The sequence below is a fragment of the Trichocoleus sp. DQ-U1 genome (assembly GCF_039961925.1).
Taxonomy (GTDB): Bacteria; Cyanobacteriota; Cyanobacteriia; order Cyanobacteriales; family FACHB-T130; genus FACHB-T130.
This window is the reverse complement of record NZ_JAMPKB010000009.1, coordinates 1-57,671: the sequence shown is the minus strand read 5'-3', so window position 1 is coordinate 57,671 and position 57,671 is coordinate 1. Positions and strand designations below refer to the sequence as shown.

Sequence of the window (57,671 nt, the reverse complement as noted above, 5' to 3'; positions counted from 1 at the left end):
TTTTTGAAAGTCCCGACGAGGAACTTTAAGCGTTGGCTCAAAAAGTTGTTTAAACGTTACAAAGGCAGCAGAGATAAGCAAGCCTTCCAAGTATTTATTGCTGAACTAATTGATAGTTTGTGCTTCGATCCTCGCCCTTCAAATTCAGCTTTTGAGCCGATACCAGGCAAGATGACTTTGCCGGGCCTAGAATTCCGCAAGTTAAGATTTGCAATGCCAAATCTGAGAGGAGCTTCTGGAGAGGGACGGCCGATGTATTTGATCAATTCTATGCAGAATTCGATCGTTCTTGTTTGGCTCTACACCCATGAGGAGTTTGAAGATCGCTCAGATGAGAAGAGTTTAACTTCGGTTTTGCAAGATGCAGTTAACTCGTCACCAGAAGAAACCGATGTGTCTACAAATGCCGAAGAGCAAGCAGCCTCTCTAGAGAACAACGATTCCTCTAACCGAATCTAGCTAGTTCAGCATTGACTCCACCCTGATTCATGCCTTCGCAGAATGGGATAAAATCGACGAAGTTATCAAAAATCCATACTCTTTGGCATCTTTTATTCTTTCAGGCAGATTCTTCTCATGAGCTATGAAGATTTGGTCACAATGAAAGCCTTCTTAATGGCTCTAGAGAACCTGGAGCAACCGTTGCCACAGGATTTACAGACTGATTTGTATATGATTGCAGCAGGCTTACCTGAATCAGCCTATGAACTTCATGAGTTAGCAGAACGCTACGCCCCTCTGAATCAAGAGTATTTATCAATCTTACGGGATCTGCCTGGTGAAGGAGAGCGCCTCAAGTTCACCTCTGCTGAAGTTAGACCAGAGAATGGTGATCAATCAGACTATCAGACTAATGAAATAGAGATTCTGATTCAGCAATTGCAACATCAGATTACTCAAACTTCCGCCCAACTTCATGCCGACCGACCAATGAATGATGTCTCTGAAGGAACAGCTTCTGAACATCGTTATGTTAGTATTGGAACGCTTTCAGAGGCTCCTGAAGTTCAACCTACAAAAAACCCTAGCTCAGTTCGACATTTAATCCAGGAATTGGGCTGGACGAGGGAACAAGCCGCCGCGATTCGTTACCGCTTGGCAGCTTTTCGAGAAGATTGGGAAGCGCCAGGTATGGAGATTTACGATGACCTATAAGCGGGGCGATGTTATCCTGGTTTACTACCCAAATTCTGATCTCATAACCTATAAGAAACGCCCTGTCCTCATTGTTCAGGCAGATGATGTAAAGACTAAGTTAACGCAGAAGTTGGTTGCAATGATTACCTCAAACCTTTCCAGGGTAGGAGAAACACGAGTCACTGTACTCAAAGATAGCGACTTAGGCAAAGCAATGGGCATCCGAATCGATTCAGTTGTAGTTGCCGATAATTTAGCGACTGTCGAAGACGAAATTATTGATAAGAAGATCGGTCACTGCTCAGATATAGAAGCTGTCAATACCGCTCTCAAAAAGGCTTTAGGGCTTTGAAAAGGGGAAATGCGATCAAGGCTTGATGATCGCAGATCCCTCTGCCTAAATCCTAAGCAAATTAAAAGATATCCCCCCAAATTACTAGCCTACGTCCCTAACAATAAAAATAGGAATACTTTTTACAGTATTTGCCCTTAGCCTCTCTTCGGTTACGTCTGCTTTGGCTCAGGTGCTAGTCCAAAGCCTACTAGAGTGAATAAAATTTAGTACTAATCGGCACTAAAATCCCCTTGTTTAGAAGATAGCGAAGGGCTTTTTTATTGGATTTTTGGCTTGGTTTAAATAGTACAAATAACCCAAGATGTACAAGCTACGAGGGTACCTTCGATATTGGGCTTCAGATGACTTGAACGAGCGGATTTCACTGGTGAGCGATTGCATTCTCTATGATTGGCTTAGTTTTAGTAACGGACAAAAAATGGTTGTTAAGGCTGAGAAGCTTGCTAGCCAAAGCTTCTATCGAACAGACAGTTTAGATACTTGTTGCCTCAGACTGTCCCATTAATGGCTCAAAATGGGACAGTCTAAATTGCAAAGAACAATTTTGCGCCATTTCAGGCTTCTACTGTTCAATTAGGCAATTACCAAAAATGGGACAGTTACCTTTGGTGCTTCACTAACGACCAGAATTTTTCTGCTACTAGTATCAAGCCAGGAAGTGCAGCAACAGCGATCGCTCTCTAGAATTCGGCGCTCCGAATTCTAGCTTCACCGTCAGGAGAGCCGGAAGTCGAGAGGATGATTGCACTCTGGGATCTTCGGCATAATCTCGCAGTTAGTTTACTCAGTTTCTGCCAGAACTGAGGGCGATAGCTAGGGGCTAAGAATTTCTATTTCCCAATCAGAACAAGTCTAAACAGTATCGCAGTAATGCAGTAATGCAGTAATGCAGTAATAAAGTTATTAATTTTCTACATCTTGCAGTGCTTCATCTAAAAGCATTCTGACGATTTCGGCTTTTTTCTTCCCAGTTCGCGCTGCCAGAATTGATAACTTTCTGTGCATGGATTCAGCTAGGTCTACCGTGAGCCTGATTGTAGCTTCCTTGGGTGGAGGTTCAACTTCTTGAGGTTTATTTTGTTTGGGTGGGGGAGTGATTGGTTCTCCGTAAACAAATTGCTTAGCGAGGTTATCGTCATCGTTTAGAGGCTTGCGTTTTTTGGTCATGGCATCAGCCTCAGAATTTCTTTGAATAGTTGCTCAAATTCTCCAGTTGCTGCGATCGCTCCGGGGCCAGGTAAGTCCCACACGGTTGCTGATTGACCAAAGGCATCGGCGGTTGATTGCCGTTGATGGATGATTGTTTTCAGGGATATTAAGTCAGGGATCTTTTCAAGCAGGGAAATAGCCTCAGTTTTCAATCGGGTGTTTTTCTGAGCGCGGCTGAGAAATACTGCTGCCTTGGGTAATCCGCCACGAACTGACTGAGCTTGTTTAATCAATCTCACAGTGTCAGCAGCGGCATCCAGGTCTAACTTACTGGGTTGGCAGGGGATTACAGCCAAATCAGTGCGAAAGAGAATCGCTCTGGTCGATTCAGCTAAACTGCCTGCTCCATCAACTACCAGGAAATCAACGGATTCAGCCAAAACTGGAATTTGTTCAAGTAGATCGTCAGGACTTATTAGGGCAGTCACAGGGATTGGACTTTCCATAGAGGCGAACCATCTGGAGAGGGAGCGCTGTGGATCGCCGTCAACCACCTGTATTTTTTTCTTTTTTTTGGTAGCTAGCCAGTAGGCGAAATGCAGAGCAGACGTGGATTTCGTGCTGCCCCCTTTCTCATTAACGAAAGAGATGACGGTCATGTTACTGCATTACTCAATTACTGCATTAAGTATGCCAGGATGAGGGGTTTAGACTCCACCGAAAAGGACTCTTTTCGGTGGAGTTACTCTCAGCGGCTAACGGATTCATGAGCGTTTCACTGTTGCTGGATTCGCCCAACCAAATACTGTTTTAGGTGGAGTTGCTATGAGAAACCAAACCGCTGATTAAGTAAGCCCGACCGGACAATGAACGAGATTATTTAGCCCCGAGAAGCACTGCAACAATAGTAATCGCGTTTCGGAGGCTTACAAGGGCGGCAAATATCAGCACTACGCGAACCGGATAGATTGTTATTCACAGTTTTTGGACTTCAAGCTTTCCTCTGATACTGGCCAGAGTTTTTTAAAGTAAAAGCTTTTCGGGGTAATGTTTTGCAGAGTTCGTCATGGTTCTGTTTGTCAGTTAACTTCCATGAGTCTACCTTCACCCGTATCGGATACGCGACGCTTCCTTTGCTCTTCCGCACTCAATAGGAGTCAGCCCAGATGCAGCGATTTTTAGCTGATGAGAGTTGTAATCGTGAGATTTTTCTGGGTGAAAGCTTTACTCATCAAAGGTTTTAACGATTTAAATGTCTTGAATTCTACAGAAAAGAGAGATTGAAACATTCGCTCAGCAAAGGTTCTAGCCTTAAAGTTGTTTTTGCCGCGTTTGCTAAACAACCGGATTCAATGCGGTCATCGAGAGCGTTTTGCCGTTTTGCCTTCTGAGTCATTTCCTCCTTAAGTAGGATGAAGTACAGGAGCCAGGAGCAAATCCTTAAACTACAGATGTATAAGTTCAGTTCCCACAGAATCGATCGCTCAATGCTCACCCCTAAACCATTCATCCGTTACTCCCAAACTTTAGAAGTCAAGCAACCCGACGAGGAGCGGCTGATTCGCGAAATCGTTGATTCCGTTGCCCGGCAGGGGCAGAAGGTGTTTGATAAACATCGCCATGCCATGCGGGGCGCTCATGCCAAGAGTCATGGCGGACTGAAGGGGGAACTGAGGATCTACGACAACTTGCCTGCCCATCTCGCGCAGGGATTGTTTTGCCAACCCCGCACTTATCCGGTGATGATTCGCTTCTCAACCGTTCCCGGTGACATCATGCCGGATGGTCTATCTTGCTTCCGCGGCATGGGCATCAAGGTTATTGGCGTGGCAGGACCGAAGCTCCTAGAGACGGAACCTGATGCTGTGACTCAGGACTTTTTGATGATTAACAGTCCGGTCTTTCCATCGGGCACTATTGCTCGCTTTCTCCCAGAGCAGTTGCTCCAGGAAAAGGTTGTGGTCAGTGCCCCAGAGGAAGCACAACAGCTATTCGGAACGGTTGCTCGAATGACCAATGCGATGACTCAGAAAGTAGGGATCAACCTCTATCCGAGCGCGTTAGGCCTCACCCAGCCCGAAACTCACATTCTGGGGGAAACCTACCATACCTCTGCTGCCCTGCGCTATGGAGATTACATTGCTAAATTGAGTATCACTCCCGTCTCCGCCAGCCTTCAGCCGCTCATTGGCAAACGCATTGATACACAGAACGCTTCTGTACTGCGAGATATAATCGTTGAGTTCTTCCGGCAACAGTCTGCCGAGTATGAACTCCGTGTCCAGCTTTGCACGAATCTAGAGACGATGCCGATCGAGGATGCGTCGATTGAGTGGTCAGAAGGGGAAAGTCCTTACCAGGCGATCGCCAAACTCACAATTGGGATGCAGGAGGCATACAGTCCTGCCCGGCAGGTGTACGTGGATGACGTCTTGTCGTTCAACGCCTGGCATTGTATTGCAGAGCATCAGCCGCTGGGATCGATTCAGCGTTTACGCAAGGAAGTCTATGAGGCGTCCAGTCGTTACCGTCATCAGATGAACCAGCAGCCCAACAGGGAACCACGAAGCATCGAGGAAATGCCGGACTAGGAAGCTGCTAGCGGTGTTAAATGCCTAAAACTCAGCACCAGCGATATATGAGAATCCGCTGCATTGGGCTTGTTAGGCAGGGATTATGCGATGGGTTTATAGGTAATCGCATTAGCTTGCATCAACAATCTTAAATTCAACTCAGGATCAAGTTCAGGTAGAAACCAGTACTCTAACGCTGGCAACCATGCTTCTTGCATTTGAAATAGTTTATCTAAAAACTTTTAATGTTTGGTCGTTGGATGAAACTCTGCAATACCCAATTTTCATTAAAACGTCTTATAACTCATTTATTAATTGTCTCACGAGACATAAATAAAAAGATGGGTTATAAGACACGGTATCAATGGTTTTCAGGCGCGTTGTACTAACTTTAAAAATGTATCTCATAAACGGTGGTTTATGGCACAGATTAACCAACTACAGAAGGTGTACTATTGTCTGCTGAAAAAGAATCAGCGCGTGGATGAACTGGTTTGAAAGGCCGAGGATTTAACACTAAGGTAAACTCATCAAAATTCGATGCTTTCGCAAAGGCAAGAAAGTGAAACCGTTCTGGCCCTTGTCTCTACTAATTCTTCCAGAGTTTGTTGGAAATAATAAATTAGCTCAATCTATAAGTCATACTATACAAAACAAGTTGAGTATTTATTGCGAAATTGAGGTGTTTCACCGAGAAATCAAGCAGTTAACTGGAACTTATCTGCTTCTTTCTAAAACTAGTTGAGAGGTTTATTAGTCCCGTAATTGATCTATAAATCTGATCTTGCAGAGATAGTTTTACCCCTAATACTATTTTTGATGCCTTAAGTCTAAATCGCTTTTACTACACTCATCCTTCATCCACGCAGTAGAGCTGTTTTTTAAATTTTGACTTTTCATATCATGTTTGTTTCTAAAATTAGTAGTTCAATTTTATCATTCTTTTTTTTGTTTTTGTTTTCGCTTCAAATCAAAATGCTCCAGCTAGTTCATGAAACTGATTTGAGGCGATAAAAGAAAGATTTTCGTAGTTTCAGATACAAATTTAGGCTGAGATTTACGCCTAAATAGAGTTAAAGACTCCATTTGACATGCCTGACGCGCTCACAGAGCTACTCGATCCGATGCGAATCTTGTTGGATTTACAACAAGGAAACGAGATTGCTCAATGTTTTTCTGGATGCCTCGAACCAGAGGAAATTTCACGTCGGGTAACACATGGTTTAGTTGAGAAATTCAATTGTGCGTTTGCTCGGCTGTGGCTTTTGCAAGCTGACCAAACGACCTTGAAATTGGTTGCTTCGTCGGGAATGTATACCCATACTAATGGCTCGTTTGCGCGAATACCAATGGGAGCTTACAAAGTTGGAAAAATTGCTCAGAATCGCGTTTCTTTCTTAAGCAACAATTTAGCCGCAGAGTCGTGGGTGGGGAATCGAGAGTGGGCGATCGCTAATAACATTCGTGGGTTTGCAGGTTATCCTTTAATTGTTAAAGACAGAGTGGTAGGAGTTTTGGCAGCTTTTAGCCACTATGCAATGGAGCCAGAATTTTTAGAAGTTTTGCAGACCCTGTGTACGATAGTAACGTTCGCGTTAGATACAGCTTTACAGTACCAGAGAGAAAAGCAAATTTGGCAGTCTTCAACTCGCAGCCCTATATTTAGCAACCTTTCCCTATCCGATCAGTTAGTTAGCATTCTGAGTTCTGCGCGATTAACTCTTGTTGGAACTGAGCAACCCCTAAACCTAGCTGTAACTTATACATTTCTACAGGCAGCCGAAATCCTAAATAAAATTGGATGCAGTTACTGTCGGCTCATCTACACGGGAAAATCGGTTGCACTCGAAGCTATCGTTCCTACAACTAATCTGACGAGTCATAATCCAGAGGGTTGGATACAAACTTTCTTGGGTCAACTATTTTTCATGACTTCCTATTTAGGAGGAATACTGCAAACTCAAGCGAGTGTGAACCAGCGAGCGATTCAGGTTGTCCTTAAAGTTCCATACTCTCGCGATAAGTTGGGAGAAAAATTGCGAATTGGATGCCGTTTACCGCTTCTGCAATTGGCATTTACTCACTTAGCGTTTTTAGCAGGCCTTATGGTCTGCAATGAAACAGATGAAGATGTACCGCTGCTCACGGATGATGTCACGCAGATTCAATCGGCAAAGCGCGTGTTATGGATTCAGCAGGGAATTCAAGCGCTACCAAAGGGGATAAAAGCTAAGGTTGATTTGTCAATCAGTCCAGATCAATTGCGGCAGGCGGTAGAAGCAGTCATTCAGGGCGAATTGTGGGATGTCGATCCAGATACTCAAACGCAGCAGATTCTTTCAAATCGGGAATTAGAAATGATGGCTTTGCTGGCACAAGGATTGCGCGATCGCGATATTGCAGAGCGTCTCATCATTAGTGAGAGTACTGTCAAGTTCCATATGAATAATGTTCTCAAAAAGCTCAAAGCCCAAACTCGTTATCAGGCACTCCATCAAGCAATCATAAACGGCTGGATTCAGTCGGCTAACCAGACTACTTAAAGAGTAGAACAATCCAAGCCGCAGTTATGCTCATCAGCACAATAATCTCTAAAGTTTTGATAGGAAAAGACAGTTTTAACCACTCTTTAGCCAAGGTAGGTTGCAAACCAGGCCACCATTGAAGAATATTTTCTCGCCACAAAGCGGGACTATCTTTAGGGCGAAACTGGTAACTCAACATTAATAAAAGAAGAGGAATTCCTTCTACCTTGGCACTCATTAACAGATGCAAGGCGATGCAGACAACCATCACCACCCATAAAATGAGGTGAGCATAATACCAACCATGATTAAGCTCTCCCTTAGGTAGCCACTTTTCATCCATCATCTTGCCGGAGAAAACGGCAAAAGTCAGTGCCAAGATAGCAAGCGTGTTAATGACTCGATGCAGCGTGTATCACCATATGGGTTTACCCAACTGTCCAAGCTTTGCCACAGAATCTTACTGAATAAGTCTTTTTTGCCCACGATGGAAAGCGTATAGAGAAAAGAGAGGGAATACCAGTAAAGCATATAGCCCAAAGGTGCCATGAATTCCTTCTATTTCCTTCAACTCAGGCAAGGGAATTCTTCCCCATCGCCCGTCGTAGACATCGTATGTCCAATATGTGGTCAAAATCGCGGCAATTACAAAAAGACCAGTAAAGCCATGCAAATACGAAGAAGAAAAGGTTGGTATGGACTAGAGAGTTTTGCAGGCATATTCAGAAAGTTACCGAAATCTTTTCCACGTCTTTCACTTAATTCAATTGTCTCACCCTGTGCCTGCCCTACCGACAATACCTTGATCTCTAAACCCTTTACTAACAACCTCTTCAAGCCTTCTCAAAGAGTTGGAGGTAGTTTCCTACCTCAATTTACCCTACAATCGAAGATCACCCTATCAGAAGAAATCATAAGCTATCGATTTAAATAGGGGTTTGAGGGCTACTTGGTAGAGTCTTTGGCAACGCGATCGCAACATTTCTGATCGCCTGATTATTAGTGAGAGTACTGTCAAGTTCCATATGAATAATGTTCTCAAAAAGCTCAAAGCGCAAACTCGTTACCAGGCACTCCATCAAGCAATTGTGAATGGCTGGATTCAGTAGTTTAACGGCACAGTTGAGCCGCCGCAGATAACATCGATTAGTGTTCTCTCAAGACTTACGCAGGTGCATTGAAGAAGCGTTTGCCAAAAGCCAGTATGTGTCCGACCTTTCTCCCAGTCCCCCACTCTCCCACTCTCTCCCTCAAGCCTCACTTTACCGTTGAAATGCGTAAGTCCTGTCTCTACAACAATTTTGCAATGATCGGGTTCGAGTCAGTAACATATTTCTAAGTATCAAAGAGAGGCTGAAATGACTCAAAAACAACGACTTCCTATTGAATTAGCTGAATTCTTTCGCACTCGACTTCAAGCCATTACCTATGGAGCAGTTGTCATTCCAGAGATGTTGGAATTTGGAAAAGTTTATCGTTTGAGTGATGAAGATGACATGAATAGTATTAGCTTTATGATTGTCTTCGCACCCACTCCCTATTTAGACTATTTCCAACCCTATGAAGAACACCGGGCACATGCTCGAATCAGCTTTCACGGACGGATTTTGGCAACTGGAGAAGAGTTGGAACTGGAAAACTATCAAGGAGAATGGGGAAGGCCGTTTTATGACGGGGATTCCGCTCGAACAGCGCGGGAAAAAGAAGAAATCGGGCTGCATAATCGATCAGTTAATCCAGTCTTAAGGAAGAAGGGATTGGCTTAACGTGGGATGGGCTGCTAAGGAGGAAGTCGTTTGATCGCGATTTGGGAAAAGTCGATTTCCTCAAATAACGTTTCATAGATAGCGCTCGGGACTACTAGCGCAAGCGCGATCGCACTAACACGAGAGACATTGCGATCGCAATTTGTCGAGCATCTCATTATTAGTGAGAGTAAGTGCCTGTGTAAGGACTCTAGCCGTGGTGAAGCATCATGACAATGTCTAAATATTGTCTGCACCCTTATTCATTTCTTCTAATATCTTCTCGCTGATTCGCTGCCGATGTCCCTCTTTATCTTCTTCTGAGGGTGAATCATCGGATTTTTCAGTGTGTGGAGTTGTTGAGAGCGTAGCCATGTGAATATGACCTAGCACTCCCATTACAGTAGCTGTGAAGTGCGAACGCGGATCGGCATCCTTTTGATGGTAAGAAAAGGATAAATTCTTACAGCGGTCACGAATTGACTGGGTATTGAATGAGATAATCCCTGGGTCATGTGCAAAATCGTTTCTAATCCCCCTGATGACATCTAAGTCACGCCTGCAAGTCTGCGAAATTAGCCCCAAATAGTAAGCTAGTTTAATTCTGGATGAAAAAGTTGATAACGGTGCTGTTCCTTCAAAAAGATCCTTCTCTATGTTTTTGTTCCCCACTAATGACACATAAAGTAGATCCGAGAGGCTCACATCCAAATATGCTGCTGCGAACAGCGCGCAGCCACGATCAGACTCTGAAGTCAGTGATTTGCGAAACGAATCGACTTTTTTCTTCTGTGTGGCAAGGTGTTCCACAATTTTGTCATTCATATCCTAAGCCTATCAATTCCGTGGTGGATTTAAAAGATGACGTTACGGAAAGTGCCTTCTGCCGCCTAACTATTGATTAGCCTGACTTTTTCTGGATAAAACCCCTAATCAAGGGATTATTCAGATACTTTTCGCATAACATTCATTAAAAGATGATTATTCTGAAATTTTCTAGATAATGTAATTTAAGAGTCAATTATACCGAGATATTCTATACGTCTTCCACTCATTAAATTGATTCACCCGACGATCGCCAGATCCCGAAAAATCCATAACCTATCGATTTAGATAGTGGTTGATGGCTGCTTTGCAGAGTTTTAGACAACGCGATCGCTAATCCCTAGCCTTATTGTTAGACTTAAAACTTTCGTATTTAAAGATACAAAATACCTTCTCTGCTAGCACTTAATCTTGCAAACATTCAAGCAAGTAAGCGAGAAGAGAGCCAATGAAAAACCACTATTCCGTCATTATTGTAGGAGGTGGTCAAGCGGGTCTGTCCATGAGCTACTGCTTAAAGGAGAGAGGTTTTGACCATATCGTTTTTGAAAAAAATAAGATTGGACATTCATGGCGCTCTAAACGTTGGGATTCCTTTTGTTTAGTGACACCCAATTGGCAATGCAAGCTTCCTGGATATCACTACCCAGGAGATGACCCTAACGGTTTTATGCAAAAGGATGAAATTGTTAAATATATCGAACACTACGCTAAATCATTTGACCCTCCCGTAAAGGAAGGCGTGGAAGTGTCAAAAGTTCGGAAGAGCCGTTCTCAGGATGTCTTTGAATTAACGACTTCTATTGGAGACTATACAGCCGATCAAGTCGTAATTGCTGCGGGGAGCTACCACATTCCCAAGTTGCCAAAAATCGCTGAACGGCTTCCCGAACATATTATGCAAATCCACTCATCTGAATACAAAAACCCAGAGTCTTTACCCGAAAAGAGCGTATTAGTCGTGGGAACCGGACAATCCGGTTGCCAGATTGCTGAGGATTTGCACCTTGCAGGTAAACAAGTCCATTTATGTGTCGGGAGTGCCCCGCGATCACCACGCCGATATCGTGGGAAAGATGTTGTTGATTGGTTAGATCAAATGGGGTACTACGATTTGTCAATCGACGAACATCCCCAGAAAGAGAAAGCTAGAACCAATACTAATCACTATGTTACAGGTCGCGATGGTGGGCGTGAGATCGATCTGCGACAATTTTCTCTGGAGGGTATGCAACTGTATGGAAGGTTAAAGACTATTAGCAGTAGTCATCTCGAATTTTGGGACGACCTGAAGCAAAATTTGGATCGAGCGGATGCGGTTGCTAATAACATCAAGAAAAGCATTGATGCATTCATTGAAAAAAATCAAATAGAAGCACCTACAGAACCCGCCTACAAACCTGTTTGGGAGCCAAAGGAAGCAGTGCTAAAGCTTGATTATGAAAAGGCGAATATAGGTACTGTCGTTTGGTCTACTGGGTATCAGCCCGATTTTAGTTGGATTGAGGTTCCGGTGTTTGATGGCAAGGGTTATCCCGGTCACGATCGCGGTGTAACAGGTGTACAAGGATTGTACTTCTTAGGACTCCCGTGGTTGTATACGTGGGGTTCAGGACGGTTTTCGGGAATTGAACGAGATGCTACTTACTTGGCTGATTACATTACGGCGAGGAAGAAAGTATCGTATTCAAACGCTTGGAGCATCGTCAATGAATATTTGCTTGGCTCGTAATAAGAGGTTCAGATCCCCGACTTCTTTAAGAAGTCGGGGATCTAGGATTCACTACCTATCGATTTAGATAGGTGTTCGATTGCAGTTGGAGAGAGTTTTAGGTATTGCGATCGCTCCCCCTAGTCTTATTGTTAGACCTAAAAGTTTCGTAGTGAAAGATACAAATCGCTTTATCTGCCAGCACTTAATCTGGCAGCACAACATAAGTTTGCTAAGTGTTCATCCTTCATCAGCTAGGTGATTTAAGGATTTTAGTAGCTACAAATCAGTCCTAAACCCACCATTAAACGTTCCAATTTTTAACGAATATCAAGGAGAAAATCATGCCTGAAGTAACCACTCCTGCTCATAAAGCTGGTGATTTCTTTGTCGATTATGAAGAGAAAGTTTTCCCGGATGTCAAAGCAGAACCCGGTGAGAAAGCGCTTGTTACATTTCACACCGTTGCGTTTGAAGGGTCAATTGGTCTAGTGAATTTATTGCAAGCAACTCGCTTGCTCCGTAAGGGATTTGAAACTTCGGTTCTGCTGTACGGGCCAGGGATAACGCTGGGTATTCAACGAGGCTTTCCCAAAATTGGTGATGAGCCATTCCCCGGTCAGCAAAACTTTAACAACCAGATTAGCAAGTTTATTGCTGAGGGTGGCAAAGTCTATGCTTGTCGCTTTTCTATGCAAGCACTTTACGGTCACGGTGAGCCTTCTCTCATCCCTGGCATCCGCCCAATCAACCCTCTTGATGTGCTGGATTTGATGCTAATGCACCGTAAAGAAGGTGCCTTCATTCTGGATACTTGGACGGTGTAAGAGTTGGTAGGGGGTAGGTGTTAGATGGTAAATTTACAGGCTTTATCAGGAGCAGAATCTACCCAAAATCCTAATCTTTCCCAGCCAGTGCTGTAGCTTCTTCCCTAAAACCTATTCCCTGCTACCTACCCCCTAAAACCTACCTCCTACCTCCTACCACCTAATGATGGATTACTCACGTACAGTCCGAGCGGCAGCAGTACAAATCAGCCCGGTTTTGTTCAGTCGAGATGGAACGACTGAGAAGGTGTTGCAAGCGATCGCCTCATCTGCCAAAGAAGGTGCCCAGCTAGTCATTTTTCCTGAAACCTTCATCCCCTACTATCCCTACTTTTCCTTTGTGCAGCCTCCCGTATTGATGGGCAAGGAACATATGCGGCTTTACGAAGAAGCCGTAACCGTTCCGGGGCCAGTATCCGATGCCGTGAGCAGAGCTGCCCGCTCTTATGAGATTGTGGTGGTGTTGGGGGTGAATGAGCGAGATAATGGTTCGCTCTACAACAGCCAACTGATTTTTGATGCGGATGGCACGTTGCTATTGAAGCGGCGCAAGATTACGCCAACCTACCACGAGCGCATGGTTTGGGGGCAGGGAGACGGTTCTGGTTTGAGGGTTTTAGATACGGCTGTTGGTAAGCTGGGTGCCTTGGCTTGCTGGGAACACTATAACCCCTTGGCTCGATTTGCATTAATGGCGCAGCACGAACAAATTCACTGTGCCCAATTCCCTGGTTCGCTAGTTGGACAGATTTTCACTGACCAGATTGAGGTAACTATCCGCCATCATGCACTGGAATCCGGCTGTTTTGTGGTGAATGCAACGGGTTGGCTCTCTCCGGAACAGGTTGGACAAATTACCTCGGATGAAAAATTGCAGCGAGTGTTGAGTGGTGGCTGCAATACGGCAATTATTGGGCCTGAAGGAAATCATCTGTGTACGCCCATTACAGAAGGTGAGGGAATTGCGATCGCAGATTTGGATTTCTCTTTAATTACCAAACGCAAGCGAATGATGGATTCTGTTGGTCACTATTCTCGCCCCGATTTATTGCAATTGCGAGTTAACTTAGATGCCCAAACCGTGATGGAAGTAGCAGATGGCATTCAGGCAACGGATGAAACAATTGACCCGTACCTACAACCTACAACCTACTCCCTACCACCTATCACCTAATGGAAACAAAACCGCCCTTACCACCATTTACCCTGGAAACCGCTCTCATCAAAGTTCAAGCAGCAGAAAATGCGTGGAACACTCGCGATCCGCAGAAAGTTGCCTTAGCCTACACAGAGGATTCTCAGTGGCGAAATCGAGCCGAATTTTTCAGTGGACGTGAAGCGATCGCAGCTTTTCTGCAACGTAAGTGGGCTAAAGAGTTGGACTACCGCCTAAAAAAAGAGCTTTGGAGCTTCACCGACGATCGAATCTCTGTCTGCTTTGAGTATGAATGGCACGATGATTCTGGCTACTGGTATCGCGCTTATGGCAATGAACAATGGGAGTTTGCCAAGAACGGTTTGATGCAAAGGCGAGAAGCCAGCATTAACGATGTTCCCATTCAAGAGTCTGAAAGAAAGTTTCGGTGGGAGCGTAAACCCAATCTATGAACAAGCAACAGTTAATTGTAGAGCTTCAAACTCATGGACTGAAGCTAGTTGAACAGGAAATTGGAGCAGCAGGACGAAAAGGCGGGGCAGGCCCCTCTGATCACAAAGCTGTAACTGTGGATGGCACGACGGTAATGGTGCCAATTTACAACAGCCCAGCCGCTCAGTCACCTTACACTATTGGGATTGACAAGACAACAAACCAGATGCTGTTGCAATTGGATCGAGAAGCGATCGCATCCATCAATTTTCCCCATCAACCCAAGTTCTACAGCCTCACCACGGCTGACGGCATTCCTTACAGTCAAATTGCTTTGTTGCACAGTCGAGACGTTTTAGCGACAACTGTTCTGCAAACCTGTATACGTTATGGCAATACAGCTACCTCTTGCCAGTTTTGTGCCATTGGACAATCACTGGCAGCAGGTAGAACCATTGCTCGGAAAACCCCCGCTCAACTGGCTGAAGTCGCGGAAGCAGCCGTGCGACTGGATGGCGTCAAGCAAATGGTGATGACAACTGGAACGCCGAACACAAGCGATCGCGGTGCCGCTTACCTCACCGAATGTGCCAAAGCAATTAAAGCCAGAGTAAATCTTCCCATGCAAGCGCAGTGCGAACCGCCCGATGATTTCATCTGGTTCGATCGCATGAAAGCAGCAGGAATTGACTCTTTAGGAATGCATCTGGAAGCGGCTGACCCCCAAGTTCGGGCAAAGATTATGCCTGGTAAAGCAACAGTGCCTATGGAGTATTACTTTGAGGCGTTTGCAGCAGCAGTCAAGGTCTTCGGTTGGGGACAGGTGAATACCTATTTACTCGCAGGCTTGGGAGATAGTTTGGAGACTTTATTAGATGTTTGCGATCGCCTGATTCAAATCGGCGTTTATCCCTTCGTTGTCCCCTTCGTTCCCATCACAGGAACCTCACTAGCCAATCACCCTGCCCCTAAGAGTGAGTTTATGTTCACCCTCTATGAGCAAGTGGGTGCCATGTTAAAGCAGGCAGGAATGTCATCGGAGGAAATTAAAGCAGGTTGTGCCAAGTGTGGTGCTTGCTCTGCCCTCTCTAACTTTGAAAAGTAGCTCATGGTTCATAGGTGACAGGTTTTAGGGGTTAGGTGGTAGGGTTCTCAGGAGCCATAATCTTCCCAAAATCCTCATCGTTCCAAGTCGATACCATAGCTTTCCCCTAAAACCTACCACCTACTCCCTACTCCCTACTCCCTACTTTCTATGAAGACTTACCAATTTAAACTAGCAACAGATTCCCAAGAAATTGCTGCTTACTTTGCGCTTCGTCGCTCCATCTTTGCTGAAGAACAGCAGCTATTTCAAGGAGATGATGTGGATGAAATTGACCAGGTTGCGTATCCCATCGTGGCGATCGCAACTGATACCAACCAAGTAGTTGGAGTTGTGCGAATTTATGAAGTTGAACCAGGCATTTGGTATGGCGGTAGATTAGGTACACATCCGGACTATCGCAGAGGCTGGCAAATTGGCAAAGGACTCATCTATAAAGCTGTCACTACGGCAAATACTTGGGGCTGCAAAGAGTTTTTAGCAACGGTGCAACTGCAAAACGTGCGATTTTTTCAGCGGCTTCACTGGGAGACGATGGAGGAGATTGTTATTTGCGATCGCCCGCATCATTTGATGGAAGCTGACCTGAATTTCTATCCCCCCAGTGCTGAACCTCGTCCCGTCCTATCCCTTCACGCAAGAGAGGCATCCTAAGCAAGTCAAAAGTCAAAAGCTGGAAAAGCAGTGATAGTAATACTCTTGGCGATTGACTAAATGCAAATGAAAAGGGGAACAGATTAATGCTATCGGCACTGGCAGCAAAACTCCAACAATCTCTCAGTCTCCTGCAAAAGCAAGACATTCAAACCGCATCGCAAGCGTTAGGAGTTGGGGCAGAGTGGGCTTCTTCCAAGGTTTTACTGGGAGATGATTGTGCTGCAATCCCAGATGGAGATGGGTATCTGCTGTTAGCAGCCGAGGGAATTTTACCTCAATTTCTAGAGACAGAACCTTGGTTTGCAGGTTGGTCTGCTGTAATGGTGAACGTGAGTGATATCTATGCAATGGGAGGCTGTCCAATTGCCGTTGTAGATACTCTATGGAGCCAGTCTAGCAGCAGCACGAACTCCATTTGGGATGGAATGAAGGCAGCCGCCCAAGCTTACAACGTTCCAATCGTGGGTGGACATACCAATTGCCATAGTCCCTACAATGCTCTATCTGTTGCTATTTTGGGGCGTGCAAAGCGATTGATCACCAGCTTTAATGCTCAACCTGGGGATTTGCTGCTGATTGCAACTGATTTCCGGGGCAAATCTCATCCCCAATACCCCTTTTGGGATGCCGCTACAACCGCAGATCCGATTCAACTGCGTGAGAATCTTGCAATTCTGCCATATCTAGCGGAAACAGGGTTATGCGATGCTGGCAAAGATATCAGCAATGGAGGGATTATTGGCACTCTTCTGATGTTGCTAGAAACGTCTGGCTGTGGAGCCGTTCTTAATATAGACCAAGTTCCCTGTCCTAAAGAATTAGCCCTAGAACGTTGGCTGATGAGTTTTCCTAGCTACGGGTTTCTTCTCAGTGTTCGTCCTGATAATGCCTCGGCTGTTCAGTCCTATTTTCATCAGCAAAGCTTAGTCTGTGAGGTAGTTGGAGAAGTTCAGCCAACCCAGCAACTTGTGTTGCGATCTGCGCTACCCTTCGGGAACGCCAAAGGCGAACGCAGCAGCGCTTCGCTATCGGGTCGAGAATCCGTTGTGTTTTGGGATTTGTCTCAACAGACACTAACTGGCTTCTCAAAAGTGGGAGGAGAAGGCGAGATTCCCGACTTCTTAAAGAAGTCAGGAATCTGAACCGCAAGCACTGGCAATAAATAAGCTAATTTATATGACTCAATGAAATGAGCCAATCCTCATTCGTTACTTCTAAGAGCAATCGAGGCTTACTTCAAGCTTCACAGCCAGCCAACTTGAAAATTGCGTTATTCACCTATTCCACTAAGCCTAGAGGAAGCGTCATTCATACGCTGGAGCTTGCTGAAGCATTGCATCGTTTGGGACATCAGGTTTGCATCTATGCATTAGACAAAGATGGGAAAGGATTTGAATATCCTCTATCTTGCGACTACGAAGCTATTCCCGCTCACCCAGCTCCGGCTGAAATTGATGCACTCATTCAGCAACGCATTCAAGAATTTGTAGAGTATCTAAAACAATCCAATCCAATTTATGATTGCTATCACGCTCAAGACTGCATCAGCGCCAATGCTTTAGCCATTCTGAGGCAAGAGGAACGAATTCCTCATTTTGTGCGGACAGTCCACCACATTGAAGACTACAGCAGCTCGTATCTTCAGCAGTGCCAGGAGCGATCGATTCGTGAAGCGAATCTCTGCTTGTGTGTTAGTGATCGCTGGCAGGCAGAACTTCAGCAGCACTACCAAATCCATGCTCCACGGGTGATTAATGGTGTTAATTTGTGGCGATTCTCACCCATCCTTAGCGGCTTAGAATATGCACTCAAAGACCGATGGAAATTGAATGGTTCTCCCATCTATTTAACAGTTGGTGGAATTGAGCCTCGCAAGAACTCCATCCGATTACTACAAGCATTCGGGCAAGTATTGAAGGAGTACCCTAACGCTCAGTTAGTCATCGCTGGTGGAGCGACACTGTTTGACTACCAATCTTACCGGGATGAATTCTTTGCCCTCGCTCACCAATTGCAAATAGAAATTGGTCGTTCTCTACTGTTGCCAGGAGTGATTCCCGATTCAGAGTTGCCTGCTTTATACAGGATTGCAGATGCTTTTGTATTTCCCTCTGTAAAAGAAGGTTGGGGATTGGTAGTATTGGAGGCGATCGCATCTGGTCTCCCAGCCATTACGTCCAACCAACCTCCGTTTACCGAATTTCTTTCACAAACCCAAGCCCTTCTGGTTGACCCTAATTCACCAGACGCGATCGCTCAAGCCATGCGCTCAATCGTTCAGCCAGATCGTTCCATCTCCCTGGTGCAGCAAAGTCAATCTGTTCTAGCTAGTTACACCTGGGAAGCCTCTGCCAATATGCACCTGCACCACTACCAGCAACTTCTAACATCCTATGCCTGAAATCCGCTTTCAAATTCAATGGCCCGATGGTTCCCAGGAAACCTGCTATTCCCCTTCTTTAGTCGTCAAAGACTATTTCACACCCAATGATGAGTATGAGCTGGATGACTTTGTTGAGCGATCACGTACATCACTCAAGATTGCTAGTGATCGCGTTCAGGCAAAGTATGGCAGACCTTGTGGTCTAGCTTTAGGGCAACTGCAAGAACTCGAAATCAAGTCCGCTCAGTACAGCCATTTATTGCAACCCAAAGTGCGATTCATTCAGTTTATCGAATAGACATTTCCAAAAACTCTCAAACCCTTTCCAGTATCGGTTTCTGGCTGCCTAGTCTTGGGTGTACTAGCTCCTTTTGTGGGCTGCTGTACTGGTCTTTGTGATGGTGCCTAAGGTGGTGACTGAGGGCCTGAACATCCAACTAACCCAAACAAGACCAACGTGATCGCTAACACCCGAACGCGACGATGAGCAAATAGATTTTTGAAAATTTTCAACGGGTTAGCACTTCCCTTGCAACAAACGTGTATCTGAGTTGTAGGCGATAGTATAAGAGTGCGGTCGCTCCCCTTTCTTTAGTTCGCTTGGGATAACAAAGGTGAGAAAATAGTTTTCTAGAAGAGTAGTTCTGATAAGTAAATGAGTCGCCTAGCCGCGAAAACTTTGGTGCTGACAACACCGCTGCCACTGACTCAACACCCGGCGGCGGTATATTTGGATGGGCTGGCGGATGGTTCCAGACCGACAATGCAGCAATCACTCGATGCGATCGCCCAACTCCTGACGAACAATCAGTGCGATGCGATGACACTGAATTGGGCAGCGCTGCGTTATCAGAATACTGCGGCTATCCGCACGGCGCTGATGAAACGATACGCCCCGGCGACAGCGAATAAGATGCTGTGTGCGTTGAGAAGAGTGCTCAAAGAAGCGCTGAGATTGGATTTGATGGATGCGACTGATTATGCTCATGCGGTGGATTTTCCGAGCGTCGGGGTTAAAAAAGGACTCAGAGGCAGGGCACTGAGTCAGGATGAAATTGCAGCACTCCTGAGTGTTTGCATGGATGACTCAACTTCAGTTGGTGCTAGAGATGCGGCGCTCATCGCTATTTTGAGGGGCGCTGGATTGCGTCGGGCTGAAGCGGTGAATCTGGAGTTAAGGGACTTTAACGCCAGTAGCGGTCAGATGGAAGTGCGCGATGGTAAGGGCGGAAAAGACCGCACGGTGTATCTGCCGAGTGTAGCGAGCGCTCTGGTGGAAGATTGGCTTGTTGTCAGAGGTAAATTACCAGGTCCGCTTTTGTGTCCTATCAGGAAAGGCGGACGGGTGGAACGGCGGCGGATGACTCCCCAAGCTGTGCTGCTGATTGTGCAAAAACGCGCTACTGAAGCGGGGGTAGCGTCGTTTTCTCCCCACGACTTCCGCAGAACGTTCTGCTCAGATTTGCTGGATGCTGGCACTGATATTGTCACGGTGCAGAAATTAGCTGGTCATGCGTCGCCCGTGACTACTGCCAAGTATGACCGACGCGGGGAAGAAACGAAGCGTAAAGCTGTGGAGCGGTTGGAGATTCGCTATACTCGGCGGGGGTGAGAATGCGAGAGCATCTATCTGAAAATCTCGGAGGGAGTACCAAATTTGTAGTCCATCCTTCATAGGGGATATTAGTCGTCCCGATGACAAATGCTACTGTACGCCATCGACGATTCTGTTTATGCAACAGGGCGCAGATCCCATTATCAAATGCCCCGGCTTCGATAGCTATCTGATAAGAAGTTCCTCTGTAGTTGATTGGTTTGCTGCAAGGCATCTGTGGAATCCCTTGCCTGAATGCCCAACTCTCTGGCACTTTTAGGCACTCCACTTTGAATCCAGCCGCTTTGATTTAGCGGAAGCTGCCACTGGTCGGTGCAAGGCATCTAGAATCTGTTTGCGCTCAGAGCTACCAGGCTGTGGAGTATAGACAGTATCGCTCTTCTGTCAAACTGGGATGAAACCTTGATTTTTCGTGGGCTGAAACAACGTAAATTCGTCGAATTTCCCGAAAGTGACACAAGAGCGGTATTCTCGGCCAAAGCTTTCCGAGTTGCCCCCGCTGGGGAGTATAGATAGTATTCTCAGCTCTAGCCGGAAAGCTGAATAACATAGTCGCTAAAATGAATCACAATTTTGGGGCGGATAACATGAGCCGGTTCAAAATTTATGGAATGGACGATCTCAATGCCATTGGTTCTGAATTGATTTTTGCTATCTTGAGCTATCATTCCTCGCGAATAGCTTCTTTATTCAATTATTACCACCTCAACTCTAAAAACTATCAGACCAGCGCCTCGCTACATGGATAGCCGCTAAAATTTCAACGCGATCTCCGATGACCCGATACGACACAATAAATGGCGTGCGAGTGACGACTAACTCTCTGGTTCCAGGAACTCGTCTGGGTCTACCCAAGGCGGGATGAAGGCGCAACGCATTACCGCCTTTTCAATCCGCTCGACGCTCCCGGCAGCAGTATCCGGATTGCTAGCCGCGATGTAGTCATAAGCCTGGTTCAAATCGGCAACAACAAGGCGGGTCTAGGTGATAGTTACTTGCGCCATTTAGCAAAGGCAGCAGCTACTTCTTCGCCCCTAGCGAACTCGCCAGCATCCGCTTGCCGCAGACCTTCTTTAATATGGTCTAGCTGCCAGGAATGGACTTCCAGATAAGCATCAATTGCCTGGTTGATAACAAAGGTGCGATCTCGCTCTATACCCGAGGCCATCTCATCCAGAGCGATTTTTTTCTCGGCATCCAAGCGAAAGCTGATGGTTTCTTTGCTCATAATTGACTCGTTGAAGTGGCAACGTCTCCTTCCCGAATGCGCTGTATTACAGCGGATCGCAAGTGTCGTCTATACCCAAAAGCCGCATAACCTTGACTCGCTCGCCTGTTACTAACCAGTCAGCCAGTTAACTTGTTGACTGGTTAACAAGTTAAGAAGTTAACTGGCTGTAAACCTGACTTGCCATATTGATAACTTGCCAGTAAGCTGAGAAGTTATATATCAACTATCTACTGAATGATCGTTGCAATCGCCAACCAAAAAGGAGGTGTGGGCAAAACCACCTCTGTTATCTCTTTGGGAGGGCTACTGGTTCAACAGGGTGCCAGTTTAGCCGTTGATCTTGACCCCCAAGGAAATCTGACGACAGGTTTAGGAGTGGAAGTAGCCGACGACCAACTCAGCTGCTATGACATAATTACGGAGCAGGTGGATGTCTGCGATGCGGTTGTTCTAACCAAAAGCGGTCTGAGTTTACTTCCATCTGATATAACGCTTGCTAAGGGAGAAACAGAAATCCTCACTAAAGTAGGCAACTTCTATATCCTCAAAGAGCGCCTAGAGCCGATTATTGACCAATTTCCCCACATCTTGATTGATTGCCCGCCTTCTCTGGGAATATTGACCGTTAATGCTTTAGCCGCGGCTGATACAGTGCTAATTCCAGTGCAGTGTCAGTTTTTCGCCCTCAAAGGATTAGCGGCTCTTCTAGAAACAATTCAGAGCGTCCAGAGGCGACTCAACCCAAATTTACAGATATTAGGGGTTCTACCGACGATGGCAGAGATGAACACCATCATGACCCAGGATGTCTTAGCTTCTCTAAAAAAGCGGTTAAAAGACACTGTAATTTTTGAGCCGGTGCCTAAGTCAATTAAGTTTTCTGAGTCGAACCTGGCAGGGGAACCGATTCATCTTTATGCCAAGGAAGCAAAACTGGTGCAGCCTTATCAGGCGATCGCCAAGGTAATAACTGCATCGCCTCACCGGAGTCAAGAATGATGGTAAAACGACGTGCCCGATTAACTGATGAGAACGACCCGCTTTCTTCTACTGACAAGGTTCTAGCTGGGTTTGAGCAGATTAGCCAGTCAGCCAGGAGCTTGTCAGACAACAAGCAAAGCAATCAGCAAGCTAACGTGTTAGGAAGTCAGGAAGATAACAACCTAACAAGTCAACTGTCTGACCTAGCAACCAGTCAGCAAGCTAAACTCCAAACCTCCTCAGTCGAGAGAAAGCCAGCCAGTCAGCCTTTTGAAACCCCAGCCTTCCCATCTGTTGAAAAGCCAAAACTGCGTAAGTCTACATTTCAGATTGGTGAAACGGTATTGCATCAGCTAGACCAACTGCATTTGATGCTCCAGCTAGAACTAGGAAAAGCTAATGCTCCCTACAAGGAAGTAATTGTGGAAGAAGCGATCTCGCAGATGTTAGAACAAGCTAATTTTAACCGCTCCGAATTGATAAAAGTGTTGATAAAAAGACAACAGATGCGAGAGTAGAGCGGCTTTGCTACATACATAGAAGTAGTGCAAGATGAGCGATATAGCAGGAGGGTGCGCTGGATACACGAAATATGGATGATGACACCCGACCTTGTTCTAGCATCTGGGGCAGAAACGCCCGCTATAAGCGGACAGCGGTGAAAAAATTAGCATTGAATGTCTGCTGCCAATCATCATCACTTAGGGCAAGTGCACCACCGGCTAGGTGCCGAAGAACCGCCAACATGATTGATAAGGATTCCACGCCGCCGAGACAAGCAAACACTTCCTTGACGACTTTTTCCACTCCATCAGGCGTGCTGATGTCACACTGAATAAATAAATCCGGCGATTGAAGTTCATGATTACTTTGAGCGGGCGGTTTTGATGACTGTTACACCAGCTTGCCTCAGACGTTTGACGTTGGTGTAGCCTCTCCCTTGGAGAATCGCTTTGCCCATGCCTTTAGTCTCGCCTGTAACCAGCACTCTCTTGTCGGACAACTCGTTGGGGTTAATTTGGATGGTTGTCATTAGCAGCCTCATTTGAGTGTAAAGAATTGTGAGGTGTCTGCACTTACTGTCTTCTTACACCTTTGAAAACAGCATATTTAACCCTTCAGTCATCGTGGGATGAGTCAACACTCCATCACGCAGAACGGTGTAAGGCATCTGAGCTTGCATCACCATTTGCACCGTCGAAATCACTTCACCCGCTTCATGACACAAGAGTGAACAACCGAGAATACGACCCGTCTCGGTATCCACGATCGCCTTCATCAGCCCATCGGTTTGACCCTCTGTTACTCCTCGCATAATGTTTGAGGCATCCAGCTTCGCCACTCGGATGGCATACCCTTGTTGCCGTGCTTCGGTTTCGGTCAGACCCACATGAGCCAGTTCTGGGTCGATGAACAGACAGGAGGGAACTAAGCGATCGCGTGTACTGCGGTTGCCGTCATCAATCAGATTCGCTTTGACAATCCGATAATCGTCCAGCGCCACATGGGTATATTGCGGCCCCCCATTGATATCGCCTAACGTCCAGATATTCGGTATGTTCGTTTCCAGGCGATCGTTGACTGGAATAAATCCGCGTGCATCGGTTGCTACACCAGTAGCAGCTAGATTTAAGCTGTCGGAGTTTGGTGTACGACCGATGGCAACGAGCAAATGCGAACCTTGAAGTTCCATTTCCCGCTTGGCGACTTGAAGAAGAAGTTTAGTTGCATTGCCAGAGCGCTCGACCCTTAACACCTTCGCCTTCAGCAAGAATTCAATGCCGTCTCGTTCTAGTAGTGTTTGCACCGCGATCGCAATATCTGGGTCTTGCTGTGACAGGATTTGTTCACTCTGCCCAATGACAGTGACGCGACAGCCAAAGCGCTGGAACATTTGGGCAAACTCCAACCCAATGTAGCCACTACCGAGAATGATCAGGTGCTCAGGCAACTGTTCTAGCTCCATGATCGACTCACTGGTCAAAAACCCAGATTCTTTGAGTCCCGGCACGGATGGAATCAACGGTCGCGTGCCTGTATTGATAAACAATCGTTCTGCGGTGAGTAACCGAGTAGTACCCTCATCTGTTGCCACTTCAATCGTTTTAGGTGCCACAAAGCGAGCGGTGCCAATGATCAGATCGTCCCCCAAAGCGGTGTGCAACTTGTTGAGATTGATTGGTCGCAGGGACTGCACGACCGAGCGTTTGCGCCCAATTACTGCCGCCATATCAACCGTTAGCGGTGTCGTCTTGATGCCGTAGGCAGCACTGTGAAGCACAGTATTTGCCACCTCTGCACTTGCCACCATCGTTTTGCTGGAATGCAGGCAATATTAGGGCACGAGCCACCAATCATGTTTAAACTACGTTCCACCAGAGCGGTTTGGCGTCCGTCCGCAACCAGCGCTGGTGCCAGTGTTTTACCGGCTTTACCGCCGCCGATAATAATGTCGTCGTAGTATTGGGTATCCATTTCCATCTCCTTTGCGTTTGACGTTACTTCATTCGGCGATTGGGATTACTTCACAGCAGAGCTAACAGCAAAAATCTTTGAACTTTTTTCCATGTAAAAACTGTCATTGCGATCACCTGTGTATTCATGATTCCTGCTGGATTGTTGAAATCTCTAAAATGGCTTTTGTCGCCTGCATGATTAACTTGAAAACTGGTGGGATTGGTAACCGATTGCCTGCTGGATATGTGGTAAAACCAATTAGACAAACACCATTCCCACTTGGATTTTTCTGAGCTGTAAGTGCAACTGCCTCTGCAATTAGCATCGTTGATAGGCGTTATACCATTGCTGCTACAATCTCGTCCGTAGACAGAACTGCGTTGGCGATATACCCGAAATTAATCAGTGCGGTCTTGTAGCCGTCGCCCAGTTCCGGATGTTGAGGGGCAGCCGTTGCGTCTTTGATGACAAGCACCTCAAATCCCTGTTCGATCAAGTCGCGTAGGTGAGCTTCAACACAAATATTTGCCAGCATTCCGAGCAGAATGACTTTGCTGATGTTGCGCTTACGCAGTTGTAAAACGAGGTCATTGCTCTGCGGTCCGTAAGCTTTGTGGGGACTGACCACGATTGTCTTGCCATCCTCAATGAATGGCTTGTAGCGCTCAAGCCAGTCAGCACCCGAACCCAAGAATCCGTCGAGGCTCAACGCACCCCTGCGATCAAACTCCCTAGATTTAAGCATCATTTGCTCCACGGTTCCGGCAAATTTCCAGGCATAGTCGGTGGGGTAGTAATAGTGGGGAGAGATGAAAACCTCAAATTCATTCTGCTTCGCGGCTTTGAAGATGCGCTCAATGTTCTCGACGGTCTTGTTATCCTTGACACTGTTACCCACCAAGTCCCAGGAAACCCCTGTTTCGCTCAAGACATCGTTTTGCGGATCGATAACAACTACTGCGGTGTCATTCTTGTTGATGTTCATGTCTCTCTTCGCTTGTTGATGTTCACGGTTATCTTTGTTCTGGCACTAACGAACTAGGTTTTAAAAAAGTGCTTAACACGCGCTAGAGGATTTAATTTTTCCTACAAGTTCGCTGCATCAAGATACGGTTGTTTTTATACACCTCTAAAGTTCCAGACTGCGGGTTATCTAACGTGCCATCCCACACCCAATATTGATAATTTCCATTCCGGAATTTATAGACTCGAACACCTTCTGTCGCTTGGCTAGTTCCTCCGTCTAAGCTTAAATTACCGTTGGGACTGGTCGCGCGATAGAGCAGTTTACCAGAAGTATGATTCTGCCAAATATTAATGTTGTAGCCACCCCGGCATTTCGTACTCAGGATGATGCCAGCAGTAGAATCAGCAGACACTCTTAAGGAAAAATTAGCTAAGACACTGATTGGCAGAGCCAGGAGTAACGCGGATATTTTCAGTAGTGTTTTCATGGTTCTCCAGAGTGTTGTAAAACTAATTAGACTGAAATCGTTCATATTGAATTGCTTCAACATTAATTCCGAATTGAGGAGAAAGGTGCCTTTACTCAAACTCAAATTAATGTTGAGCATTGTCAGCGATAGAGTAAGCGATTATGGCTTTACCTTCTGAGATAATTCCCTCTATAAGTAGGTAGGTGGAATTAATTATAAGATAGTAAATCTGCGTCATTAGCCTGTCATGCCTGCCCCTTTACGCATCATTCTGACCCCGGAAGAAGACCGTACCTTAAGTGAACTACGACTTGCTCAGAGCCTTCCCCAACGAATCCGTGACCGAGCACATATGCTGCGCTTGAATGCTCAGGGATGGAATGTGCCAGCAATTGCGGAGGTCTTCGAGTGCCATGCTCATACGGTCAGAGCGACCCTGCGAAGATGGGAAGAAAGGGGATTAGGAGGATTGTGGGAAGCACCGGGCCGAGGTGCAAAGCCCAAGTGGCAAGCTTCAGACCTGGACTATCTGACAGAGTGTTTAGAGAACGAACCCCGAACCTACAACAGTATGCAATTAGCCAAGAAGCTCAAACAAGAGCGGTTAGTGGATTTGAGTAGCGATCGCATCAGACGACTGCTTAAAAAAAAACTATCGCTGGAAACGCACCCGACCTAGCCACCGGTGTAAACAAGACCCGGTGAAAAAGGCACTCAAGCAGGCAGACTTAGATACCTTAAAACTAGCCGCGCAGGAGGGGCATATTGAACTCAAGTATCTCGATGAAGCGGGATTTTGCCTCTGGAGCCCGGTCAGCTACAGCTATAGCCCGGTTGGGCAGCAGAAGCGGATAGAACAAACCCTCAAGCGTTATGGTAACCGGATTAGCATTTTGGGTTTGTGGCAACCGGGAGAACGGTTCGAGTATGCCCTGGTGCAAGGCGGATTCAAGAGCCAGACCTACATTAAAGTGATGGATTGGATGGCACTCAAAGCTGCCCAAACCCTCGCACAAAGGGGTCGTCTCACCGTAGTCGTGCAGGATAATGGCTAAGAGCATACCAGTTTGTTGGTGCGTCAACAGTGGTCACGTTGGCAGGAGCAAAGGCTATTCGTTTTCTTTTTACCTCCCTATTGTTCAGAAATGAATCCGATTGAAACACAATGGCATCAACTGAAAAGTCATGAAATTGCCGGACAGATGTTTGATAACGAGTACGATGAGAGCGATGGCTGTAATAGATGGGATGAAAGCTCGTAGCGAAGCCGGTGCATATACACTGGAGCGTTTTATATTTAATTGCACCTAGCTACTTACCATCCGTCGTGTTAAACAGCAGCAGCTTAACGGAAACGTTTTTCCGTATTCGTATATTTCGGTGCCTAGCTTTAAATCGTCGTGAAGTAGTACACAGCTTTAATCCGTTGCGATGGTCTTAAATAAAATTAGTATTCAGTGTTCGCTGGGAAGTCACTGTGGTTCATCTTCCCCGGATTAGCCCAATTCGCTGAAAAGGTCAGGTTTCGGTTATTGAAAGATACACTTTTTCAGAAGAGGGGAATGTGGTAATTCTCATGAACCCCTTTCCTTGTCAGCATTTGCAAGTTTTGTTCTGTACTCAGCCTTTGCCCATGTCTTTGCTTCCGCCTGTCACCAGCAGAGCACAGGGATTCCGATGTATCCGCGATGCGTTCACACTTCTCTATTGCGCGGTTGCAGCGTGTTCGATGATCTCGGCAACGGCGTCTGGATGGGAAACCATCACGACATGGGACGCGCCATTTACAACAACGGTTTCCTTTGAGTTGGCCCGCTTCGCCATGAAAGAATGTACCGCCGCCGGAATGTTCAAGTCGCGATCGCCATAAATGAACCAGGACGGGATAGATTTCCATGCAGGCGCCCCGGAGGCTTCATTAAACGCGGCTTCCATAATCGGACGCTGGGTACTAGCCATCAGTTGCGCGTCGTTAGCGGGCACATCAGCAGCAAATTGGGCGTGGAACTTGCTCTGCTGAATATACAGGTCTTTGCCACCATCGGGCAGGACAACCGGCGGCGCGAGGGTCGGCGTGAGCGTGCTGCCCGGATAACGTCCTGAGAGTTCGGCGGCAGTCTCGCCTTCCTCAGGAGCAAAGCCAGCAACGTAGACCAGTGCTTTCACATTGTTGTTACCATTAACCGCATTGGTCGTTACCGAACCTCCGTAGGAATGTGCAACCAGCACGATGAGACCGTTGATGTCTTTAAGGACGCTAGCAACATAGTCTGCATCGCTTTTGACGCCACGTAGGGGATTAGCCACAGCAACCGTCGGGTAACCTTTTGTGATCAGTTTGGTCAATACCCCGTTCCAACTGGAAGACTCGGCGAATGCGCCGTGGACGAACACGATCGTAGGCTTATTGGCTTGTGCGCTGGCAGTATTCATGATGGCTCCCAGAGAAGTGATTGTAATGGTTCCTAAAAAGAGAATGACAATCAGAAGCAGGCGAATGCCGTTCCTGAAGGTGAGCATATTCATGTTGTGACTTCCTTTGAATTCATTTCGTTGTATAGGCTGCAACCGTGATGTGAGAAATTGACGGATGTGGGTTGCGATAACGAAGCGCTGCGAAGTGTTAATCGCATCATTTCATAGGACTTACGCAAATTGAGCTTTAAAGCGCCATCAGTAGGGGCGTACAGCTATGCGTCCCTACTATATGTGGCGTTAGTGCGTAAGTCCTGATTTCACAGACCTGACTCATCGCTTAAGATCGGGCATTGTGAACGTCACTGTTTCGCTGGTGATTACTTTGTGTGTAGGGTCGGCTAGTTCAATCAGCACCTTGTGTGGACCAGGTTCCAGTCCGACCAGGATCAATGTTTCGCCGCTGGTGTCAACAAAGTGCTAGGATGCGTCGTCAACAGTGATGTGGACATGACCAAGGCGTGGCGATACATCAAGGGCACCTTTACCGAACACCGGCAACATCCGCAAGTTCTCGGTTCGATACTGGATAAAGACGCGACCCTGTGACAGCGGTTCGGGAAGTGGTGGATCAACAATCAGCTTCGCTGGTGCTTCGTTTTCAATCGCGATCAATGGGGATGGACCGACAATATCCTTGGCGCTTGGGATGTGATTGTCCATAGCTGTCAGGTACTTGAGAATTGACCTTATGAAGTTCAATGTTCGAGATGATTCATCCTTTGCCCGAATTAGGCAGGGGTGAATTGCAGCCGTGACGAGAGATTAACTATCTCTGACTTACACAATGGGGATTGAATAAGTCAGAGTAGTTTCAAGCCTGTAATCTCTGAAACCGACAAGAACGAGGATTGATTGTAATTAGCGGTAAAAGAAACGATCGTTTCCTATTGCAGATATTTCTTCAGTTCAGCGGCTGCTTGGACAAAAAGAGAACGAACTGCCGGAACCTCGGCTAAACCATTAAGTAGTCCGAAGTCATGAATCATGCCGTTGTAACGCACGGTTGTCACTTTTACCCCGGCTTCATCCAGCTTGCGTCCATACGCTTCGCCTTCATCACGCAAGATATCGCTTTCTCCAACCTGAATTAACGCCGGAGGCAATCCTTTCAGTTGCTCAACCGTAGCCTGTAGGGGAGAGGCATAAATTTCTTTGCGCTTTTCTGGGTCAGTCGTATAGAGGTCATACATCCACTTCATCAAAGATGTGGTCAGGAAACGTTTCTCGCCAAATTGTTGATAAGAATCCGTTTCAAAATCCGCATCGACGATCGGCCACATCATGATTTGTAGCTTGATGTGTGGTCCTCCGTTTTCTTTCGCCTTCAAAGCAGTTACTGTTGTCATATTCCCGCCAACACTGTTGCCGACAACTGCCAAATTTTTGCCATCCACACCAATCTCCTCACCATGCTCAGCAACCCATTTGGTTGCGGCATAGATCTCATTAATCGCTTGTGGATACTGGGCATCTGGCGTGCGAGTGTAGTTAACAAAGACACCCGCAAACCCTGAAAGCACAACGAGCTCACGCACCATACGCTTGTGCGTTGGATAATCACCCAGCACCCAACCGCCGCCATGAATAAAGATGAAAACAGGCAATGTGCCTTTGACACCTTCAGGTCGCACAATATTGAGTGTAATCGAATAACCATCAGCAGAAATCGTCTTCTCAGACTCCTCAATACCAGAAAGGTCTACTGGAACAGAAGCTTGTGCATCAACAAAAACCTGACGTGCTTCGAGTGGAGTGAGTGTCTCCAGCGCCGCACCTCCTGAATTCAGCACGTTCAAAAATTCCTTCACCCCTTTGGAAAGACGTGGATCATCTGCAACTTCCAAAATTTTTGCGGCTGGCGAGTTTACTTGAGCAACCATGACATTCTCCTTTGATAAGTAGTAAACAATCTGTTGAAATGACACTGTTAAGTGAATTGATTTAACAGTGTTGCTTGAAGAGCAGTGATTGTGGAATGGCAATCACTTTCTAATGACATCGTTTCCCAGCCAGAACTATTTGTTACTGGTGAAAAAGTTGTTAACCTAGCGCGTCGCTGCCCCGCTCGGTTGTTTCCACACCGCAGGAGCATAGAGCGAGTTCTCAAAATCGGGGGCAATATCGCCTGTGATACGTGCCTCATGATGCGCCCAGTCCTCAAAGAACAAGTCGTGACTGATGCACGATACTATTGCAGGTACGTCGCGGCGGATGCTAGGCATGTCACCAACTGGCAAGCCGAAGCTGACCAAACCAGCAGGATTAAATACGTGAATGTCTTTCAGATAAGGGGCAGTGCCAGGTACTTTTTCTTGGTATTCGTGGGCGCTACCGAGGTAAGGGTGCATCCCCAAATTGTCGTCGCGCAGGTCTTCTGGTGGCTCGTAGCGATCGCGCCAGAGGGCAATATGCTGGGCAAAGTCGGCTAGTTCGGGACGCTTTGTTGGGTCAACGAAGTAACCAGTGCCAGCGATCGCAAAATCAAACTCGGAAACATCATCGTTCACCTGGATAGCAATGCGATCACCCATTTTCCGTGCCGATTTCCAAGGTGCAGATAGGTGGATGTGAAAGTTCGGGAAGGCGATCGCTCGCTTAATCGAGTTCGGTGGTGGCGCGGTGCCTGCTTGATGAAAGCGCCAAGCCTGGAACCAGCGAACTGCATCGGGTAGTTGAGGATAATTGTCATAAGCGCCAGGATAGTCCCGTACCCGCAGTAATGACAGAGATGCAAGCTCTGACCGCCGTACAAATAGGTGTACTGCCTTAGCTCCCGATTCCAACGCCACTCCTGCTGCATCGAAAGCTGAAGCCGCTGCACCCAGCACTGCCACAGTCTTACCGCGCAGTGCTTCAAAATCGATGGCATCGGCGGTATGTGCGTACAGCGTGCGTGGTAAGTCAGCCAGTACTGGAGGTATGTATGGACCACCAGTGCCAGCCACGCCATTGGCGAAGATAATTTTGCGCGTAGTTTCTACCTGCGGGACACCGTCTACCTCAAGGTGTAAGCGGAAGAAACCTGCATCTGGCTCAATCCGCACCAACTTCGTCCGGTAACGAACCTGGATACCGAGGAATTGCCGATACCAACTGAGGTACTCAGCCCAAGCCACTCGCCCAATGTGATCGATCTGCGCGTAGGCTGCCGCACCGTGCCGAGCTTCGTACCAGGCTTGAAAGGACAATTCTGGGATGCCTAGTTCTGGACCAGGCAGATTTTTCGGCGTGCGGAGCGTTTTCATCCGCGCTCGCGTCAGCCATACGCCTGCATGAGCCTCGTCATCGGCTGCATCGATCTCCGTCACGCGACCGATTCCAGCACGGCGTAGCGCAAATACAAAGGTGCTACCGCTGCCGCTGCCACCTATTATAGTGACATTGTGATCGATGCCAGGGCGATCGGGTACCCAGTTTTCGGGATCGGGACCGAGCAGGCGTAGTGCCTCGCGGGCATCAAAATCGGGATCGGTCGTTGTTGTCCTGTCGATCATGGTGTTCTCTACAACGTGGGTGGTCAGAAAGCAGCGAATATGATCTGCGATCACGTCCCCATCTTCTTCCAGGGCAAAGTGTCCGGTATCGAGTAGATGAAACTCAAGATTCTGCAAGTCACGTTTGTAGGCATAGGCTCCTTCGACTAAAAAGCCCTGATCGTTTTTGCCCCACACGACTAACGTTGGGGGTTGATACTGACGCAGGTAGGCTTGCCATTGCAGATACAGCAACAAATTGGATTGATAGTCGTACTTCAATGCCAGTTGAATATCCGAGTTACCAGGGCGATCGAGAAGCGCTTCATCCAAAGTCCACGTATCGGGACTGAGGGACTCTAAATTTCTCGCTCCAGTGGTGTAATACCATTTCGCGCCCTTGATAGCTAGAGCCTGACGCACCCGCTCGGTATTCTCAGGTGTCTTGTTCTGCCAAAAAGCTCGCATTGGTTGCCAGAAATCACCTAGCCCTTCCGCGTAGGCATTGCCATTTTGCACAATCAGCGACTCTACCCGCTCTGGATTCTGCGTTGCAAGGCGATAGCCAATAGGAGCGCCATAGTCCATCAAGTAAAGACTGTAGCGTTTCAAGCTGATCGCATCGATAAAGCCTGCCATTACTTCGGTAAGGCGATCGAATGTGTAATCAAACTCATCCACCGTAGGCATGGAACTATAGCCAAAGCCAGGGTAATCAGGGGTAACCAGATGGAAGGAATCCGCAAGTGCAGGTATGAGATTGCGGAACATGTGAGAGGAAGTCGGGAAGCCATGCAACAGCAGAATCGTTGGGTTGTCGCGAGAACCCGCTTCACGATAGAAAATATCTAAACCATCGATTGAGACTGTGCGATATGTGGTCATGGAATATATGCGTTGTAGAAGTATGAGAAACAGGTGTTCTGTTGTTCTCATTGTTCAATATTCATTTGATTCAGAACACTGAAGTTTGCTGAGTTAAGCGACAAGTTAGAGACGGCTTTAAAGCGTTTAAATCTTAACTCAAAGAGTAATTACAGGTTATCTCCATCCAGTTATTTCAATCGTTACAGGAAAGTGCCCTATAAGTAGTGGCTGATGGACGTGAAGCCATGCTGAGAGAACCTTCTTCAACTGGTGAAGTTTTACGACAGGTTAATTTATCTCACATCCTGACGACGACCTTGCTCCTGGAAGTAGTCGCGCCAACTTTCGGGTAAAGCTTCCAGTTGAGCAGCACGGTGAAGTAACTCTGGATTGTCTTCCTGGCGAACATAAAGTTGAGTGATATCAGCAACAGTGATGTTGTTGTCATCTCGACTCACCAACTCTAAAGTGTCTCCAGCTCCGACTTCGCCCTCTTGCAAAACACGAAAGTAAAATCCGGTTCGACGACTCGCGAGAAATCGTTTAACCATATCCGGTCGTCCAAACCGAATCCCAAGTTTGTAGCAGGGTAGGCGAGGTTGTGTCACCATCAGTTTTACAGTGCCGATGTGAAAGCGATCGCCAATGTTCACTTCCTCTTCTTTCAGCCCAGTGATCGTGAAATTTTCGCCAAAGATACCTGGCGGGAACTCTGTATCAGGCAATTCACTTTGCCAGTAATCATAATGCTCGAAGGGATACACATAGATTGCTTTGTCTACTCCTCCATGAACGCTTAGATCGGCTTGCCTATCACCGTCTAAATTGAGCGATCGCACCATCACCCGTTTGCTGACTGGCTCTTTGAAAATTCCAGTTGTAACTGTTTTCCCTTTCCAGGTCACTTCACGCGGAAGTCCTACGTTGACACAGATGAGTTTCATCTTTAGCTCCAAAGTTTTGGATTCCATTCGATTACGGCAGCCAACATGGGATATCGAAAAAATGACTGAGTTGCTTATCGGAGTGCTTGATTGACTAAAGGTGCAATGACCGCGATGTTTTTGACCAACTCATCGGAGAGAGAGAACCGCTGCTTTAAGTAATTAGGATCGTTGTAACTCAGCCATACCTTACCGTCAGCCGCTTCCCATGCCAGTATTTTCAGGGGTAAATCCAGAGCGATCGTCGGTTCTGCCACCATGAGCGGTGTTCCGGCTTCAGGGTTGCCAAACAGCAATAACTGTGTCGGACGCAGGCTGAGTCCAACTTTTTTGGCTTCAGCTCGTTGATCAATGCGGACAAAAATGGTGATGCCTTTTGCCTGAAGGATAGCTTCTAAGCGATCGACGGTTTCGGTTACTGAATATGGGCTGGGCTGACTGATGATGCCGTTAATTGCATTCATAGCAGCGAACTCCTCTATGGTTTTGGTGATGGGTATTTTTAGGGCACTTTAAATCTGTGCCATACCGCCATCGACAAATAACTCAATGCCGTTGACAAAGCTGCTGTCGTCTGAAGCGAGAAAGACAACGGCTTTGGCAATCTCATCGGGCGTGCCTACTCTTCCCAGTGGGATAGTGACGGCTTGACTGTCTATGAATTCCTGCAACTGCTCATCACTCAGCCCCAAGTGATCGTAACCAGGAGTCGGAACCACGCCAGGGCTAATGGCGTTAACTCGAATATGGCGCTCTTTGAGGTCGAGTGTCCAATTACGGGCAAACGAGCGCACGGCGGCTTTGGTCGCGCTGTAAACGCTGAAGGCTGGAGTGCCCACGGTAGAAGCAGTCGAGGCGTTCAGAATGATAGAAGCGCCCTCTGGTAACAGAGGCAGTGCCTTCTGCACGGTGAATAGCAGACCTTTGACATTAGTGTTGAACGTTTTGTCAAAGTGTTCTTCAGTAATCGATCCAAATGGGACGAGTTCCCCACCGCCAGCATTGGCGAAGATCACATCGAGGTGTCCTTGCTTTTGCTCAATCGTGGCGAACAGGCGATCGAGGTCTTCCATCTTGGAGGCATCGCTCTGAACACCCGTGATGTTTTCACCGATCGCTTTGACGGCGGCATCAAGTTCAGTTTGGCGACGACCCGTAATGAACACATAGGCACCTTCGGCGACAAAGCGCTTGGCAGTGGCAAGACCGATGCCGCTGGTACCGCCGGTGACAAGAGCGACTTTTCCTTCTAGTTTTTTCATCATGATAAATCCTGTGGTTGTAGAGGGGTGAAAGAGTAGTTTGCAGTGGGTTGCTTTCAACACGAGAACGATGAGGAGCAACCTAATGTTGACGATCTGCGCTAAAAAGTTTTTCCGCATCACCTCATGTGGGGGGTAGATCTCCGGGCGCACCCAGAAATTCGTCACCTATCTCAGCAGCAATGCGTTCAAATAGCGCTAGGTCTGTTGGTTCTGTCTCATCTACCGTCCCGGTTGCTGCAATCAACCGAGCAAAACCGCTGGGTGCAGCAACGACTAATGCACGCGCTGGTTTATCGCTGAGCACGCCAACGACGTGAGGAGTGCCAGGAGAAATCAGAAAGCTTTCGCCAGGGGTTAGCACAGCCTTGTTCTCACCTGCCCAGACCGTGAGTTCCCCTTCCAGCACGTAGAGTTGTTCGGAATAGCGCGTGTGACGATGGAGGGGCGTTAGTGTACCCGGAGGGTTGTAGCCCTCAATTAGATCGTACTGACCACCTGTTGTAGTGTGATCGGCAATGATGGTGATACGATTGCCCAAAAGCCAGAAAGATTGTGTCATAAGATTGCTCTTTTCTCCTTGTGGATAGGTATAAAGTTAATGTTTAATAGCCTTATTAGTCAGAGGGGTCAATCGCTGCAAGTGTGCGATCGCTTGAATCGCTATCGCCTCATCAGGATTGCTGTCTCGATTAACTGGAAAATCCTGAGATGACTGAAGCCGCTGAGCAACCTCTTGTGTAATATGGGTAAATACATGATTCAAACTGGAGCTGTTGAGGTGTTGCGGCAGGCTTTGCAACTTTTCAGGATTATCGATAGCAGTGGAGTAAAGGTATTGCCAATCACAGTTCATTAGTTTGTCTCCTTATCTAAACTTCACGGTTTAGAACACATTGCTAGAGCGGGTCTCGTAGTGTTTGATCGTGCAAGATCAGTGGAAATGTGTTTCACCTGATTCCGAATGAACTATCCCTATTCTTTGACGTTCGGCTAATTTAGACCAGGCAAGTTTGCCAAGATAGGTTTTAAATTAAGTTCAATTTCAGCGTTCTGAAGCGCGACTATATATCTGAATTGCCCAAAAAATAAATTTAAGTTAAAAACTGAATAGCACTCAAAACTATCTTTAACCAGCAAGAGAATGGATGTCATAAAACTCTCCTCAGTGAGGCGTTATTTAGGGTTAAAAACCAGGAACATCAATTACTTACAGTGATAATTGCTGCCATCAACTGGTCAATATTCCAGCGACCGATATAGCGAATTTCATTAATAAACAGTGCTGGGGCAGCCGCTACTCCACTGTTTAATCCACTTTCGATATCTTGATTGATGCGATTGATATGTACTTTACTTGATATATCTTGCAGAAATTGAGGGATATCAAGTCCTAAATTATTGGCATACTCCACAAGATGATCGTTTCCTAACGCTTGTTGATGGGTGAACAAAATGTCATGCATTTGCCAAAACTGACCTTGGGCGGCTGCCGCTTGGGCCGCTTCGGCTGCACGTTGGGCATAAGGATGTATTTGCGGCTGTGGAAAGTGGCGAAATACAAAGCATAAGTCGTATAGCTGTTGCTGGATCGCCTTGATTAATTGGTGAGCTTCGCCACAAATAAGACATTGATAGTCACCATATTCAACGAGTGCCACTGAAGCGCTCACCAATCCCTGAATATGATCTTGTTCAGAAATTGGCACAAGCAACCGATTATAATAATCACCGAGACTCATTGGCACCTCTTAGGAAAGGAGTGCAGCAGGTAGAGACAGATGATTGCTATAAAACATCTTTCAAAATTGGGTAAATCAATACCTCTGTGTTATCTGTTGCATACTCTCAATTTAGAGAGTTAAGTCAATTTTGTCGCTGAGAAAAACTTCAGTTGATAAGCTGACAAATTATGCAGAAAATAACCTGACAAATTTGACAGGTATGACGCTACAAGCTAACAATGCCCCGCCTTAATGCAACGATCACGGCTTGAGTGCGATCCTCTACACCCAACTTACTTAAAATATGATTGATATGAAAGTTGACAGTGCGTTCAGTAATATGTAAGACCTTGCTGATGGCTTGGGTGCTCTTGCCCGTTGTAATGAGTTGAAGTACTTCTAACTCGCGATCGCTTAATTCTGGACTTGCCATGCGCTCTAAAAGTTTGGCACCTACTTGAGGTGGAATATGCTTCTGTCCTTTGTGAACGGCGCGAATAGCGGACAGCAATTCTTCTGGCTCGGCATCCTTGAGTAGATACCCTTTGGCACCTGAGCGTAATCCCTGATAAATATCTTCATCGCCCTCGTAAGTTGTCAATACGATAATCCGAGCAGCAGGAAACTCGGTGCAAATGGCAGTAATGGCAGCGACTCCATCCATCTTGGGCATTCGCAAGTCCATCAAAGTCACATCTGGCTGCTCTTGGCGAAAGACAGCGAGTGCCTCCTGACCATTTCCAGCTTGTCCAACAACAAGGATATCTGGTGCTTCTTCCAGCATCGCGACTAAGCCCTGACGCACAACGGGGTGATCGTCTACAACCAGAACACGAATGGTATTAGGTTGATTCATGATGGTTTTTCCGGCTGATTTACGGACACTGCGATTTCTGTTCCTTGTCCAGGAGTACTCTGGATCTGGAGTTGTGCTCCAATGCGAGCGGCACGTTCTGATATCCCTAATAAACCAAAGCCATTGTGACTAGAAGAACGATCAATAGGAAATCCCTGTCCATCGTCTTTAATTCGTAATATGCACTGCGTGGACTGATATATCAGTTCAACGCGAATTTCGGTTGCTCTGGCGTACTTCAGTGCATTAGTCAAGGCTTCCTGTCCAATCCTGAGCAGATTATTCTCCACCTCAGAGGGTAGTGGATAGGGAATACCGATGGCTTCACACACGATTGTCGTACCAGTAGATGATTCTAGCTGGCTTGTCAGTTGCTTGAAAGCGCTGAGCAGATCGTTATTTTCTAATAAGTATGGACGGCGTAGCGCCTCTACAGAGCGGCGTGCCTCCGTGAGTCCAGTTCGGGCTAAGTTTTGTACTTGAGCCAGGTAAGCTTGAGCTTTTTCTGGGTCTACCGTTATCTTGCTAGCAGCAGACCTAGCGTGAATGATAATACCCGTGAAGGACTGTGCCAACGTATCATGGATTTCTCGCGCCATGCGGTTGCGTTCTTCCAGAATCGAGGCAGCTTCAGCGAGTTTGCGATCGCTAATATCAAGAATCACACCCAACATTCGCACAGGCTGTCCGGCTGCGTTATAAATGCCTCGACCTCTGCCAACCAACCAGTGAATACTACCATTTGGGTAAATCGCTCGATATTCAGCTTCAAAATCGGTATGAGTGGCTAGAGCTGCTGTAACAGCTTGCTCAATCCGATGAATATCTTCTGGATGAACGCGATCGCGCCATGCCTGATAGCTACTCTCAACTTCACCGGGGACCAACCCCAGCAATCGAGCGTGGTTATCGTTCCAGTTCGTTGTATTCTCCACGATATTCCAGTTCCAACTGCCGATGTGGGTGAAATCCATTGTCAGCCTGCGTTGCTCTTCACTCTGGCGCAGGGCGTTTTCAATTCGTTGGCGCTCTTCAATCTCCTGCGAAAGCAGCAAAGTCCGCTCAATTACTCGTTGTTCCAATGTTCGGTTATAGTCGGCTAGCAGTTTCTCTGCTTGTTTGCGCTCAGTGATGTCTTGAAAGGCTGCGATCGCATAAACTACATTGCCCTGTTCGTCAAAGACGGGAGTGCCCCACACCTCAACAGGGATCGTTTGGTTATTTTGGCGAATTTCTACGTCATCAATCGTAGTGCGTTCGCCGTTCAACGCCCGGATGAGTGGCATTTTTTCAGTAGGGTAGATTTGATCCGTTCCCGTCACATAAAGTTGATAAGCTTCTGCGATTTGATCCGGCGGTACGGCAGGATCAATCCCTCTGCCCATGAGATGAATGCCCCATTGATTGGCATAGTAAAGGCGACCCGTCGCATCAATGGCGGCAATTCCTACGGGAACCGCTTCTAAAAACTGAGCCATCTGACTTTCGCTCGCGCGGAGCTTTGAGTAGAGTTTGGCGTTTTCGATCGCGATCGCTGCCTGCGTAGAAAGTAGGCTTAGAATTTGCGATTGCTCCGGTGTAAATGCCCCAGTTGCCAACTGATTTTCTAGATACAACACACCGGTGAGCTTGCTTTGATTGAGCAGAGGTAAACAAAAGACTGATTGAGTCTGGTGGTGTTGAATATAGGGATCATTAATAAAATTACCTTCACGAGTAGCATCATTTAAGATGACAGATTCATGAGTACGAATCACATAATTAATAATTGATTCAGGTAGATGATTTGCAGTTGGGATAGATTGCAGCACTTGTGTAGCATAGACATTCTCACCCTCATTAAGTTCACTAGACGCTTCAATCACCCATTTTCTTGAGTTTTCCAAAATCAAAAATCCTGTTTGTGCGCCAGCATTTTCGATTAATATCTTCATCAAGGAACGGAGCAGCTGATCTAGTTCAATTTCGCTCAAAATCGCCTGAGTTGCCTTCATCACTGCCGTTAAATCAAAAGCGATATGTGAGGTATTAGAGGTAGTTCCAGTAGTAGTGCGGATTGGTGTGGAAGCCACGCTGGATAAATGAGGAAATAACTGCGGATAGCGAGCTTCTAAATCTCTCACTTTCGCAGTTGCTCCCCAACGCTCATAACAGTAATGAGCTTCTTTCATATAGGTTTGGGCAATTTTTTCCCGACCCCGCACCAGATAATGTTTGGCAGCTAATTCGTAGGCTAAGGCTTCTTCTTGAATGTACTCATTTTCTCTAGCACCAAGAATTGCTTGTTCGTAAAGTTCTTCTGCGTCAAACAACCGCCCTAAAACTCGCGCTTTCTCTGCCTCAACTAGATAATATTTATGCAAATAATTCATCGGGGCATAGTGTGCCCAGTGTTTCATTTCTTTTTGATGAGCCGCAACTTTTCTGAGAGTTTCTGGCTGTACTTGAGCACAGCTTTCAGGATATATTGCGAGTCTAGTTAAAGAATCATAGAAATAATACAAAACCTTAGCAAAGGTAGCTGTCATCTGGAGCAAATAATTTTGTGCTATGTCTGAGTTCTGAACTGCTTGATTGTACTCATAAAATAAATAGCATAGGAAAAGCTTATTAAAATGTACATTGAAGATTGAAAATCCATCATTTGTTATTTCATGCTGTGGCAGTTTGCTTTCCTCATTGTATGCTTCTCCAATCAGACGGAATGGATTAACTGAGCATCCGATTAAATTCAAGATAGACTGTTGATATACCTGATTCCAGGTAAGTGCTACTTCTTGTTTAATTTGACGGATTGCTTCACCATACTTGGTCATATTACGTTCAAGTTCCACGAGTTCTTTCCCGACCGCAAAGGAGTGAAAGCAATAACAATGAGCACAATAGGCAGCAAACTCTAAATCTCCAGTTTCAAGCCCACTTTGATAGCCTTCTAGAAATTGTGGCAAGGTTTCCCTGACATGTTTCTTCCAATGGATAATAAAGTTACTTACAATTGTTAGAGTCCGAGATTTGATTGCATGGGTATGTGGCTGTGACAAAAGTCTTAGGGCAAGCTGCCCAAATTCGTAACCAGACTCGATGTTTCCAACCAACCCACAGAGAATTAACCCAAAGTTTGCATAGGCAACAGGAGATGTAGACGCATTTCCATTCTGAATTGACAAGCTGACTTGCTTAGAGGCAAATAGAGGCATCAAATTAGGAGCCGCAATTTGGGCAACGGTCGTTATCCTTGATAGGATTCTCATTGCTTCTAACTTGTCTTGTTCGACCATTTGGGGCAAATAGCTCAACTCTTCAATCGGCATCTCGCTAAAGAGTGATGTAATCGCGTCTATTTCAAGCTGAATATCTAATTCACTGAGCTTTTCGGGAAAACTGATCCCAAATTTCTGTAACACTAGCAATCCAGTATTTATTGCTTTTAATAGCTGGTTCTGCGCGATATCGGTTTGGATTTTGACTTCGTAAACTTTCACGATGTCGAAAATGGTTTTGGCTTCTTGTAAAACGAGCGCCGCCCAGGATTCTACCTGCTCAAACTCGCCACACAAATACGCGACTTCTGTTGTTTCTGTATATAACTCTAAGGTCAGCTCATAGTTAGTTTGCCAACTGGAGTCTGCCAGCCATGCTCTACCTCTGGCTAAATAGTTTTGAGCCACACTATAGGCGATCGCAGCTTTTGCTTTCTGTCCTGTGATTAAATTTAATCTAGCAATTTCATTGCGTTCTAGTTGATCTGTGACAAGCTCAATTCCATGATTAAGATGATCGACAATTTCAAACAGTCGGTCTGATAGTTTCTCTGGTAAAGTTTTTCCGAGGAGATTGCGACCAATTTGTAAATGAACAATTTGTTTTTGCGACTCATGGATTAAGGTATATGAGGCTTGCTGCACGCGATCATGCAAGAACTTATACTCTTGAATTAACAAGTTTTCATCTAATTCAGATAGAGGTTGAATTAATCCAACTTGTATGGCTATTAGTAAATCTTTAAAAACCGTTTCATGTGATTTTTCACAAACAATCGATAGAGTATCTAAATTAAACTCAGCGCCGATGCAAGCAGCTAACCGGAGAATTTGCTGTGTATTTTCTGCTAGTTTATTCAACTTGTGAAGCATTAACTCCACAACATTATCAGTGATATCTTGGGCTTGGATCTGAGCTATGTTCCACTGCCAGCTTAAGCCTTCAGCATAAAAGGTTAATAAATTTTCGCTATGCAGCATTCTCAAAAATTCACTGACAAAGAACGGATTACCCTCAGTTTTACGCAAAACTAACTCAGCTAATGGACGAACGGTGTCTGCATTCCGATGTAGCGTCTCGGCAATCAACTGACTTAACGGTTCAAGCGTTAATGGTGTTAGGGTAATTTCCTGAAGTACTGCCCCTTGTTTTCGCAGTCTCTCTAGCATTAATGCTAATGGATGCGTTGGATTTACTTCATTATCTCGATAGGCTCCAATCAAAAATAGGGATTGGGTTTGCTCATCCAGCAGCATCAACTCGATTAACTTCAGCGTTGCTGAGTCTATCCACTGCAAATCATCTAAGAAGATCACCAGGGGATGTGATTCTGAACAAAACACCCGCACAAACTGCCCAAAAATTCGATGAAAGCGATTTTGAACTTCAGTTGCTCCAACTTCTGGTACGGGCGACTGCTTGCCGATAATTAACTCAATTTCCGGGATGATATCAATAATAATTTGTCCGTTGGTTCCCAAAGCTGTTAAAAGCTGAGATCGCCACTGTTGCAGATGCTCATCTGGCTCACTGAGCAATTGCTGCACTAATTTTTGCAGAGCATCTGCGATCGCGCTGTAGGGAATATTGCACTGAAATTGGTCAAACTTACCAGAGACAAAATAACCGCGCTTTGCACTAATAGGTTTGTAGAGTTCCTGTACTAATGCTGATTTACCAACCCCAGCGTAGCCCGATACCAACATCAACTCGACTTTGAATTCAGGATTTTCTTCATTCTTCAGTCTCAATTGTTCATTCCCCCTTCCCGCTACTCTGTCAAATGCTGCTAATAATGCTTCAATCTCTGCTTCGCGTCCATACAATTTTTGGGGAATTTGAAACTGATCGCAAACGTCTTGAATACCCAGTTGAATACTGTCAATTTGACCTGTTTCTGCGAACTGGCAAAAACCTGTTTCTAAATCTGCTTTGATACCCCAAGCACTCTGATAGCGATCCTCTGCATTTTTTGCCATCAGTTTCAAAATAATATCTGAAACGGGTTTTGGAATCGTTGCATTCAGTTCATGGGGCGGAACAGGGTGTTTGGCAATATGACAATGAACTAGCTCAAGGATGTCCGTTGTTGGAAACGGCAGGTGTCCAGTTAGAAGTTCGTAGAACGTCACACCAAGCGAGTAAAAATCAGTGCGGTAATCGAGCGAACGGTTCATGCGTCCTGTTTGCTCTGGAGACAAATAGGCAAGAGTTCCTTCTAAACCATAATGGCTCTTAAACGTCGGATTTGTACGGCTAAATTGGGTAGCAATTCCAAAGTCAATAATTTTAACAACGCCAGTATCTGGATTGAAAACGATGTTTCCTGAATTGATATCTTTATGAATGACATTGGCGGCATGGATTCTGCCTAGAATGTTTGTCAGGTCGAGCGCAAGCGGTAGAAAAGTAGCTAAGGGCATCGGGCAGAAAGTCTCTGGTCGCTTGTGCATCCATTGCTCTAGAGACTCTCCACCAAAATCTTCTAAGAGAATGACGAGTGTGCGTTGATAGTCTTGCTGGCTGTATGCCTTAACAACGCCTTCCAGATTGAGAGAACGGGTAATTTCATATTCTTGCCTGTAGCGTGTCAGTTCTTGGGGAGAGGGATAATCTTGCTTGAGTAGCTTAACTACGAGCGATCGCTGATCTTGCACTCGGATGCCCCGATACACTAGAGATGCTGAACTCTCATAGATTTTGCAATGGAAGGCAATTCCAGGTATGGCAATCATTGAACCTCTCCCGATGAATTTTATGAGCTGAGTTAACGCCTGTCAGACAGGTACGCTTCATGAATATACTTCCTCACACTTAGAGTCTGAATCCTCTGTTTAGGTTTTCCAGCCATTCTGGATCATTCCAACATTCTCAAATGAGAAATTTATCCTTCTTGCCAGGGTAAACGTATCTTGATTAGTGCTAAGTGATGCCTAGTCTTTACCAATGCCAAAACTTACCGTCAGAATTTGCAACTTAGGAACTGAATTCAATGGGTGTGACGATGACAGCACCATTGGTACTGATAATTCTTACGACCCGTTACTAGGAATTAGACATTTTCTAGCTCCTTCAAAGGCTAAAAACCTCTTTGAGTAAAAGAAAGGGGTTGATGACTAAAAAATGCCTGAAATCCTTGCAAATACTGGATTTATACTCGTTCCAACTGGAAGTTTTTCTCTGTCTAGGTTTGAGGCCATTTTTTATCAGTTTTTATCTAACGCTCGTCTGTCACTTTCGGAAAATTAGACAAGTTTACGTTGTTTCAACTCACACAAAATCAAGGTTCGCCCCAGTTTGGCAAAAGAGCATTAGGCAGTATTTACACCATTGGTACTTGAGGGAGAGTGATCGCAGCTACTGAATTAGCGATTACACCTACTCAAGTGATGGCACTACCCATGCGCCCTTACCATCACAACCTATCTCTGTATCTAACAACCCCTGATAGGGTTGAGCTGAGTGGAAGCTTAACGAACTCTAAGGCCTCAGCACAGACTAAGGCGATTTCAATGTCCACTCAGGATTTGAATTGAGCAGCAAGCAATGATTAACCCATCAATTTTTTTGCAACGATCTTCACTTGAACCCACAGCCCCTTCAAATCCTATAAAGTGCTTTCGCGATACATTGATTATTCATTAACTAATTGAAGGATCGTAACTGAGTAGATTTTTACAGAATTTCTTGTAACGGGGACAGCAGGCGATCGACAGCGCTTCTACCCCTATAATTAGCTGAGGAGCAAAAAGTCAGACGGGAGAACTCAGATGGCACAAAAGCGACCCATTCGATTTACGCAAAGTATAAAGATTAATCAACTTAATCGCTTGCCAGACGCAGCAAATCATCTAGATGTGTGCGAGTCTGAAATGGCTCCGCCCTGCCCTCGCAAACTATTCAGACCACTGGATTCATTCAGTCACCAAAACAGAACGCCAGTAGCCTAAGCCACTGGCGTTCATTCTTTATTATCCACCCACGCAACGGCCGAAAGTTTGGCGACCAAAAACCGATTGCAGTGGACTAGCAAGACCCATTCCCATAAATAACGGGTTGATGGGATCTTCTTTAATGATATGTCGGACAGATTTTTTAGGCAAAACTTTTCTTTCGCACTATTACCTCACAATCCCGATAAACTTACTGGGGATTGTTCAAGGTTATTCCTCCAGAATTTCGGCCTAGTTACAGTAGCTTCTGATGAAAGGCGATCGCCGCCCTCTACATTCGAGCGATCGCCTCTTGATCCCTCAGCCCCATCAAAGAGCCGGGAAGTTGCAGAAACTTCGGCAGCACCGTGCATCAAAAGTGAGTCACCACGGCTAGCACTGCTAAAGCCAGCTCAAGCAACGATGAAGGTGGAACGTGTAGCGCCCAACCGGACCGTAGGCGACCGTCCAAGACTTTTGTTAATTCATTTTGAGTCTGGATTGCAGATTCCAGAACCGTTCACCCAGCAGGAATGCGAAGTCATTCGGAATGTTATCCAGTGCTGGCATTGGATGGTTGACCTAAAGAGTCGAGAACCATCTGGCAGAGCTTACTTACTAAATCTGCTTGAGGAGATTTGCGATCAACCTGCAATCTTCGGGGGGGTAGCCTCATGAGACTAGGATTTACACTCCTTAAAGGAAATTGCCCGGTCTGTAGCGGTGCCCGCAAAGATTGCCGCCAAAGCGTTGCTACCCAGCTCATTCACTGCCGCGATAGCGTTGCTAACCCACCTGATTACATTTTCCGGGGTGAGGACAAACTCGGCTTCGGAATGTGGGTCCAAAAAGCCGAAATCGAAGCCGCATCCGAACAGCAGCGGGAGGAATGGCGACAACAACGAGAAACTGAAAAACAACGCCGGTTGGATGCAGAACGCGCTCAGAGATCGCAGCTACTGAGCGAACCTGACCGCGACCGAGAAATCCGGAAATTACTCGGTCAACTCCAGCTTTCCCCACAGCACAAGCAGAACCTACACCAGCGAGGACTAAGCGACGAACAGATTCAAGCGGGAATGTTTCGGAGCGTCTACAAGTGGCAGAAGTTAGACACGCCTGTAAGCCATCGACTCGCAGGGGTCAACATCGACGGGCGAAGTCTGACGAACCCCCAAGCGGGGTTGCTCTGTCCAGCTTGGAATGCAAAAGGGCAAATCGTGGGTTGGCAGCTCCGAGTGGACAATGCCGACAATGGAGGTAAATATCGTTGGGCCACCAGCTTTAATCAAAATTTGCGTCCCAACGGTGCCACTGCTCACCTAACCAATGGTGAACTACCCTTAACCTGCTGCCGTCCAGCCGGTGAGCCACGCAAAGGAATTGGGTTAGTTGAAGGGATTCTGAAACCCCAAATTACCGCCCAGTTATCCGGTCAAATTACCATTGGTGCCGCGGGAGGAAACTTTGCGTCTTCACCAGAAGCCCTAAAAGCTACCCTAGTTCAACTAGAGTCAGAAATCGTAGAGGCACCCTCTCCGATTCTGTACCCGGATGCGGGAGCGATCGCCAACAAAAATGTGATGCGCCAATATCGGCGGACTCATGCCGAGTTGAAGAAACAAGGCTATGAGCTGCACGTTGCGTGGTGGGGTCAAGTTAGTAAAAAAGACCTCGACATTGATGAGTTGCTAGCCGCTCGTCGGGGGGATGAAATTGAGATAATCACATGGGCGGAATTCGAGGCACTCGCCCACAACCTTAATCAACTCTCGGAAGGAGTTGCAGACTTATTCCGAAACTTTGGGCAGCGCTTAGGTAAATCTTTCAAAGGATTTGGCACGCCACTGGCACCAAAACCAATACCAGCACCGAACCCAACTGAAACATCAAGACCAACACCGGCACCAAAATCAACACAATCCAAACCAGTTGTTCTGGATTCTGTACCCGATGTAACAACTCACGGCCCAGGAGGCGATCGCGCAACACAATCCAAGCCAGTCGTTGTAAATTATGTACCGGGCGCTCTGCCTAGTTTCAAAGAATGCGGCGGCAAAGATTTGAGAACTGTCCGTTACCAAGAGGGACAACGAAAGCAAATCTGGGAAGAGGCTGTCTCTAAAGGCTACAAACATATTCTCGACAAGTCAGGACCGGGTCAAGGGAAATCTCACACAGCCGGAACCGCAAACCCAGATGATTTCGATGTGGAGAAATTACTTTACTTTGCCAGTAACCATCGCAACCCGACCACAGATGTAATCGAAGCCAACTACACTGACGTACCTGTGCGGAATGCTGGAATGAAGCGAGACTCCAGCTATCAAACGCCTTTAGGTCGGGACTGGATTGTGTGGCCTCAAAAGGGCGAACAACCAGACACAGCAGGCAATTGCCACCGCCAACCCCTATTTGCGGCACTCCGTGGCAAGAATCTTCCCGGAATTGAAGGCAGCGAATCGCCGATCTGCGGGACTTGCCATTTACGGGATGCTTGCAGAGGCAGTAGTGGGGACGGCTTTGGATTCCGGAGCCAGCGCCGGGAAGCTTTTGAATCAAATCGCTTACGCGCCCATCCCAACTCTGCGCCGCAAACGGATGACTTTTATTATTCAACCACAGGTGCTTTCTGGGATGAAGCGTCAACGCTCATCCAACCGATGACCTTGGTTAATGTAAAGCTCCTCGATTTTGAGCAAGTGATGGGATACGTGGAGAGCCAACTGCCTGACATCTACGAATCCTTAAAACCTTTACGGCTAAAACTGCGCCCGCTTCTGAATGGCGAGACTAAAGCACCTCATCACGGCTTCGATGACGCGGCTATCCGAGCCTTACTGCCCAATCCACCCGATGATTTGCTGAACATCATTAAGGAGCTTGAAGCCGCTTTAAAACCCGATTTAAGTCTGCTAGACCTCACCAAAAAACACGGTGTAGAAATGGCTGATCTGCCAGATCGCCTCAGACGAAAGTTTCGAGGAAAGCCATCAGAGCTGGTTGAGCAGCTCAATCAGTCAACTTTACTCAACTGGTTAGTGCCATTCCTCAAGGTCTGGAGTGGAGAGCGAGGGGCTTTCCGGTGCAACTATGGACTCCTCGCTATTTTCACTCGCGACGACAGGCATAGCGAGATTGTAGCGGCTGCTCAATTCAACATCTACCTGGATGCAACTGCTAGCCCCCAGTACCTGGGATTAGCATTAAACATCGATCCCGCAGACATTTTAGTCATTGAGCAGGAACTACCCAACCACCAGAACCTACAGATTGTTCATGTCCCAGGTTTAGGGCAGCTGGGTAAAGACCGCTCAGATTCTCTAAAAGCCAGAGTCGCAGCGATTAAATCTGAACTAAGTTCTCGCTACCCGGAAAGCATTGGCTACTTAGACTGGGGAATACAGGCTTCAGCGGGGGAAGGACGCTGGTTTGTGGATTCCAGAGGCTCAAATGATTTTATGGAGTGCCAAGCGATCGCTTCTTTTGGGATTCCCTACCAGAATTTAGGACACCTGCAAGCCCTCTACCAGACGCTTACAGGTCGGTACGTGGCTTTAGATAGGGATAACCCCGATCCGGAGTTCCAAGCGTTTGTAGACGCTCACACGCAGGGAGAAATCATTCAAGCTGTGGGACGCCTGCGCTCCTATCTCCGACCAACCGAACAACTCACGTATTACTTCTGTGGCGATTACGACCTCAGTTTCTTAGGGGTGCCAATCAAACAGGTGGATGCTTTTACCATCACTCCCCAAGCGGGCAATGCTACCCAACAGGGGCGCTGGACGTTGCTACAAGCTTTCAAGCAACTCACCGAAACTGGGGAGAAAATAACCCAAGTCACTTTAGCCGCCGCTGCGGGAATTACTCAAGGTACAGTTAGCCAACGTGCTAAGGAGGTAAGTGAGGTAAGGGGTTGGAAAATCCTCAAAAAAATATTAGGGTTCCTATTAAAGACCCTATATAGCAACCCTAATAATTTTGAGCCGTTAACTGAAGACGAACTTTGGCTAGCTGAGAGCTACTTGCCGGTGGTCTTGGAAGATTCTCCCAACGATGCGCTCTCTCAGGTAATACAGCTAGCAAAGGCGTCGGGTTGGAAGACTTTTGAAGCACTCCTGATGGCAGTGCCCTTGGAGTCTAAAGCTAAATTGCTCAGTCTGATAATTGGATTCATGCCAGAGTCGGTGCAGGCGAAAGTTCAATCCCTTGCATTGGAGCCGACCTCACAATAACAGCTGGCTCCCAGTCACATCTCTACTGCTGTCTAAGGTAGCGATCGCTTCCATCGGCGGTGCCATCATCTGAATTTGAATCAAGCAAATTGTCAGCAGATTTGATGGCACATGGTTGGCGACTCCAATAAGCCGCGATTGCTACCTTGAACGGTGGTGGCGATCGCTTCCATCAGCGGTGCCATCATCTGAATCAAGCAAATTGTCAGTAGACTTGATGACACAAAGCTTGTGTAAATTTCGGCGGATATACTTGAGGCTTACCTGCCGCGATCTCAAACCCGCAGACAGCGTATGAAGGCATACTTACTCTTAAAAATGTGTTATAACGCCACCGGAGTAAGCTTTTCGTAATATCCCTGAATGGCTTCAATGGAACCACACGTTTAAGATACGGTGCTACGGATCAGGAATTCGGCGCTCCGAATTGGTTGCCAGCTGCTTCAAGGGAGTCGCATATTTAAGATGCTGTGCAACTCGCCTGATTAAGAATCAGAATCAGGAGGCGATCGCCCCTTGGTTTCGGTCGAGGCTGAGGTCGTTATTGCAATGAAACTCGTCTGATCAAGAATTCGGAGCGAGCGCGATCGCGGTAAAGCCAAACGAGTCTCCGACTTCCCATAAAAAAACCGGATTCATTTCTCTGAGTGGGCTTGGGGGAAGGTGAGGCTGACGGTGAGGGCGTGGGTTGCGTCTCCTCATTCAGCTCGACTTCCAGGGAACCTTCAGCATCTTCGGGTGCTGTTTCGTCGAGCGCGCGTTGCGCCGAGAGAGTCGGTTCGTACTAGCCAAAGTGCCGCCGATAGCTGGAAAACCGAGAAATTTCAGAAATCCAGACATCCAGACATAATCCATCCTTGGATGCGAACGAGGTTTTTAGGTATTGAAAATTGGAAATTGGAAATTGGATCAGCAAGCGACCAGGAATGGCGGTGTATTGGAAATTGCAGAATCTGTCGCCAGGAATTCGAGAGTTGAGGAAGCGAGCGCGCAGCACAGATCCCAAAGACGCCGACCCTCGGAAACCATACGCTGGAATCGATTGGGACGCTAGCTAACCAGGTTGATATCAGCTCCAATCCAGTCACTGTGCCATACTCTTTGCTTTCTCATAATCGAACTGCTGGTAAATGCAAATAATTGATAGTTTTCCAATGACACCCAATGTCATCCAATGTCATCCAATGTCATTCAATGTCACTTGCTGTCACCTGCTGTCAGCCTATGTCAGTGGGTGGCTAGTCGTTTTCCCATATATTGGCTTCGTACTTGGAGTTGATGTATCCCCAAGTATTTAACCGCTGCTACTGGTTCAGGGGGAGCAGGGGCCACTTTCTCGGCCAGGTCGGGAGCCACAGGGGTGGCGGTTACTGACTTTTACACTGTTGCGACTCTTCTTTAAAGAAGGCTTACTCGATTGATTTCCCGCGCCGAACCATTGCTATGTCCACAACTCCCTGAACGGCTTCAATGAAGTCGCACGTTTAAAATGCCGTGCAATGGATCAATATCTCGGCGCTCCGAGACGTTTTCAATGAAGTCGCACGTTTAAAATGCCGTGCAATGGATCAATATCTCGGCGCTCCGAGACGTTGCCAACCACTTTAAGGGAGCCGCATATCTAAGATGCCGTGCAACGGATCAATATCTCGGCGCTCCGAGACGTTGCCAACTACTTTAAGGGAGCTGCATATCTAAGATGCTGTGCAACTCGCCTGATAAAGAAAAGAAGCAGTCGGCGATCGCGTCTAGGTTACGGTTGTGGCTGAGGTCGCTAATTGCAATACAACTCACCTGATCAAGAAGCAGGAGGCGATCGCGCTCTACTATCGATCGAACGGACCCGTGTAGAAATCCAGCTTCACGGAAAGCACGTATCGTCCTACTTTCCGTGCTGCCAGATCCCAAGATAACAATTCGAGAAAAATTGCGGTTGAAATTTAGATGACGAGAGCGATCGCTATCTGCCAGACTTTTCCATTTAAATTCCTTGCAACGTCGGATCTAAAAGAAGCTCTTGATACACCTTATTGGCAAACTGTGCAGTCATATCCAGTGCTGGCTGTAGCGCTTTGAGTTGCTCAATCTCGTTGTAGGTGTTTTCCTGAGTTGAGAGAAGGTGTTGCTGGCAGCCAGCAAGGCTCCGCCTTTGGGCATCAGTCATACCTACTTCATAGCTATGGGTAATGATCATGCTTCTCGTCAAATGAGGATTGACTCCCTTCCCCACAAGTCGGCGAACTGTACGGAAAAATCTCTGACCATAATTACTGGAATCTATGGGTCTACCATTGCCGTTTTCGGTGGTGTAAAGAAAGTTATGCTTTGGCTTCAATAAAGGACGCCAGTTGTTAATCCATTCCTCAAGGTATTCATAAAGCGTTCTACCTGTTATAAACCTCAAATTTGGAATGGGGACTTCCCAGCCTTCACGCTTGATGGTATTTCTTTTTCCATCACCTGGTGCCAATCGGAACCACCAGGCAGCATTTTTTGCCTCTTCTGCCGATAGATCATCGATATTCCGAAATACCCCAGAGGCAATATAGGCTCCTTTTACCAGATTATCTCCCAGCTCCATCTGATAATAAACTTTTGAGCGGTTGGGAGGTACAGCTGTAGCGATCGCCAGTATCAAAGCGTTCTGAAAATCACGAATAATTGCCGAGTCCCCGCGATAGGTTTTCCTTACCCTTAATTCGCCATTTGCCTTTTTTCCCAGCATATATTTATAGTCTTGTTCTAACTTAACAAATGCTAAATGGCTTGCTTTTAACAGAAGCTCCCAAGGGATCATTTTCTCCTTTTTCTCTCTTCTGTATTTGGCATAATCACCGCTGTCATTATGCTCCTTAGTTAAATCATTTCCCATCTGGCGAATTACCGCGATAAAAGGTATATCCCGATACCCACGTTCTCTAGCAAAATCTTCTGTCTGGTCGTGATAGAGCCATTTACAGAGATTCACTAACGCTTTGGTCGTATTAACCTTAGAGTTAGCTCCAGCTTGAGTTCCCTTCCTAAAATAAAGCTCTAGCGTCCATTCAATTTGTTTTTTTACTTGTTGAACTAATTCCTCAGCTTCTCCTTTGGCTATCCATAATGCATTGCCTATATTTTCTTGGTTTCTAAACTCGCTGATTAATATTGATTGTGGTAAACGAACAGATGGAATAATCGATGTTAATTTTAATTCGCTTAATGGTTTTGTGGATTTCATCCAGTTTAAAATTTGAAGAAATTGGCAAACTTGGCTCTGGATTGTAGTCTCACTTCTCTTGAGTTTATTTTTGGAAAAATTTACAAACTCTTCAATCTCTTTTTCTAATTGTTCATTCGCTAATACCAGCTTTGGTGTGATTGACTCTAACGGAATTGATAGTAAAGCGATTGCTAACCTTTTGGTCGGTTTCTTTAGAAGGATTTTGAGAATTTGTTTCCTGGCTTTCTTGATAGCGGTTTCTGTCGGTTGTCCTATCACCACATAGTCTTCAGGCATTCCTAGTTGTTGAAATTTACCCGGTACTCTCTTAATGCTATGCGTAGCTTCTGGATTATCTTGGAGATTGACTCTAGTATGTCGGAATAGAACAATTTCTTTTTCTGGATCGAACCCTACAGAAACGAAGTCTTGTTTTTTAGCCCAAGATAATAAGGCGTTTAAAACACTTTTGGGATTGTATCTTGCACTATTCTTGATTTTTTTTAACTCAAAGTAAGTTTCTAGGCTTGCTTCTATGGTAGTTAAAACGGATAAGTTTTGCGTACTCAAGAAAAGCAAGGCTGAGTCTTTTTCCTGAGAGCTAGCTCTCTCACCCTTCGGCTTTTTACCGCCCAGGGCTGGAACTACATATCTAGTTAATGTTGCATAGAGTTTAGCAGCCTGAAAGTCGGGGTTGTACTTTAAAAAAAGGTTAACGAGTTCCCTTAAATCTTGGGGCGGTCTATCTGATATTGGCTCCTCAAAAGCGGGAACACTTATCTTTTGCTTGATTTTTTTAAAGCCGGGAGTTGCAGTCATCTTTGACGTTGCCTCTACAATAAATTTTGTGGCTATAATTTAGTTTATAAGCAATAGCAAACCAAATTATAGACAATCATATTATATCCTTCTTATTACAGAAAAACTACCTTTACTCTACTCGCCCGATTATGATATCAACGGGGAGGAGACTTGCGTTCTGGAATGCTCTATCACTTACGACGACATAAAAATGCTGGCTTGATTTGAGGAGAAAGCCATTTTTTCAAACAGCATAAATCTGTACAGTGGTTAACTAGCAAGGCTTTTCAAGTTTAATTATTAATTAAATCAGATAATTTTTATAAATTTAATGTTATAAAATAGCTGGTTTTTTGTGTGCAAAAATTTTGAGCTTATGTCGAAATCTGTAATAAAACACCTGTAATAGCTTATTACAGACATTTTTAGCCGTTTTTACGCATAAACGGAGCCTCGTCGCTGATTGAACCTTAGCGGTTTAGCAAATCTGTAATAAAAGTCTCCAGGTGTCTGCTAATCCCAGCTCATTCATACATACTTATAGTTGCGTTAAAAAAAAATGAAGCTAGTAATCGCTCGCAAGCTAGGATGTAACTTATGACGAAAAGGGGCAAGAAAGCGAAACACAAAGGGGTGGCGTGCCGTCGGGGGCAGCCAATTTTCTACGAAGAGGTGAAAGCACCTCGTAATTTCTCATTGACCCAAACCGCAGTTGATAACCTAGAAATTATTAAAAGTCAGCGAGGACTCTCTTCGCGTTCGGAAACATTGGAGCAAATTCTTAGAGGTGAATTCAATCCCCAAACATATTTAAGTTTGGAAAATGAGGATAAACCTATTGATTGACAAATTTTTAAGAACAAATTATTAGTTCCAGATAATACATTAATGTCGCCGGTTGGACAAAACATCCTAAGAACTAGAACTATAGAGGCTTTGGTTTTAGTCCAGTAGGTTAAAAGTTACTATATGCTTCAGTAAATTTGCTTGAACTTACTTCTCTAAATCTAGATAGAGACAGGGCTATGGCTCTTTCAACACTCAAAAATCGCCTCCAAAACAAGGTATAAACGTTTCGATACTTTTGGTTAAGCCGTAGCGAATAGAATTACGGGTTACACAAACTAAGTCTGCGGAGGCAAACTATTAGACTCCATTATTTGCGGGCCTTTCATCATGTTCGGCGATCGCCAATGGCTCCGCTCATAAAAATGGTGCAGCAGGAGACGCTATTTTTGATAATCCAGTGATTGTCGGAAACCAACCGTGTGGTCTTCCAGGTTTTTCCAACGCACTTGCAGGATGTATTGGTTTTCACCAATTGTCAGGACGAATAACCTGTAAGCCCAGCATCGGATTTATAATCCCAATCTGCAATTCAATCTCAGAAAGCTGCCAGTGCCTCTATGACACAGATCGTCGTAGTCGAAACTAAGGTTGGCACACTCCAGACCTAGTGGTGAAAGCCCCAAGCGTTTTGTTGGTGAATAAGTCTCTCAGGAGCGATCACTCACAGAGTATTATCTACCCAACCACAGTGGGCGCACTCCCAATGCGCTGAGGGTGGGTTCTTCATATCAAAGGGCATTTCGCACTGAGGACACCTGCCAGTGAACAGCGGGTGATAATCCAGCAGCTCTAGCTTTTCTTCTGGTGTGAATCGTTGCTCCAGCATGGGCACTGGTCTGCCGTCATAAGTTGGTTGCTCCAATACCAGATCCTCATCAACAAACCTCATTCTCTTTTGTACCGACATTTCAGGAGGTTCAACAGAGGGTTGAAAGTCTAGATAACGAGTGAAGCTAGAATTCGGCGCTCCGAATTCTAGCTTCACTAGCCAGGAGGGTCAGAAGTTGAGACAGCAATGATTATGTGGTCCCTTGGGATGTGTGGCATTCAATTTATCCCAAATAGCTCTATTTTTTTACGAATGTAAAAGCTGGAAAAGCGCTCAATATATCCGGTTTAAGATTTAAGTTATTTCCCCAACGTGATAAATATTTGTTAGTAATATTTATCACGGCTATTTGAGCTAAGTTACTAACAGTTTGATAGCAGTTTGTTTTGGCCAAAAAGCAAAAAAGGGCGACTCAATAAAGAGTCGCCCTTTTTGGGATTGGATATTTAATTAGTGCTGCTATAGAGTCTAACCTTTAGCCAATTCAAGTGTCAAGGGCTTGTTAGCCCGGATGTTTTATTTATTATGAGGAGAGAATGCGTCACTCACTCTTGGGCCGTTGTTTGGCTCCATATTTACCGCTACCCACTGGGTTGATTTTCTCGGAAGTACTGATACGGCTCATAATATGTAGCGACCTGAAACTTTACTCGCGATTTTTGGAATTTACACTAACACTTTTAAGCGTCGATAACCTTAGCGGACAACTCCACTAGGCCACCCGCTGGAGTTTGACTCACGATGAAAACATCAGTGCAATCGCTCACAGATTATTATCTCCCCACCCGCACCTGAAGCAATCCCAATGAGCTGAAGGGGAGTTCTTCCTATCAAAGAGCATCTGACAGTAAATACACCTGGTCGTAAACATTGGATGACAATCCAGCAGCCTTAGCTTTGACTCTGGTATGAATCGTTGCTCCAGCAGGGGCGCTGATTTACTCTCATAAGTTGGTTGCTGCACAGGAGCGTCATCAACAAACCTCATTCCTTTTGTGACCTCAGTTCAAGAGGTTCAACAGAGGGTCGAAGATCGAGGCGGCGATCGCTCGCTCTCTAGAATTCGGCGCTCCGAATTCTAGCTTCACCCGTTAGGAGGGTCGAAAGTCGAGACAGCGATCGCACTTTGGGATCTTCGGCATAGTCCCGCAGTTAATTTTCTCAAGTTTCCCCTAGAATCGGGCAGACTACTGCTTCTCCAAATCCTTGACCGTGTCAAACCGCTTAATCAAATCTGTAATGATGCGCGGGTCATTCGTTCTTCAGCCCACCTCTCGCTCCAGGCTTTTGGTTTCTGCCGCATCTGTGCAATACCATCTAACTGTGCTCAGTGCCAAGCAACCGACTGAACTCGGCTTTGATAATCCCATAACACTCGCAGGAGATCGCCTCCAAGTCGCCTTGATTCAGAATGGTGATTTTGCCACGGCTGTAGCGGAGCGTTCCCGCTTTGCTAAGGGTGCCCGCAGCTACTGTAACGCCAGAACGGCGCGTGCCTAGCATCTGGGCGATAAATTCTTGAGTGAGGGTAAACTCGTCTGATTCCACGCGCTCCTGAACGGTTAGCAGCCACCGGGCAAGTCGCTCTTCTATCGTATGCAGGCGGTTGCAGGCGACTCCTTGAGAAACCTGAGTCAGCAAAGCTTGCGTATAGCGCAATAGCAGGCTTTGCAGTGCCCCTCCCCGGTTAAACTCAGATTTGAGCTGCTCTGCCTTCATTCTCATGCCATTGCCTGCGACCTGCACAAACGCTCGGTTGCTCGTTTTGTTGCCTCCTAAAATTATGGGGAGACCCACCATTCCGTCATTGCCCACCAGACCGGCTTCGACAGTCGAGCCATCTTCCATCACGCAGACTAAAGAAACAATTGCGTGATGGGGAAAATAAACGTATTCAATAGGTTCGCCAAGTTCGTAGAGGACTTGGCTGAGTGGGAGCGAGACGAGTTCTAGGTAGGGAAGTAGGCGTTCGTACTCCGAAGCTGGCAAAGCGGCAAGAAGTCGATTTTTTATCGGCTGATGAGGAGCTTTGGGTACTGACATGAGGAGTTTCCTTAATTTAGCCGTGTTAGAAAAGGCATCTAACGGCAGTAAGGAGAAGAGATTCAGTAACCCAATCTTAATACCAAAAGGTGTAGTTTCTAGATAGAAAGCCGCACGTTTAACAAGTTAAAGTTCTACAGCAGCTTCCTTATCCTGTATTCATCCTAACGTGGTTTGAAGTATTCTCACATTAATAATATTTCCTAGATTCCTAGAGCAACTTTCTAGGTTATGTTGCAAAAACTTGCTGAAAAAAGTTTGGGTACAGAAATCGGGATGTAATCGCTGATTCTATATAAACTCTTAGCACTTTACTCCTAAATACATCGCAGCACTCCCGACCAAAAGGAACAGGATGTCGAATGATGCTCACCAGCACCAACTCTCCTCTTCTTGACCACTTTTGAAACAGTTAATACTCTAAACGCTTGATTGTGCTGTAAAACTTAAGGCGAATTTCCATTTCCGTCTGCACTCTCCTCTGATTCCTCACTCACGTCTAGCGGCACTGTCGCAGGGAATTCACCTTGGATCAAGCCATTGCCGGATAAAATCCGAGCGTTGTTCCGCTTGTTTAGCTTTTGCTTCATAACGCTGTGCTGACAAGATTTG

At 46.2% G+C, this 57,671-nt stretch carries 50 protein-coding genes and 4 pseudogenes (1 of these 54 running past the window's edge); 24 read left to right on the top strand and 30 right to left on the bottom strand.

Annotated elements, in window-relative coordinates:
• The 4 genes from NDI34_RS05895 to NDI34_RS05880 all read left to right on the top strand — a co-directional run.
• Positions 1-29 carry the 3' portion of a hypothetical protein gene (locus tag NDI34_RS05895; RefSeq protein ID WP_348232142.1) on the top strand. Its footprint begins 451 nt before the window's first position, so the window shows 29 of its 480 coding nt (coding positions 452-480); the start codon falls outside the window, past its left edge; it ends in the stop codon at positions 27-29.
• 241 nt (positions 30-270) lie between these two features.
• Positions 271-459, top strand: a complete 189-nt coding sequence (locus tag NDI34_RS05890; protein ID WP_348232141.1) for a hypothetical protein — start codon at positions 271-273, stop codon at positions 457-459.
• Positions 460-576: 117 nt separating this feature from the next.
• A complete protein-coding gene (locus NDI34_RS05885; protein WP_348232140.1) occupies positions 577-1,155 on the top strand; it encodes a hypothetical protein in 579 nt (192 codons plus the stop codon).
• Positions 1,145-1,489: a type II toxin-antitoxin system PemK/MazF family toxin gene (locus NDI34_RS05880; protein WP_348232139.1), complete on the top strand. Its 345-nt coding sequence runs from the start codon at positions 1,145-1,147 to the stop codon at positions 1,487-1,489. Before NDI34_RS05885 ends, NDI34_RS05880 begins: the two co-directional genes overlap by 11 nt.
• 906 nt (positions 1,490-2,395) lie before the next feature.
• Here the strand turns inward: NDI34_RS05880 and NDI34_RS05875 are convergent.
• Both NDI34_RS05875 and NDI34_RS05870 read right to left on the bottom strand, forming a co-directional pair.
• Positions 2,396-2,659: a CopG family transcriptional regulator gene (locus tag NDI34_RS05875; RefSeq protein ID WP_348232138.1), complete on the bottom strand. Its 264-nt coding sequence runs from the start codon at positions 2,657-2,659 to the stop codon at positions 2,396-2,398.
• Entirely contained in the window at positions 2,656-3,300 is a 645-nt protein-coding gene (locus NDI34_RS05870; RefSeq protein ID WP_348232137.1) for an AAA family ATPase, read from the bottom strand. The genes NDI34_RS05875 and NDI34_RS05870 overlap by 4 nt, the downstream gene beginning before the upstream one ends.
• A gap of 792 nt (positions 3,301-4,092) precedes the next feature.
• Here NDI34_RS05870 and NDI34_RS05865 point away from each other — a divergent pair.
• Positions 4,093-5,232 carry a catalase family protein gene (locus tag NDI34_RS05865; protein WP_348232136.1) on the top strand — a complete coding sequence of 380 codons (1,140 nt, stop codon included), beginning with the start codon at positions 4,093-4,095 and terminating at the stop codon, positions 5,230-5,232.
• Between the two features lie 1,073 nt (positions 5,233-6,305).
• The gene (locus NDI34_RS05860; protein ID WP_348232135.1) at positions 6,306-7,757 is read left to right on the top strand and encodes a LuxR C-terminal-related transcriptional regulator; all 1,452 of its coding nucleotides are present in this window, start codon (positions 6,306-6,308) and stop codon (positions 7,755-7,757) included.
• On the opposite strand, the pseudogene NDI34_RS05855 reads toward NDI34_RS05860, so the two are convergent.
• Positions 7,750-8,459: pseudogene (locus NDI34_RS05855) on the bottom strand (cytochrome b/b6 domain-containing protein). The gene NDI34_RS05860 and the pseudogene NDI34_RS05855 overlap by 8 nt on opposite strands.
• A gap of 260 nt (positions 8,460-8,719) precedes the next feature.
• Here NDI34_RS05855 and NDI34_RS05850 point away from each other — a divergent pair.
• Positions 8,720-8,848, top strand: a complete 129-nt coding sequence (locus tag NDI34_RS05850; RefSeq protein ID WP_348232166.1) for a LuxR C-terminal-related transcriptional regulator — start codon at positions 8,720-8,722, stop codon at positions 8,846-8,848.
• 249 nt (positions 8,849-9,097) lie between these two features.
• Positions 9,098-9,505: a hypothetical protein gene (locus NDI34_RS05845; RefSeq protein WP_348232134.1), complete on the top strand. Its 408-nt coding sequence runs from the start codon at positions 9,098-9,100 to the stop codon at positions 9,503-9,505.
• A 219-nt stretch (positions 9,506-9,724) separates the two neighbouring features.
• Here NDI34_RS05845 and NDI34_RS05840 read toward each other — a convergent pair whose 3' ends face one another.
• Positions 9,725-10,309 carry an MltR family transcriptional regulator gene (locus NDI34_RS05840; protein ID WP_348232133.1) on the bottom strand — a complete coding sequence of 195 codons (585 nt, stop codon included), beginning with the start codon at positions 10,307-10,309 and terminating at the stop codon, positions 9,725-9,727.
• A 448-nt stretch (positions 10,310-10,757) separates the two neighbouring features.
• Between NDI34_RS05840 and NDI34_RS05835 the strand changes: the two genes are divergently transcribed.
• From NDI34_RS05835 to NDI34_RS05790, 10 genes are all read left to right on the top strand, one after another.
• Positions 10,758-12,041, top strand: a complete 1,284-nt coding sequence (locus NDI34_RS05835) for an MSMEG_0569 family flavin-dependent oxidoreductase (RefSeq protein WP_348232132.1) — start codon at positions 10,758-10,760, stop codon at positions 12,039-12,041.
• 323 nt (positions 12,042-12,364) lie between these two features.
• Positions 12,365-12,847: an MSMEG_0572/Sll0783 family nitrogen starvation response protein gene (locus tag NDI34_RS05830; protein WP_192217555.1), complete on the top strand. Its 483-nt coding sequence runs from the start codon at positions 12,365-12,367 to the stop codon at positions 12,845-12,847.
• A 166-nt stretch (positions 12,848-13,013) separates the two neighbouring features.
• Complete coding sequence (locus NDI34_RS05825; protein WP_348232165.1) at positions 13,014-14,021, top strand: Nit6803 family nitrilase; 1,008 nt, start codon at positions 13,014-13,016, stop codon at positions 14,019-14,021.
• The gene (locus tag NDI34_RS05820) at positions 14,021-14,455 is read left to right on the top strand and encodes a nuclear transport factor 2 family protein (protein ID WP_348232131.1); all 435 of its coding nucleotides are present in this window, start codon (positions 14,021-14,023) and stop codon (positions 14,453-14,455) included. Before NDI34_RS05825 ends, NDI34_RS05820 begins: the two co-directional genes overlap by 1 nt.
• Positions 14,452-15,540 (top strand): MSMEG_0568 family radical SAM protein, encoded by a 1,089-nt coding sequence (locus NDI34_RS05815; RefSeq protein ID WP_348232130.1) that lies wholly within the window; start codon positions 14,452-14,454, stop codon positions 15,538-15,540. The genes NDI34_RS05820 and NDI34_RS05815 overlap by 4 nt, the downstream gene beginning before the upstream one ends.
• 150 nt (positions 15,541-15,690) lie before the next feature.
• Positions 15,691-16,194: an MSMEG_0567/Sll0786 family nitrogen starvation N-acetyltransferase gene (locus NDI34_RS05810; protein ID WP_348232129.1), complete on the top strand. Its 504-nt coding sequence runs from the start codon at positions 15,691-15,693 to the stop codon at positions 16,192-16,194.
• 86 nt (positions 16,195-16,280) lie between these two features.
• Positions 16,281-17,339, top strand: a complete 1,059-nt coding sequence (locus NDI34_RS05805; RefSeq protein WP_348232128.1) for a sll0787 family AIR synthase-like protein — start codon at positions 16,281-16,283, stop codon at positions 17,337-17,339.
• Positions 17,340-17,386: 47 nt separating this feature from the next.
• Positions 17,387-18,598, top strand: coding sequence for an MSMEG_0565 family glycosyltransferase (locus NDI34_RS05800; protein WP_348232127.1), 1,212 nt, complete (start codon positions 17,387-17,389; stop codon positions 18,596-18,598).
• Positions 18,591-18,878, top strand: coding sequence for an MSMEG_0570 family nitrogen starvation response protein (locus NDI34_RS05795; protein WP_348232126.1), 288 nt, complete (start codon positions 18,591-18,593; stop codon positions 18,876-18,878). The genes NDI34_RS05800 and NDI34_RS05795 overlap by 8 nt, the downstream gene beginning before the upstream one ends.
• 357 nt (positions 18,879-19,235) lie before the next feature.
• Complete coding sequence (locus NDI34_RS05790) at positions 19,236-20,192, top strand: tyrosine-type recombinase/integrase (RefSeq protein ID WP_348232125.1); 957 nt, start codon at positions 19,236-19,238, stop codon at positions 20,190-20,192.
• A gap of 146 nt (positions 20,193-20,338) precedes the next feature.
• On the opposite strand, the gene NDI34_RS05785 is transcribed toward NDI34_RS05790, so the two are convergent.
• From NDI34_RS05785 to NDI34_RS05770, 4 genes are all read right to left on the bottom strand, one after another.
• Positions 20,339-20,518 carry a hypothetical protein gene (locus tag NDI34_RS05785; RefSeq protein ID WP_348232124.1) on the bottom strand — a complete coding sequence of 60 codons (180 nt, stop codon included), beginning with the start codon at positions 20,516-20,518 and terminating at the stop codon, positions 20,339-20,341.
• Positions 20,519-20,906: 388 nt separating this feature from the next.
• Entirely contained in the window at positions 20,907-21,050 is a 144-nt protein-coding gene (locus NDI34_RS05780; protein ID WP_348232164.1) for a hypothetical protein, read from the bottom strand.
• The gene (locus NDI34_RS05775) at positions 21,011-21,154 is read right to left on the bottom strand and encodes a hypothetical protein (protein ID WP_348232167.1); all 144 of its coding nucleotides are present in this window, start codon (positions 21,152-21,154) and stop codon (positions 21,011-21,013) included. The genes NDI34_RS05780 and NDI34_RS05775 overlap by 40 nt, the downstream gene beginning before the upstream one ends.
• A 32-nt stretch (positions 21,155-21,186) precedes the next feature.
• Positions 21,187-21,423, bottom strand: a complete 237-nt coding sequence (locus NDI34_RS05770; protein ID WP_348232123.1) for a CopG family transcriptional regulator — start codon at positions 21,421-21,423, stop codon at positions 21,187-21,189.
• 237 nt (positions 21,424-21,660) lie between these two features.
• On the opposite strand from NDI34_RS05770, the gene NDI34_RS05765 reads away from it, so the two are divergent.
• A complete protein-coding gene (locus NDI34_RS05765) occupies positions 21,661-22,425 on the top strand; it encodes a ParA family protein (RefSeq protein WP_348232122.1) in 765 nt (254 codons plus the stop codon).
• On the top strand, positions 22,422-22,925 hold the full coding sequence (locus tag NDI34_RS05760) for a hypothetical protein (protein ID WP_348232121.1): 504 nt from the start codon (positions 22,422-22,424) through the stop codon (positions 22,923-22,925). The genes NDI34_RS05765 and NDI34_RS05760 overlap by 4 nt, the downstream gene beginning before the upstream one ends.
• Before the next feature lie 347 nt (positions 22,926-23,272).
• On the opposite strand, the gene NDI34_RS05755 is transcribed toward NDI34_RS05760, so the two are convergent.
• From NDI34_RS05755 to NDI34_RS05735, 5 genes are all read right to left on the bottom strand, one after another.
• Positions 23,273-23,440, bottom strand: a complete 168-nt coding sequence (locus NDI34_RS05755) for a hypothetical protein (protein ID WP_348232120.1) — start codon at positions 23,438-23,440, stop codon at positions 23,273-23,275.
• A gap of 54 nt (positions 23,441-23,494) precedes the next feature.
• On the bottom strand, positions 23,495-24,700 hold the full coding sequence (locus NDI34_RS05750) for an FAD-dependent oxidoreductase (RefSeq protein ID WP_348232119.1): 1,206 nt from the start codon (positions 24,698-24,700) through the stop codon (positions 23,495-23,497).
• Complete coding sequence (locus tag NDI34_RS05745) at positions 24,646-24,882, bottom strand: hypothetical protein (RefSeq protein ID WP_242037745.1); 237 nt, start codon at positions 24,880-24,882, stop codon at positions 24,646-24,648. Before NDI34_RS05745 ends, NDI34_RS05750 begins: the two co-directional genes overlap by 55 nt.
• 319 nt (positions 24,883-25,201) lie before the next feature.
• Positions 25,202-25,849 carry a cysteine hydrolase gene (locus NDI34_RS05740; RefSeq protein WP_348232118.1) on the bottom strand — a complete coding sequence of 216 codons (648 nt, stop codon included), beginning with the start codon at positions 25,847-25,849 and terminating at the stop codon, positions 25,202-25,204.
• A gap of 91 nt (positions 25,850-25,940) precedes the next feature.
• Positions 25,941-26,318 carry a hypothetical protein gene (locus NDI34_RS05735; protein WP_348232117.1) on the bottom strand — a complete coding sequence of 126 codons (378 nt, stop codon included), beginning with the start codon at positions 26,316-26,318 and terminating at the stop codon, positions 25,941-25,943.
• A gap of 229 nt (positions 26,319-26,547) precedes the next feature.
• Between NDI34_RS05735 and NDI34_RS05730 the strand changes: the two are divergent.
• A pseudogene (locus tag NDI34_RS05730) lies at positions 26,548-27,562 on the top strand (IS630 family transposase).
• Between the two features lie 442 nt (positions 27,563-28,004).
• Here NDI34_RS05730 and NDI34_RS05725 read toward each other — a convergent pair.
• The 12 genes and pseudogenes from NDI34_RS05725 to NDI34_RS05670 all read right to left on the bottom strand — a co-directional run bounded on the left by NDI34_RS05725 (position 28,005) and on the right by NDI34_RS05670 (position 43,900).
• Complete coding sequence (locus tag NDI34_RS05725; RefSeq protein ID WP_348232116.1) at positions 28,005-28,826, bottom strand: alpha/beta hydrolase; 822 nt, start codon at positions 28,824-28,826, stop codon at positions 28,005-28,007.
• 222 nt (positions 28,827-29,048) lie between these two features.
• Positions 29,049-29,438 (bottom strand): annotated as a pseudogene (locus NDI34_RS05720) (DUF6130 family protein).
• Positions 29,439-29,662: 224 nt separating this feature from the next.
• A complete protein-coding gene (locus NDI34_RS05715) occupies positions 29,663-30,658 on the bottom strand; it encodes an alpha/beta hydrolase (RefSeq protein ID WP_190424689.1) in 996 nt (331 codons plus the stop codon).
• Positions 30,659-30,823: 165 nt separating this feature from the next.
• A complete protein-coding gene (locus NDI34_RS05710) occupies positions 30,824-33,136 on the bottom strand; it encodes an alpha/beta fold hydrolase (RefSeq protein WP_348232115.1) in 2,313 nt (770 codons plus the stop codon).
• Between the two features lie 275 nt (positions 33,137-33,411).
• Positions 33,412-34,062: an MOSC domain-containing protein gene (locus NDI34_RS05705; protein ID WP_348232114.1), complete on the bottom strand. Its 651-nt coding sequence runs from the start codon at positions 34,060-34,062 to the stop codon at positions 33,412-33,414.
• A gap of 74 nt (positions 34,063-34,136) precedes the next feature.
• Positions 34,137-34,526, bottom strand: coding sequence for a DUF302 domain-containing protein (locus tag NDI34_RS05700; protein ID WP_190635011.1), 390 nt, complete (start codon positions 34,524-34,526; stop codon positions 34,137-34,139).
• A 48-nt stretch (positions 34,527-34,574) separates the two neighbouring features.
• Complete coding sequence (locus tag NDI34_RS05695) at positions 34,575-35,324, bottom strand: SDR family oxidoreductase (RefSeq protein WP_348232163.1); 750 nt, start codon at positions 35,322-35,324, stop codon at positions 34,575-34,577.
• A gap of 124 nt (positions 35,325-35,448) precedes the next feature.
• Positions 35,449-35,886 carry a cupin domain-containing protein gene (locus NDI34_RS05690; protein WP_190428509.1) on the bottom strand — a complete coding sequence of 146 codons (438 nt, stop codon included), beginning with the start codon at positions 35,884-35,886 and terminating at the stop codon, positions 35,449-35,451.
• Between the two features lie 36 nt (positions 35,887-35,922).
• Positions 35,923-36,180, bottom strand: coding sequence for a hypothetical protein (locus NDI34_RS05685; RefSeq protein WP_348232113.1), 258 nt, complete (start codon positions 36,178-36,180; stop codon positions 35,923-35,925).
• A gap of 346 nt (positions 36,181-36,526) precedes the next feature.
• Positions 36,527-37,066, bottom strand: coding sequence for a DsbA family protein (locus tag NDI34_RS05680; protein WP_348232112.1), 540 nt, complete (start codon positions 37,064-37,066; stop codon positions 36,527-36,529).
• Positions 37,067-37,274: 208 nt separating this feature from the next.
• Complete coding sequence (locus NDI34_RS05675; protein ID WP_348232111.1) at positions 37,275-37,904, bottom strand: response regulator transcription factor; 630 nt, start codon at positions 37,902-37,904, stop codon at positions 37,275-37,277.
• Positions 37,901-43,900 (bottom strand): AAA family ATPase, encoded by a 6,000-nt coding sequence (locus NDI34_RS05670; RefSeq protein WP_348232110.1) that lies wholly within the window; start codon positions 43,898-43,900, stop codon positions 37,901-37,903. The genes NDI34_RS05675 and NDI34_RS05670 overlap by 4 nt, the downstream gene beginning before the upstream one ends.
• 1,344 nt (positions 43,901-45,244) lie before the next feature.
• Between NDI34_RS05670 and NDI34_RS05665 the strand changes: the two genes are divergently transcribed.
• Positions 45,245-45,775: a hypothetical protein gene (locus tag NDI34_RS05665; protein ID WP_348232109.1), complete on the top strand. Its 531-nt coding sequence runs from the start codon at positions 45,245-45,247 to the stop codon at positions 45,773-45,775.
• A complete protein-coding gene (locus NDI34_RS05660) occupies positions 45,772-49,335 on the top strand; it encodes a hypothetical protein (protein ID WP_348232108.1) in 3,564 nt (1,187 codons plus the stop codon). Before NDI34_RS05665 ends, NDI34_RS05660 begins: the two co-directional genes overlap by 4 nt.
• A 92-nt stretch (positions 49,336-49,427) precedes the next feature.
• On the opposite strand, the gene NDI34_RS05655 is transcribed toward NDI34_RS05660, so the two are convergent.
• Positions 49,428-49,559 (bottom strand): hypothetical protein, encoded by a 132-nt coding sequence (locus NDI34_RS05655; RefSeq protein WP_348232107.1) that lies wholly within the window; start codon positions 49,557-49,559, stop codon positions 49,428-49,430.
• A 1,757-nt stretch (positions 49,560-51,316) separates the two neighbouring features.
• Positions 51,317-53,356: a hypothetical protein gene (locus NDI34_RS05650; RefSeq protein WP_348232106.1), complete on the bottom strand. Its 2,040-nt coding sequence runs from the start codon at positions 53,354-53,356 to the stop codon at positions 51,317-51,319.
• Positions 53,357-53,935: 579 nt separating this feature from the next.
• On the opposite strand from NDI34_RS05650, the gene NDI34_RS05645 reads away from it, so the two are divergent.
• A complete protein-coding gene (locus NDI34_RS05645; RefSeq protein ID WP_348232105.1) occupies positions 53,936-54,184 on the top strand; it encodes a hypothetical protein in 249 nt (82 codons plus the stop codon).
• Positions 54,185-54,484: 300 nt separating this feature from the next.
• Here NDI34_RS05645 and NDI34_RS05640 read toward each other — a convergent pair.
• The 3 genes and pseudogenes from NDI34_RS05640 to NDI34_RS05630 form a co-directional block, all read right to left on the bottom strand.
• Positions 54,485-54,651, bottom strand: a pseudogene (locus NDI34_RS05640) (antibiotic biosynthesis monooxygenase); the annotation flags it as partial.
• 197 nt (positions 54,652-54,848) lie between these two features.
• On the bottom strand, positions 54,849-55,076 hold the full coding sequence (locus NDI34_RS05635; RefSeq protein ID WP_348232104.1) for a hypothetical protein: 228 nt from the start codon (positions 55,074-55,076) through the stop codon (positions 54,849-54,851).
• Between the two features lie 1,257 nt (positions 55,077-56,333).
• A complete protein-coding gene (locus NDI34_RS05630) occupies positions 56,334-57,059 on the bottom strand; it encodes a Crp/Fnr family transcriptional regulator (RefSeq protein ID WP_348232103.1) in 726 nt (241 codons plus the stop codon).
• Positions 57,060-57,671 lie beyond the last annotated feature (612 nt).

Bases quoted from the DNA above. Each gene is read 5' to 3' on its own strand.
- NDI34_RS05890 (WP_348232141.1), top strand. From the start codon at position 271: ATGCAGAATTCGATCGTTCTTGTTTGGCTCTACACCCATGAGGAGTTT.
- NDI34_RS05885 (WP_348232140.1), top strand. From the start codon at position 577: ATGAGCTATGAAGATTTGGTCACAATGAAAGCCTTCTTAATGGCTCTA.
- NDI34_RS05880 (WP_348232139.1), top strand. From the start codon at position 1,145: ATGACCTATAAGCGGGGCGATGTTATCCTGGTTTACTACCCAAATTCT.
- NDI34_RS05875 (WP_348232138.1), bottom strand. From the start codon at position 2,659: ATGACCAAAAAACGCAAGCCTCTAAACGATGACGATAACCTCGCTAAG.
- NDI34_RS05870 (WP_348232137.1), bottom strand. From the start codon at position 3,300: ATGACCGTCATCTCTTTCGTTAATGAGAAAGGGGGCAGCACGAAATCC.
- NDI34_RS05865 (WP_348232136.1), top strand. From the start codon at position 4,093: ATGTATAAGTTCAGTTCCCACAGAATCGATCGCTCAATGCTCACCCCT.
- NDI34_RS05860 (WP_348232135.1), top strand. From the start codon at position 6,306: ATGCCTGACGCGCTCACAGAGCTACTCGATCCGATGCGAATCTTGTTG.
- NDI34_RS05845 (WP_348232134.1), top strand. From the start codon at position 9,098: ATGACTCAAAAACAACGACTTCCTATTGAATTAGCTGAATTCTTTCGC.
- NDI34_RS05840 (WP_348232133.1), bottom strand. From the start codon at position 10,309: ATGAATGACAAAATTGTGGAACACCTTGCCACACAGAAGAAAAAAGTC.
- NDI34_RS05835 (WP_348232132.1), top strand. From the start codon at position 10,758: ATGAAAAACCACTATTCCGTCATTATTGTAGGAGGTGGTCAAGCGGGT.
- NDI34_RS05830 (WP_192217555.1), top strand. From the start codon at position 12,365: ATGCCTGAAGTAACCACTCCTGCTCATAAAGCTGGTGATTTCTTTGTC.
- NDI34_RS05825 (WP_348232165.1), top strand. From the start codon at position 13,014: ATGGATTACTCACGTACAGTCCGAGCGGCAGCAGTACAAATCAGCCCG.
- NDI34_RS05820 (WP_348232131.1), top strand. From the start codon at position 14,021: ATGGAAACAAAACCGCCCTTACCACCATTTACCCTGGAAACCGCTCTC.
- NDI34_RS05815 (WP_348232130.1), top strand. From the start codon at position 14,452: ATGAACAAGCAACAGTTAATTGTAGAGCTTCAAACTCATGGACTGAAG.
- NDI34_RS05810 (WP_348232129.1), top strand. From the start codon at position 15,691: ATGAAGACTTACCAATTTAAACTAGCAACAGATTCCCAAGAAATTGCT.
- NDI34_RS05805 (WP_348232128.1), top strand. From the start codon at position 16,281: ATGCTATCGGCACTGGCAGCAAAACTCCAACAATCTCTCAGTCTCCTG.
- NDI34_RS05800 (WP_348232127.1), top strand. From the start codon at position 17,387: ATGAGCCAATCCTCATTCGTTACTTCTAAGAGCAATCGAGGCTTACTT.
- NDI34_RS05795 (WP_348232126.1), top strand. From the start codon at position 18,591: ATGCCTGAAATCCGCTTTCAAATTCAATGGCCCGATGGTTCCCAGGAA.
- NDI34_RS05790 (WP_348232125.1), top strand. From the start codon at position 19,236: ATGAGTCGCCTAGCCGCGAAAACTTTGGTGCTGACAACACCGCTGCCA.
- NDI34_RS05785 (WP_348232124.1), bottom strand. From the start codon at position 20,518: ATGCCTTGCACCGACCAGTGGCAGCTTCCGCTAAATCAAAGCGGCTGG.
- NDI34_RS05770 (WP_348232123.1), bottom strand. From the start codon at position 21,423: ATGAGCAAAGAAACCATCAGCTTTCGCTTGGATGCCGAGAAAAAAATC.
- NDI34_RS05765 (WP_348232122.1), top strand. From the start codon at position 21,661: ATGATCGTTGCAATCGCCAACCAAAAAGGAGGTGTGGGCAAAACCACC.
- NDI34_RS05760 (WP_348232121.1), top strand. From the start codon at position 22,422: ATGATGGTAAAACGACGTGCCCGATTAACTGATGAGAACGACCCGCTT.
- NDI34_RS05755 (WP_348232120.1), bottom strand. From the start codon at position 23,440: ATGACAACCATCCAAATTAACCCCAACGAGTTGTCCGACAAGAGAGTG.
- NDI34_RS05745 (WP_242037745.1), bottom strand. From the start codon at position 24,882: ATGGATACCCAATACTACGACGACATTATTATCGGCGGCGGTAAAGCC.
- NDI34_RS05740 (WP_348232118.1), bottom strand. From the start codon at position 25,849: ATGAACATCAACAAGAATGACACCGCAGTAGTTGTTATCGATCCGCAA.
- NDI34_RS05735 (WP_348232117.1), bottom strand. From the start codon at position 26,318: ATGAAAACACTACTGAAAATATCCGCGTTACTCCTGGCTCTGCCAATC.
- NDI34_RS05725 (WP_348232116.1), bottom strand. From the start codon at position 28,826: ATGAATATGCTCACCTTCAGGAACGGCATTCGCCTGCTTCTGATTGTC.
- NDI34_RS05715 (WP_190424689.1), bottom strand. From the start codon at position 30,658: ATGGTTGCTCAAGTAAACTCGCCAGCCGCAAAAATTTTGGAAGTTGCA.
- NDI34_RS05710 (WP_348232115.1), bottom strand. From the start codon at position 33,136: ATGACCACATATCGCACAGTCTCAATCGATGGTTTAGATATTTTCTAT.
- NDI34_RS05705 (WP_348232114.1), bottom strand. From the start codon at position 34,062: ATGAAACTCATCTGTGTCAACGTAGGACTTCCGCGTGAAGTGACCTGG.
- NDI34_RS05700 (WP_190635011.1), bottom strand. From the start codon at position 34,526: ATGAATGCAATTAACGGCATCATCAGTCAGCCCAGCCCATATTCAGTA.
- NDI34_RS05695 (WP_348232163.1), bottom strand. From the start codon at position 35,324: ATGAAAAAACTAGAAGGAAAAGTCGCTCTTGTCACCGGCGGTACCAGC.
- NDI34_RS05690 (WP_190428509.1), bottom strand. From the start codon at position 35,886: ATGACACAATCTTTCTGGCTTTTGGGCAATCGTATCACCATCATTGCC.
- NDI34_RS05685 (WP_348232113.1), bottom strand. From the start codon at position 36,180: ATGAACTGTGATTGGCAATACCTTTACTCCACTGCTATCGATAATCCT.
- NDI34_RS05680 (WP_348232112.1), bottom strand. From the start codon at position 37,066: ATGAGTCTCGGTGATTATTATAATCGGTTGCTTGTGCCAATTTCTGAA.
- NDI34_RS05675 (WP_348232111.1), bottom strand. From the start codon at position 37,904: ATGAATCAACCTAATACCATTCGTGTTCTGGTTGTAGACGATCACCCC.
- NDI34_RS05670 (WP_348232110.1), bottom strand. From the start codon at position 43,900: ATGATTGCCATACCTGGAATTGCCTTCCATTGCAAAATCTATGAGAGT.
- NDI34_RS05665 (WP_348232109.1), top strand. From the start codon at position 45,245: ATGTCGGACAGATTTTTTAGGCAAAACTTTTCTTTCGCACTATTACCT.
- NDI34_RS05660 (WP_348232108.1), top strand. From the start codon at position 45,772: ATGAGACTAGGATTTACACTCCTTAAAGGAAATTGCCCGGTCTGTAGC.
- NDI34_RS05650 (WP_348232106.1), bottom strand. From the start codon at position 53,356: ATGACTGCAACTCCCGGCTTTAAAAAAATCAAGCAAAAGATAAGTGTT.
- NDI34_RS05645 (WP_348232105.1), top strand. From the start codon at position 53,936: ATGACGAAAAGGGGCAAGAAAGCGAAACACAAAGGGGTGGCGTGCCGT.
- NDI34_RS05635 (WP_348232104.1), bottom strand. From the start codon at position 55,076: ATGAGGTTTGTTGATGAGGATCTGGTATTGGAGCAACCAACTTATGAC.
- NDI34_RS05630 (WP_348232103.1), bottom strand. From the start codon at position 57,059: ATGTCAGTACCCAAAGCTCCTCATCAGCCGATAAAAAATCGACTTCTT.